Annotated in this window: 48 protein-coding genes and 2 pseudogenes (1 of these 50 running past the window's edge); 39 read left to right on the top strand and 11 right to left on the bottom strand. The window is 73.1% G+C overall.

Annotated elements, in window-relative coordinates:
• On the top strand, window positions 1–649 hold the final stretch of the coding sequence (locus ABD208_RS16315) for a DUF1996 domain-containing protein (RefSeq protein ID WP_344104924.1). Its footprint begins 725 nt before the window's first position; the window shows 649 of its 1,374 coding nt (coding positions 726–1,374); the start codon falls outside the window, past its left edge; the stop codon is at window positions 647–649.
• Here ABD208_RS16315 and ABD208_RS16310 read toward each other — a convergent pair whose 3' ends face one another.
• A complete protein-coding gene (locus tag ABD208_RS16310; protein WP_344104921.1) occupies window positions 650–1,279 on the bottom strand; it encodes a TetR/AcrR family transcriptional regulator in 630 nt (209 codons plus the stop codon).
• Window positions 1,280–1,533: 254 nt separating this feature from the next.
• Between ABD208_RS16310 and ABD208_RS16305 the strand changes: the two genes are divergently transcribed.
• The 6 genes from ABD208_RS16305 to ABD208_RS16280 all read left to right on the top strand — a co-directional run bounded on the left by ABD208_RS16305 (window position 1,534) and on the right by ABD208_RS16280 (window position 9,211).
• Window positions 1,534–3,222, top strand: a complete 1,689-nt coding sequence (locus ABD208_RS16305) for an ABC transporter substrate-binding protein (RefSeq protein WP_344104919.1) — start codon at window positions 1,534–1,536, stop codon at window positions 3,220–3,222.
• A 93-nt stretch (window positions 3,223–3,315) separates the two neighbouring features.
• On the top strand, window positions 3,316–4,173 hold the full coding sequence (locus ABD208_RS16300) for an ABC transporter ATP-binding protein (RefSeq protein WP_344104917.1): 858 nt from the start codon (window positions 3,316–3,318) through the stop codon (window positions 4,171–4,173).
• Window positions 4,170–5,036 (top strand): ABC transporter ATP-binding protein, encoded by an 867-nt coding sequence (locus tag ABD208_RS16295; RefSeq protein ID WP_344104915.1) that lies wholly within the window; start codon window positions 4,170–4,172, stop codon window positions 5,034–5,036. The genes ABD208_RS16300 and ABD208_RS16295 overlap by 4 nt, the downstream gene beginning before the upstream one ends.
• The gene (locus tag ABD208_RS16290) at window positions 5,033–6,016 is read left to right on the top strand and encodes an ABC transporter permease (RefSeq protein ID WP_344104913.1); all 984 of its coding nucleotides are present in this window, start codon (window positions 5,033–5,035) and stop codon (window positions 6,014–6,016) included. Before ABD208_RS16295 ends, ABD208_RS16290 begins: the two co-directional genes overlap by 4 nt.
• A 1-nt stretch (window position 6,017) precedes the next feature.
• Window positions 6,018–6,923, top strand: coding sequence for an ABC transporter permease (locus ABD208_RS16285; protein WP_344104911.1), 906 nt, complete (start codon window positions 6,018–6,020; stop codon window positions 6,921–6,923).
• On the top strand, window positions 6,920–9,211 hold the full coding sequence (locus ABD208_RS16280; protein WP_344104908.1) for an exo-beta-d-1,3/1,6-glucosidase: 2,292 nt from the start codon (window positions 6,920–6,922) through the stop codon (window positions 9,209–9,211). The genes ABD208_RS16285 and ABD208_RS16280 overlap by 4 nt, the downstream gene beginning before the upstream one ends.
• Window positions 9,212–9,304: 93 nt before the next feature.
• On the opposite strand, the gene ABD208_RS16275 is transcribed toward ABD208_RS16280, so the two are convergent.
• Window positions 9,305–10,336 (bottom strand): DUF2332 domain-containing protein, encoded by a 1,032-nt coding sequence (locus ABD208_RS16275; protein WP_344104905.1) that lies wholly within the window; start codon window positions 10,334–10,336, stop codon window positions 9,305–9,307.
• 86 nt (window positions 10,337–10,422) lie between these two features.
• Window positions 10,423–10,893: a PPOX class F420-dependent oxidoreductase gene (locus tag ABD208_RS16270; protein ID WP_344104902.1), complete on the bottom strand. Its 471-nt coding sequence runs from the start codon at window positions 10,891–10,893 to the stop codon at window positions 10,423–10,425.
• 402 nt (window positions 10,894–11,295) lie between these two features.
• Between ABD208_RS16270 and aspS the strand changes: the two genes are divergently transcribed.
• The 10 genes from aspS (at window position 11,296) to ABD208_RS16220 (ending at window position 22,021) form a co-directional block, all read left to right on the top strand.
• On the top strand, window positions 11,296–13,101 hold the full coding sequence (gene aspS, locus ABD208_RS16265) for an aspartate--tRNA ligase (protein ID WP_344104899.1): 1,806 nt from the start codon (window positions 11,296–11,298) through the stop codon (window positions 13,099–13,101).
• A 77-nt stretch (window positions 13,102–13,178) separates the two neighbouring features.
• Window positions 13,179–13,997, top strand: a complete 819-nt coding sequence (locus ABD208_RS16260) for a GNAT family N-acetyltransferase (RefSeq protein ID WP_344104897.1) — start codon at window positions 13,179–13,181, stop codon at window positions 13,995–13,997.
• Window positions 13,998–14,101: 104 nt separating this feature from the next.
• A complete protein-coding gene (locus tag ABD208_RS16255) occupies window positions 14,102–14,857 on the top strand; it encodes a DUF4190 domain-containing protein (RefSeq protein WP_344104894.1) in 756 nt (251 codons plus the stop codon).
• Window positions 14,858–14,944: 87 nt separating this feature from the next.
• Complete coding sequence (locus ABD208_RS16250) at window positions 14,945–15,442, top strand: DUF4190 domain-containing protein (RefSeq protein WP_344104891.1); 498 nt, start codon at window positions 14,945–14,947, stop codon at window positions 15,440–15,442.
• Between the two features lie 8 nt (window positions 15,443–15,450).
• On the top strand, window positions 15,451–16,077 hold the full coding sequence (locus ABD208_RS16245) for a DUF4190 domain-containing protein (RefSeq protein ID WP_344104888.1): 627 nt from the start codon (window positions 15,451–15,453) through the stop codon (window positions 16,075–16,077).
• 70 nt (window positions 16,078–16,147) lie between these two features.
• Window positions 16,148–16,618: a DUF4190 domain-containing protein gene (locus ABD208_RS16240; protein WP_344104887.1), complete on the top strand. Its 471-nt coding sequence runs from the start codon at window positions 16,148–16,150 to the stop codon at window positions 16,616–16,618.
• A 412-nt stretch (window positions 16,619–17,030) separates the two neighbouring features.
• Window positions 17,031–18,734, top strand: coding sequence for an ABC-F family ATP-binding cassette domain-containing protein (locus tag ABD208_RS16235; protein ID WP_344104885.1), 1,704 nt, complete (start codon window positions 17,031–17,033; stop codon window positions 18,732–18,734).
• Window positions 18,735–18,828: 94 nt separating this feature from the next.
• The gene (locus tag ABD208_RS16230) at window positions 18,829–20,043 is read left to right on the top strand and encodes a carbohydrate-binding protein (protein ID WP_344104883.1); all 1,215 of its coding nucleotides are present in this window, start codon (window positions 18,829–18,831) and stop codon (window positions 20,041–20,043) included.
• Between the two features lie 76 nt (window positions 20,044–20,119).
• Window positions 20,120–21,484, top strand: coding sequence for a M20/M25/M40 family metallo-hydrolase (locus ABD208_RS16225; RefSeq protein WP_344104881.1), 1,365 nt, complete (start codon window positions 20,120–20,122; stop codon window positions 21,482–21,484).
• Between the two features lie 204 nt (window positions 21,485–21,688).
• A complete protein-coding gene (locus tag ABD208_RS16220) occupies window positions 21,689–22,021 on the top strand; it encodes a primosomal protein (RefSeq protein ID WP_344104879.1) in 333 nt (110 codons plus the stop codon).
• Window positions 22,022–22,040: 19 nt separating this feature from the next.
• On the opposite strand, the gene ABD208_RS16215 is transcribed toward ABD208_RS16220, so the two are convergent.
• Entirely contained in the window at window positions 22,041–22,982 is a 942-nt protein-coding gene (locus ABD208_RS16215) for an aldo/keto reductase (protein WP_344104877.1), read from the bottom strand.
• Between the two features lie 39 nt (window positions 22,983–23,021).
• On the opposite strand from ABD208_RS16215, the gene ABD208_RS16210 reads away from it, so the two are divergent.
• On the top strand, window positions 23,022–23,945 hold the full coding sequence (locus tag ABD208_RS16210) for an undecaprenyl-diphosphate phosphatase (RefSeq protein ID WP_344104875.1): 924 nt from the start codon (window positions 23,022–23,024) through the stop codon (window positions 23,943–23,945).
• A gap of 27 nt (window positions 23,946–23,972) precedes the next feature.
• On the opposite strand, the gene ABD208_RS16205 is transcribed toward ABD208_RS16210, so the two are convergent.
• Window positions 23,973–25,109, bottom strand: a complete 1,137-nt coding sequence (locus ABD208_RS16205; RefSeq protein WP_344104873.1) for a hypothetical protein — start codon at window positions 25,107–25,109, stop codon at window positions 23,973–23,975.
• A gap of 188 nt (window positions 25,110–25,297) precedes the next feature.
• Between ABD208_RS16205 and ABD208_RS16200 the strand changes: the two genes are divergently transcribed.
• Window positions 25,298–25,513: a DUF5703 family protein gene (locus ABD208_RS16200; RefSeq protein ID WP_344104871.1), complete on the top strand. Its 216-nt coding sequence runs from the start codon at window positions 25,298–25,300 to the stop codon at window positions 25,511–25,513.
• Between the two features lie 19 nt (window positions 25,514–25,532).
• On the top strand, window positions 25,533–26,837 hold the full coding sequence (gene mshC / locus ABD208_RS16195) for a cysteine--1-D-myo-inosityl 2-amino-2-deoxy-alpha-D-glucopyranoside ligase (protein WP_344104869.1): 1,305 nt from the start codon (window positions 25,533–25,535) through the stop codon (window positions 26,835–26,837).
• Between the two features lie 67 nt (window positions 26,838–26,904).
• On the opposite strand, the gene ABD208_RS16190 is transcribed toward mshC, so the two are convergent.
• Entirely contained in the window at window positions 26,905–27,810 is a 906-nt protein-coding gene (locus ABD208_RS16190; RefSeq protein ID WP_344104867.1) for a PAC2 family protein, read from the bottom strand.
• Between the two features lie 253 nt (window positions 27,811–28,063).
• Between ABD208_RS16190 and ABD208_RS16185 the strand changes: the two genes are divergently transcribed.
• Entirely contained in the window at window positions 28,064–28,474 is a 411-nt protein-coding gene (locus ABD208_RS16185; RefSeq protein ID WP_344104865.1) for a DoxX family protein, read from the top strand.
• An 89-nt stretch (window positions 28,475–28,563) separates the two neighbouring features.
• On the opposite strand, the gene ABD208_RS16180 is transcribed toward ABD208_RS16185, so the two are convergent.
• Window positions 28,564–30,249 carry a peptidase inhibitor family I36 protein gene (locus tag ABD208_RS16180; RefSeq protein WP_344104863.1) on the bottom strand — a complete coding sequence of 562 codons (1,686 nt, stop codon included), beginning with the start codon at window positions 30,247–30,249 and terminating at the stop codon, window positions 28,564–28,566.
• A 223-nt stretch (window positions 30,250–30,472) separates the two neighbouring features.
• Here ABD208_RS16180 and ABD208_RS16175 point away from each other — a divergent pair, with 223 nt between their 5' ends.
• Entirely contained in the window at window positions 30,473–32,950 is a 2,478-nt protein-coding gene (locus ABD208_RS16175; RefSeq protein WP_344104861.1) for a tetratricopeptide repeat protein, read from the top strand.
• A 25-nt stretch (window positions 32,951–32,975) separates the two neighbouring features.
• Here the strand turns inward: ABD208_RS16175 and ABD208_RS16170 are convergent, their stop codons facing one another.
• Entirely contained in the window at window positions 32,976–33,725 is a 750-nt protein-coding gene (locus tag ABD208_RS16170) for a TetR/AcrR family transcriptional regulator (RefSeq protein WP_344104859.1), read from the bottom strand.
• A 153-nt stretch (window positions 33,726–33,878) separates the two neighbouring features.
• Here ABD208_RS16170 and ABD208_RS16165 point away from each other — a divergent pair, with 153 nt between their 5' ends.
• Window positions 33,879–34,118 carry a hypothetical protein gene (locus ABD208_RS16165; RefSeq protein WP_344104857.1) on the top strand — a complete coding sequence of 80 codons (240 nt, stop codon included), beginning with the start codon at window positions 33,879–33,881 and terminating at the stop codon, window positions 34,116–34,118.
• 19 nt (window positions 34,119–34,137) lie between these two features.
• Here the strand turns inward: ABD208_RS16165 and ABD208_RS16160 are convergent, their stop codons facing one another.
• The gene (locus tag ABD208_RS16160; protein ID WP_344104855.1) at window positions 34,138–34,728 is read right to left on the bottom strand and encodes a TetR/AcrR family transcriptional regulator; all 591 of its coding nucleotides are present in this window, start codon (window positions 34,726–34,728) and stop codon (window positions 34,138–34,140) included.
• A 253-nt stretch (window positions 34,729–34,981) separates the two neighbouring features.
• Between ABD208_RS16160 and ABD208_RS16155 the strand changes: the two genes are divergently transcribed.
• The 3 genes from ABD208_RS16155 (at window position 34,982) to ABD208_RS16145 (ending at window position 39,058) form a co-directional block, all read left to right on the top strand.
• Window positions 34,982–35,701, top strand: a complete 720-nt coding sequence (locus ABD208_RS16155; RefSeq protein WP_344104853.1) for an HAD family hydrolase — start codon at window positions 34,982–34,984, stop codon at window positions 35,699–35,701.
• A 166-nt stretch (window positions 35,702–35,867) separates the two neighbouring features.
• Window positions 35,868–37,319, top strand: a complete 1,452-nt coding sequence (gene mptB, locus ABD208_RS16150) for a polyprenol phosphomannose-dependent alpha 1,6 mannosyltransferase MptB (RefSeq protein WP_344104851.1) — start codon at window positions 35,868–35,870, stop codon at window positions 37,317–37,319.
• Window positions 37,316–39,058: a hypothetical protein gene (locus ABD208_RS16145; RefSeq protein WP_344104849.1), complete on the top strand. Its 1,743-nt coding sequence runs from the start codon at window positions 37,316–37,318 to the stop codon at window positions 39,056–39,058. The genes mptB and ABD208_RS16145 overlap by 4 nt, the downstream gene beginning before the upstream one ends.
• Window positions 39,059–39,152: 94 nt before the next feature.
• Here ABD208_RS16145 and ABD208_RS16140 read toward each other — a convergent pair whose 3' ends face one another.
• Entirely contained in the window at window positions 39,153–40,007 is an 855-nt protein-coding gene (locus ABD208_RS16140) for a RecB family exonuclease (RefSeq protein WP_344104847.1), read from the bottom strand.
• A gap of 99 nt (window positions 40,008–40,106) precedes the next feature.
• On the opposite strand from ABD208_RS16140, the gene ABD208_RS16135 reads away from it, so the two are divergent.
• The 12 genes and pseudogenes from ABD208_RS16135 (at window position 40,107) to ABD208_RS16080 (ending at window position 55,755) form a co-directional block, all read left to right on the top strand.
• On the top strand, window positions 40,107–41,288 hold the full coding sequence (locus ABD208_RS16135; RefSeq protein WP_344104845.1) for a site-2 protease family protein: 1,182 nt from the start codon (window positions 40,107–40,109) through the stop codon (window positions 41,286–41,288).
• A 29-nt stretch (window positions 41,289–41,317) separates the two neighbouring features.
• Window positions 41,318–42,394 (top strand): tRNA (adenine-N1)-methyltransferase, encoded by a 1,077-nt coding sequence (locus ABD208_RS16130; protein WP_425561119.1) that lies wholly within the window; start codon window positions 41,318–41,320, stop codon window positions 42,392–42,394.
• 237 nt (window positions 42,395–42,631) lie between these two features.
• A complete protein-coding gene (gene arc, locus ABD208_RS16125) occupies window positions 42,632–44,293 on the top strand; it encodes a proteasome ATPase (protein ID WP_344104843.1) in 1,662 nt (553 codons plus the stop codon).
• Between the two features lie 144 nt (window positions 44,294–44,437).
• Entirely contained in the window at window positions 44,438–46,114 is a 1,677-nt protein-coding gene (gene dop, locus ABD208_RS16120; protein WP_344105279.1) for a depupylase/deamidase Dop, read from the top strand.
• A gap of 49 nt (window positions 46,115–46,163) precedes the next feature.
• A complete protein-coding gene (locus ABD208_RS16115; protein ID WP_344104841.1) occupies window positions 46,164–46,361 on the top strand; it encodes a ubiquitin-like protein Pup in 198 nt (65 codons plus the stop codon).
• Window positions 46,362–47,252, top strand: coding sequence for a proteasome subunit beta (prcB, locus tag ABD208_RS16110; RefSeq protein ID WP_344104839.1), 891 nt, complete (start codon window positions 46,362–46,364; stop codon window positions 47,250–47,252).
• Window positions 47,249–47,950, top strand: a pseudogene (gene prcA / locus ABD208_RS16105) (proteasome subunit alpha); the annotation flags it as partial. The gene prcB and the pseudogene prcA, both read left to right, overlap by 4 nt.
• 413 nt (window positions 47,951–48,363) lie before the next feature.
• Window positions 48,364–49,725, top strand: coding sequence for a Pup--protein ligase (gene pafA / locus ABD208_RS16100; RefSeq protein ID WP_344104837.1), 1,362 nt, complete (start codon window positions 48,364–48,366; stop codon window positions 49,723–49,725).
• 57 nt (window positions 49,726–49,782) lie between these two features.
• Window positions 49,783–50,715, top strand: a complete 933-nt coding sequence (locus ABD208_RS16095; protein WP_344104835.1) for an FKBP-type peptidyl-prolyl cis-trans isomerase — start codon at window positions 49,783–49,785, stop codon at window positions 50,713–50,715.
• Between the two features lies 1 nt (window position 50,716).
• Window positions 50,717–51,511: an imidazole glycerol phosphate synthase subunit HisF gene (gene hisF, locus ABD208_RS16090; RefSeq protein WP_344104833.1), complete on the top strand. Its 795-nt coding sequence runs from the start codon at window positions 50,717–50,719 to the stop codon at window positions 51,509–51,511.
• Between the two features lie 315 nt (window positions 51,512–51,826).
• Window positions 51,827–53,707, top strand: coding sequence for an ABC transporter ATP-binding protein (locus ABD208_RS16085; RefSeq protein ID WP_344105277.1), 1,881 nt, complete (start codon window positions 51,827–51,829; stop codon window positions 53,705–53,707).
• Window positions 53,704–55,755 (top strand): ABC transporter ATP-binding protein, encoded by a 2,052-nt coding sequence (locus ABD208_RS16080; RefSeq protein ID WP_344104830.1) that lies wholly within the window; start codon window positions 53,704–53,706, stop codon window positions 55,753–55,755. The genes ABD208_RS16085 and ABD208_RS16080 overlap by 4 nt, the downstream gene beginning before the upstream one ends.
• A 111-nt stretch (window positions 55,756–55,866) precedes the next feature.
• Here the strand turns inward: ABD208_RS16080 and ABD208_RS16075 are convergent, their stop codons facing one another.
• Window positions 55,867–56,877: an NAD-dependent epimerase/dehydratase family protein gene (locus ABD208_RS16075; RefSeq protein WP_344104828.1), complete on the bottom strand. Its 1,011-nt coding sequence runs from the start codon at window positions 56,875–56,877 to the stop codon at window positions 55,867–55,869.
• A gap of 262 nt (window positions 56,878–57,139) precedes the next feature.
• Here ABD208_RS16075 and hisI point away from each other — a divergent pair.
• Window positions 57,140–57,517, top strand: a pseudogene (gene hisI / locus ABD208_RS16070) (phosphoribosyl-AMP cyclohydrolase); the annotation flags it as partial.
• Window positions 57,518–57,671: the final 154 nt, after the last annotated feature.

Below are 57,671 nucleotides of genomic sequence, written 5' to 3'. Positions count from 1 at the left end.
GCAGGACAAATCGGCGTACTGGTATCCCGCGCTGCTGAAGGACGGGCAGCCGGTGGCGCCGGACATCCCGATGACCGTGTACTACAAGTCGGGGATCGAGGACTACCGGAAGGTGAAGCCGTTCCCGGCGGGGCTGCAGTTCGTGGCGGGGGACATGAACGCGACCGTGGACCAGTTCCGGACGGCGCCCGGCGCGGTGGAGGGCTGGGAGTGCGGCGACATCTCCAAGAGCTGGGAGATCCCGGCGTACTGCGCGCCGGGGACGCAGCTCAACCTGCGGTACCAGGCGCCGAGCTGCTGGGACGGGACGCACCTGACCCCGGGCGAGTCGGCGCACCACGGGATGGGCCCGCACATGGCCTACCCGGTGGCTGGGCAGTGCCCGATGAGCCATCCCGTGGCGGTGCCGATGCTGGAGTTCAAGATCGCGTGGCCGGTCTCGGGTGACATGTCGGGGGTGCGGCTGGCCTCCGGTTCGGACCAGTCGTGGCACTACGACTTCGTCAACGCCTGGGACCCGGAGGTGCTGCGGCGCCTGGTGGAGCACTGCATCAACGGCGGCCTGCAGTGCGACCCGCGTGGTTACGACCTCTACAAGCCGCACCGCGGCACGGTGCTGGACGAGGACTACGAGCTCGTCGATCCCTGATCAGAGGACCTCGCGGGGGTCCAGGACCTGAGCCATGATCGCCTCGATGGCGAAGGCGCTGGCCTCCGCGAGGTCCACCTTCTCGGGCTCCAGGAGCCACTGGACCTGCAGGCCGTCCATGACGGCCAGGATCGACGCCGCGGCGCGGTCCACGGTCTCGGGCGCGTCGATGCCGCGCTCCTCGCACACCAGGCGGAACGCGTCGCCGGCCTCGCGGCGCAGGGTGCGGTAGCGGTCGACGAAGAAGTCGCGGGCGGGGTGGCCCTCGGTGACGGACTCGGCCGACAGCACCACGTACGCCTGCACGAGCCCGGCGCGCTGCGCGTTGAGCAGGGCCGTCTTGACCAGGTGCCGGAACAGGTCGATCCCGTCCGGGATGTGCTGGCCCTCCAGGTCCTTGACGTCGCTCTCGTCGCGGTACCGCAGCACCTCCAGCAGGAGCTGGTCCTTGGAGCCGAAGTGGTGCAGCACGCCGGCGTGGGTCATCCCCACCTGGTCGGCGATCTCCGTCAGGGGTCCCTTGTGGTAGCCGCGGGTCCCGAAGGTCGCCATGGCGGCCTTCAGGATGCGCTCGCGGCGCGCGAGGGTCTCCGGGCGGGGCCGCCGCGGGGGTCGTGTCGTCGAGTTCATCTGGGGTTCTTCCACACCTTTGTGCTGCGTCATCGTCTTCGCCGTCGTCGTCGTGAGGACGTCGTCGGCAGGGCCGCGGTCATCTTCGCCGTGGCCGACGTCGTCGCGAGTCGAGTGTAAGCGTTTTCGCAATGGTCACGATCGGGAAACGTCGGTCCCCAGGGTATCCGGAGTTACTTACTGTGTAGTAAGTTCTGACCACTCGGATCGAACCGAGCACCCAGACACCACACTCGAAGACGAGGAGTTGGACCGTGACACCGACGTCCCACCTGAGGCGCATCGCCTCGCGTTCCGTCGCGGCGGCCGCCGCGACCCTGGCCGCAGCCCTGCTGCTCAGTTCCTGTGCCGGCGGTGCGTCCGGTGCGGACGAGACCGCCGCAGCGGGCGACGGCTCCCTCACGATCGCCAAGCCCGACGGCGCGATCACCACCGAGTCCAACAACCCGTGGGTCGGCGACTCCTCCGCGCTCAAGCTCGGCTACATCAACACCATCCTCGAGCCGCTCGCGTTCGTGAACATGGTCGACCCCACCGACGAGGTCACCCCCTGGCTCGCCGAGGAGCTGGAGTGGAACGAGGACTACACCGCGATCACCGTGACGGCCCGTGAGGGCGTCACCTGGAACGACGGCGAGGAGTTCGGCGCCGACGACATCGCCTTCACGTTCAACCTGCTCAAGGACACCCCGGAGCTCGACATCGCGGCGCTCGGCGTCAAGGACGTCCAGCAGGACGGCGCGCAGGTCACCGTCGAGTTCGCCGGCCCCATGTACGCCAAGCAGGACAAGGTGCTGCACCGCCACATCGTGCCCGAGCACGTGTGGGCGGACGTCGAGGACCCGACGACCTTCGAGAACCCCGAGCCCGTGGGCACCGGCCCGTACACGCTGACGGAGTTCACCACGCAGTCGGTCGAGCTGACCGCCCGCGACGACTACTGGGGCGGCGAGCTCGCCGTGCCCACGCTCTACTACGTCTCCTACAACGACAACACCGCCCTGACCACGGCCCTGGCCAACGGCGAGGCCGACTGGGCGCAGGCGTTCATCCCGAACGTGCAGTCCGCGTACGTCGACAAGGACCCGGAGAACGTCTACTGGGCGGCGACGGGCCTCGGCATCGACGCCATGTTCGTCAACACGGAGACCAAGCCGTTCGACGACGTCGCGTTCCGCCGGGCGATGAACCTGGTCGTCGACCGTGCCAAGCACGCGGAGATCGCCCGCGAGGGCGGCGTCTCGCCGCTGACGTCCGTGACGGGCCTGCCCAGCCCGGCCGGCGACGGCTTCGTGGCCGAGGAGTTCGCGGGCCAGTCGTACACGGTGGACGTCGATGCCGCCACGGCGCTCCTGGAGGAGGCCGGCTACACCGGCGTCGGCGACAAGCTCGTCGACCCCGACGGCGAGCCCGTCACGTTCCAGCTCAGCGTCCCGCAGGGCTGGAGCGACTACGTGACCGGCATCAGCCTCATCGCCGACGCCGCCAAGCTGCTCGGCGCCGAGGCCACCGTCGACACCCCCGACGCCGACTCCTGGTGGGCGGCCAAGACCGAGGGCGACTTCCAGGCGATCCTGCACTGGACGGACACCGGCGCCACGCCGTACGACCTGTACAGCGACACGATGGACGGCCGCTGGCTGAAGCCGATCGGCAAGCCCGCCGACTTCAACTTCGGCCGCTTCGACAGCCCGGACGCCACCACGGCGCTCGACGAGTACCTCACGGCCACCGACGACGCCGCCCGTGCCGAGGCCCTGGCCGAGGTGCAGCGGATCTTCGTGGACGAGGTCCCCGTCATGCCGATCGGCAACCGCCCCTTCATCGGCGAGTACAACACCCGCCAGTACACGGGCTGGCCCGGCGAGGACGACCCGTACACCAACCCGGACCCCACCCAGCCCTCGGCGGTCCTCATCCTCACCTCCCTCGAGGCCAAGTAGTAACCACCCCCGCGAGGTAGGGCCTTCGCAAGGCCCTACCTCGCCTCCCGGGGCCCCGGCCTCAACAACGATGAACGAGACAGGAGGACGCGCGTGAACCGCGATCCCGTGCTGACGCTCGAAGGGCTCAGCGTGACCTACGACGTCGACCCGCCGGTCGAGGCCGTGCGCGACGTGTCGCTGACCGTCGGCCGGGGCGAGGTGCTCGGCCTCGCCGGGGAGTCCGGCTGCGGCAAGTCGACCCTGGCCTATGCCGTCCAGCGGCTGCTCAAGCCGCCCGCCGAGATCACCGGCGGCCGGGTCGTGCTGCACGGCGCGGGGGACGACGGCGCCCGCGGCTCCGACGTCGAGCTGACCACCCTGCCCGCCGCCGAGATGGACCGGCTGCGGTGGGACCAGATCGCGATGGTGTTCCAGGGGGCGATGAACTCGCTCAATCCCGTGCTGACCATCGGGGCGCAGCTCGCCGACGTGTTCGCGCGGCACCGGCCGTCCATGCGGCGGGCCGAGCGCACCGCGCGGTGCGGGGAACTGCTCGACATGGTGGGCGTCGGGGCGGAGCGGCTCAAGTCGTTCCCGCACGAGCTGTCCGGCGGGATGCGCCAGCGCGTCATGATCGCGATGGCGCTGGCCCTGCGGCCGCGGCTGCTGATCATGGACGAGCCGACCACGGCGCTGGACGTGCTGGTGCAGCGGGAGATCCTGCAGGAGATCTCGGCGCTGCGCCAGGAGCTCGGGTTCTCCGTCGTGTTCATCACGCACGACCTGCCGCTGCTGCTGGAGATCTCCGACCGGATCGCCGTGATGAAGGCGGGGCAGGTCGTGGAGATCTCGGCGGCGTCGGACCTCTACCACGACCCGCAGCACGAGTACACGAAGCGCCTGCTGGGCTCCTTCCCGAGCCTGACCGGCGAACGCGGCGACTTCGTCCGGAAGGGGGCGCACGTATGACCACCCTCGAACTGCGCGGGCTGACCAAGCGGTACCGCGTGCGCGGCTCCGGCCACATGCTCGCCCTCGACGACGTCGACCTGTCGATCACGTCCGGCCGCACCGTGGCGCTCGTGGGCCAGTCCGGCTCCGGCAAGTCCACGATCGCGAAGATCATCACGCAGCTGGAGCGCGAGTCCTCCGGCCAGGTGCTGCTCGACGGCACGCCGATCCCGCGCCGCGGCGCGGGCCTGCGGAAGTACCGGCAGCAGGTGCGGATGGTGTTCCAGGACCCGTTCGCCTCGCTCAACCCTTACCACACGGTGCGGCACCACATCGCGCGGCCGCTGCTGCTCGATCACGTCGTGCCGCGCGACGACGTCGAGGCCGAGGTAGGGCGCCTGCTGGAGAAGGTGCGGCTCGACCCGGACCTGGCCGCCCGCCGCCCGCACGAGCTGTCCGGCGGGCAGCGTCAGCGCGTCGCCATCGCCCGGGCGCTCGCCTCGCGCCCCGCCCTGCTGGTCGCCGACGAGCCCGTCTCGATGCTCGACGTGTCGATCCGCCTCGGCGTGCTCAACCTGCTCGCGGACCTGCAGGAGGCCGACGGCCTCGGCGTCCTGTACATCACGCACGACCTGGCCACGGCCCGCCACTTCAGCGACGAGATCGTGGTGCTGCACCGCGGCGTCGTCGTCGAACGCGGACCTGCCGACGACGTCATCCTCGATCCGCAGCACGAGTACACGCGTGCGCTGCGGGACGCCTCACCCGACCCGGAACGCCACTTCGGCGGCGGGGCGCCCGTCAGCACGTCCGGCGTCCGCCCGACGCCCGAGACGAACGGCGTCCCCTCGACGCCCGAGAAGAAGGAGCGCCGTTCATGAGACTCCTCCTGCAGCGCGCCGCCTTCTACCTGTTCACGGCCTGGGCGGCGATCACCATCAACTTCTTCCTGCCGCGGATGCTCAAGGGCGACCCCGTCAGCGCCTACCTGCAGAAGCACCAGGGCGAGATCAGCCCCGAGGCGGCCGCGGCGCTGCGGACGCTGTTCGGGCTGGACACGAACAAGTCCCTCGCCGAGCAGTATTTCGACTACTGGGGGCTGCTGTTCTCCGGCGACCTCGGGCGCTCGTTCTCGCACGGGCTGGCGCCCGTGGCCGACGTGATCGCCACCGCCCTGCCGTGGACCGTCGGGCTCGTGGGCATCGCCACGGTGCTCAGCTTCCTGATCGGGACCACGCTCGGCACGCTGGTCGGCTGGTTCCGCGGGGGAGCGGGCGACGTCGTCGTCCCCGTGGCGACCTTCTTCTCCGCCGTGCCCTACTTCTGGATGGGGCTCATCGCGATCGCGGTCTTCGCGACCGGGCTGGGCTGGTTCCCGGCGTCGCACGCCTACGGCAAGGGCACGACCCCCGCGTTCAGCGCGGAGTTCATCGGCGAGGTGATCGCCCACGGCACCCTGCCGGCCCTGACCGTCGTGCTCGCGTCGCTCGGCGGCTGGGTGCTCGGCATGCGGAACATGATGATCACCGTCCTGGACGAGGACTACGTGACCGTCGCGCAGGCCAAGGGCCTGAGCCGGCGGCGGGTCGTGTTCGCCTACGCGGCGCGCAACGCCGTGCTGCCGCAGCTGTCCAGCTTCGCCCTGGCGCTCGGGTTCATCGTGGGCGGCACGCTCGTCATGGAGCTCGTGTTCTCCTACCCCGGCGTCGGCAAGCTGCTGCTGGACGCCACCACCGCCAAGGACTACCCGCTCATGCAGGGGCTGTTCCTGGTCATCACGCTGACCGTGCTCGTCGCCAACCTCCTGGCCGACGTCGCCTACGCCGCACTCGACCCGCGCACCCGGCAGGGGGAGGCCTGAGATGTTCACCAACACCAAGTCGATCACGGGGTTCGCGATCCTCGGCCTGTTCGTGCTGCTGGCGGCGCTGGCCGACGTCATCGCCCCCTTCGGGCCGCTGGAGAAGGACTACACCGCGCTCAAGCAGCCGCCGTCGGCCGCGCACTGGCTCGGCACCACGCACCTGGGCGAGGACGTCTTCAGCCAGATCGCCTACGGGACGCGCGGCGTGCTGCTCGTGGGGCTGACCGCGGGCGTGCTCGCCACGCTCGTCGCGGTGATCATCGGCGTGAGCGCCGGGTTCCTGCCCGGCTGGCGGGGTGAGTCGCTGTCCGCGCTGTCCAACGTGTTCCTGGTGCTGCCCGCGATCCCGCTGATGATCATCGTGGCCTCGCAGTACGAGGACCCGAGCCTGCTGCTGATCTCGGCCGTGCTGGCGATCACCGGGTGGGCGTGGGGCGCGCGCGTGCTGCGGGCGCAGACCATGTCCCTGCGGAACCGTGACTTCGTGCAGGCGGCGCGGGCCAACGGGGAGCCGCTGTGGCGGATCATCACCGTGGAGATGCTGCCGAACCTGACCGCCGTCATCGCCTCGTCGTTCGTCGGGACGGTGACCGCCGCGGTGCTGGGCCTGACGACCCTCGCGTTCGTGGGCGTCATCCCCATCACCAACCTCAACTGGGGCACCATTCTCTACTGGGCCCAGGCCAACGGGGCGTTCCCCGACTTCTGGTGGTGGTACGTCCCCGCCGGCCTCGCGATCGCGCTGCTGGGGGCGGCGCTCAGCCTGATCAGCTTCGGCATCGACGAGTACGTCAACCCGCGCCTGCGATCGGCGGGTGTGCGGGCCCGCACGAAGAAGCGGGTGGCCAGGAAACGGCGGGCAGAACTGCTCGCCGCCAAGCGAACGAAGGGGAGCACCGAGTGACCAGCGTGATCGAACTGCCCTACCTTGACACGGCACTGTCCGTCGCCGAGCGGGTCGACGACCTGATCGCCCGCATGACGCCCGAGGAGAAGGCCGGGCAGATGCTCCAGCTCGACGCGCGGGACGACCTCGAGGACCATGTCCTGCGCCGGTTCGCGGGCTCCGTCCTGCACGCCTCGCCCGAGCGGGTGCGCGCCGCGCACGAGCTCACGGACCGCACCCGGCTGCGGATCCCGCTGCTCGTCGCGGAGGACTGCATCCACGGGCACTCCTTCTTCGAGGGCGCCACGATCTTCCCGACCCAGCTCGGCATGGCCGCGACCTGGGACCCGGCGCTCGTGGAGCGGATGGCCCGGGTGACCGCCGTCGAGGTGAGCGCCACCGGGATCCACTGGACGTTCTCGCCCGTGCTGTGCATCGCGCGGGATCTGCGGTGGGGGCGCGTCGGGGAGACCTTCGGCGAGGACCCGTTCCTCATCGGGGAGCTGGCGTCCGCCGCCGTGCGCGGTTACCAGGGCGACGGGCTCACCGACCCGACCGCGATCCTGGCCTCGGCCAAGCACTTCGCCGGCTACTCCGAGACGCAGGGCGGGCGCGACGCCTCCGAGGCCGACCTCTCCCCGCGCAAGCTGCGGGCCTGGCACCTGCCGCCCTTCGAGCGCGTGGCCCGCGAGGGCTGCCGCACCTTCATGCTCGGCTACCAGACCATCGACGGCGTGCCCATCACCGTCAACGACTGGCTGCTCACCGACGTCCTGCGCGGCGAGTGGGGCTACACCGGCACGCTGGTCACCGACTGGGACAACGTGGGCCGCATGGTCTGGGAGCAGCAGGTGCAACCGGATATCTCGTCCGCCGCCGTCGCCGCCGTGCGCGCCGGGAACGACATGGTCATGACCACGCCGACGTTCTTCGAGGGCGCGCTGGAGGCCATCGCGGACGGGCGCCTGGACGCGAGCGAGCTGGACGACGCGGTGCGGCACATCCTCACGCTGAAGTTCGAGCTGGGGCTGTTCGAGGACCGCCGTCGCCCGTCGCCCGAACGCATCGAGGCGGTGCTGGGCGTGCCCGAGCACGCCGCGCTCAACCTGGAGATCACGCGGCGCTCGCTCGTGCTGCTCCGCAACGACGGCACGCTGCCGCTGCCGGGCGGCTCGGCGCCGTCGGACGACGTGCGGGGTGGGAACGCTCCCGCGCGCCGCGTCGCCGTGGTGGGGCCGCTGGCCGACGACGCGCAGACGCAGCTCGGCGACTGGGCCGGGAACTCCGGGCAGGCCGGGTGGATCCCCGACGGGCACCCGCGCGAGATGATCACGACCGTGCTGGACGGGCTGCGGGCCGAGGTCCCGGGCGACTGGGAGGTGACGTACGCGCGCGGCGCCGAGATCCTCGAGCTCATGCCGGACCCCGAGGGCGACACGTTCCCCGACGGCCAGCCGCGGCCGCCGGTCGTGACGCCGGCGCCCGTGGACGAGGCGCAGCTGGCCGAGGCGGTCGAGGCGGCGCGCGCCGCGGACTACGTCGTGGCCGTGGTGGGCGATCGGATCGAGCTGGTCGGGGAGGGCCGCTCCACCGCGACGCTCGAACTGCTCGGCGGGCAGCGGGCGCTCCTGGAGGCCGTGGCCGCGACGGGGACGCCGCTGATCGTGGTGCTGCTGGCGTCCAAGCCGCAGGTGCTGCCGCCGGTGGTGGACGACGCCGCCGGGCTCGTCTGGGTGGCGAACCCGGGCATGGCCGGCGGCCGGGCGCTCGCCGAGCTGCTGCTGGGCAAGATCGAGCCGGCGGGGCGCCTGCCGGTCTCGTTCCCCCGGCACGTCGGCCAGCAGCCCACGTACTACAACCAGATCCGCGGCCAGCACGGCGACCGTTACGCCGACCTGACCCAGCGTCCGGCGTACGCGTTCGGCGAGGGCCTGAGCTACACGACGGTCGAGTACTCCGGCCTGCGACTCCTGGAGCACGAGCTGACGGCCGACGGCGTCGTGCGCGCGCAGGTCACGCTCCGCAACACGGGATCGCGACCGGCCCTGGAGACCGTCCAGGTCTACGTGAGCGACCTGGTCACCTCCGTGAGCTGGGCGGACCAGGAGCTCAAGGCGTTCCGCCGGGTCACGGTGGCGCCGGGCGAGGAGACGGTCGTCGACCTGGAGCTTCCGGTCGCGGCCTGCACCATCGTCGACGTCTCGAACACCCGGGTCGTCGAACCGGGTGACTTCGAGCTGCGGGTGGGTGGGTCGTCTCGCCCCGAGGACCTGCTGAGGGCCGGCTTCAAGGTTCTGCCGGGCTGACGGTTTGCGCGGGCGATTCTCGCGCCCCAGGCGGTTTTCGCGTATGTCAGCGTTCACATACGCGAAAACCGCCTGGGGCGCGAAAGTCGCCTGTCAGCCGAACCAGTGGAGCGAGCGGCCGTGGGGGTGGGACCAGGCGACCGCCCGGCCGTCGACCGCCAGGGCCAGGCTCGTGTCGTCGCGCGGGGCGGGGGCGCCGGACACGACGCTCGGCAGGACGCCGGGGACCTCGTTGCTGACCCAGCGGCAGGCGCCGTCGGACACCAGGCGGCGCATCATGACGTCGAAGCGCTCGCGGTCCTCGGGCGGGAGGTAGGCGACGACGACGCTGTGGAACACCACGACCTCGCCGTGCCGCGACGCGTCCGCGACCAGGAGCGGGAGGTCCGCGAGGATGTCGCCCTGCTCCAGGTGCGGCGGGTCGGCGCGGGCGATCTCGATCGCGTGCCGCAGGCGCTCGCGCCGGTCGTCGTGCTCGGGCCAGATCAGGGTCTCCAGCCAGGTCATCTGGTCCTTGTCGCGCACGTCGAGCGGGTTGAGGTCCAGGCCGCCGCGCCACGCCACCTCCGGCGGCGCGGCGGGGAGCGTGAGGTCGCCGGTCACCGGGCAGGTCAGTCGTGGTTCGGGGCCGACGACGGCGTTCCCGCCGTACGCCCTGATCCGTCCCGGCTTGGCGGCCCGCGGGCCGTCGGCGGTCCAGTCGTAGCCCCAGCGGTCCGGGTACAGGCACAGGCCCGCGCTCGCCCCGGCCTCGACGAGGGCGAGCGGGCGCCGCCCGGCCTCGACCGACAGGCGCGCGAAGACCGGGGTCAGCGTGGCGAGCCGTCCCGCCTCGTTGGTCTGGGTGGCGCGCCCGAGGATGGTGGCGCGGATCGCGCCGTCGTCGTCCAGCAGCGTGGACCGCAGCGCCTCGTACGGGGCGGGCGCCTCCAGGCCGTGGAAGCGTGCGGCCGCGAACACGAGGTTGGGCTGCTTCTTGATGCCGGGGAGGGCCGAGATCCAGGCGAGGACCTCCTCGTCGGCGGCCACGCCGAGGCCCCAGGCCTCGAAGCAGGGTGAACCCCCGGCGGCTGCGTAGCGGGCGAACTCGATGTACTGGGTGGCGACGTCGGCGTACAGATCCAAGGCGGCCTCCTGCGGCTCGGCTGCGGGTCAGCGGGCGTGCGGTGGGTCGATCGAGGGGTCGGCGCTCCCGGGCTCGCCGGGGTGGCTCAGCTCTCGGCCAGGCGCGCCGGGAAACCGCCCGTGGCGAGCGGGCCCCAGCGGGTGATCGTCAGGCGGATCAGGGACTTGCCCTGGTCGACCATCGCCTGGCGGTACTCGTCCCAGTCCGGGTGCTCCTTGCCGGCGGCGGCGCGGTAGTACTCGACCAGCGGCTCCACCGAGTCGGGGAGGTCCAGCACCTCCGCGGTGCCGTCGACCTGGACCCACGCGTCGCCGAAGTCGTCGCCGAGCGCGAGGAACGACGCCTCGGGACGGCGCCGGACGTTGACGGCCTTCGCCCGGTCGGGATACGTGGAGACGACGACGCGCCCGGCGCCGTCGACCCCGAACGTGACGGGGGAGAGCTGCGGGCGGCCGTCCGCGCGGGTCGTGGTGAGCACGCCGTTGCGGCGGGCGCGGAGGGCGCCCAGGAGCTCGTCGCGGGTGAGTTTCGTGTTCGTCGCGATGGTACGGGCCATGGTCGGCAGCCTACGGGGCCGGCCCGAGGAGCGACGCTGTCGCACATTGCGTTTCCTGGGTTGACGCTGACCGGGTTTGACCTCGGGCTGAGGCGGGATGACCGGAACTGGTTGGTCCCTGGGGACGAACGGCTTGATGCCGAGCCCGAAGTCGCGGAGCCCGGCGACGGTCCGGTCGTTGTCGGGGGTGAGGGCCGGCGGGCCGGGCTCGCGCTCTGTTACGACACGGCGTTCCCTGAGCATGGGCCGGCTGTGCGTGATCCGGGCGCCGGATAACGGGAAGCCTCATGTCCGGGTCAGCTATTAGACTCGCCGCGTGCCGTGATGGCACCTGCGTCGTCGTCGGACACCGTCAGCGGACCGGGGACGGCACCCCACCTTCCGTACGAAAGGACACCCTCCGTGCTCCGCACTCACACGGCCGGCTCACTGCGGGCCGAGCACATCGGTTCGACCGTCACCCTCACGGGCTGGGTCGATCGTCGTCGTGATCACGGGGGAGTGGCCTTCATCGACCTGCGGGACGCGTCCGGGATCGCGCAGGTCGTGATCCGGGACGAGGAGGTCGCCCACCCGCTGCGCAGCGAGTTCGTGCTGCAGGTCACCGGCGAGGTCTCGCGGCGGCCCGAGGGCAACGCGAACCCGAACCTCGCCACGGGCGAGATCGAGGTCATCGCGACGCAGGTCGTCACGCTGAACGAGTCCGCGCCGCTGCCGTTCCAGGTGTCGACGGCGGTCGCCGAGACCGAGCAGATCGGCGAGGAGGCGCGGCTCAAGCACCGGTACCTCGACATGCGCCGGCCCTCGCAGGCGCACGCGCTGAAGCTGCGCGCGAAGATCAGCCGTGCCGCCCGCCGCGTGCTGGAGGCGCACGACTTCACCGAGGTCGAGACGCCGACGCTCACGCGTTCGACGCCGGAGGGCGCCCGCGACTTCCTGGTCCCGGCGCGCCTCGCGCCCGGCTCCTGGTACGCGCTGCCGCAGTCGCCGCAGCTGTTCAAGCAGCTGCTCATGGTCGGCGGCCTGGAGCGGTACTACCAGATCGCGCGCTGCTACCGCGACGAGGACTTCCGCGCCGACCGGCAGCCGGAGTTCACCCAGCTCGACGTGGAGATGAGCTTCGTCGAGCAGGACGACGTCATCGAGTTGACCGAGGAGCTGCTCGCCGAGATCTGGCAGCTGATCGACGTCGCGGTGCCGCGCCCCATCGAGCGCATCACGTACGACGACGCCATGCGCCTGTACGGCACGGACAAGCCGGACCTGCGCTTCGGCAACCCGATCACCGAGCTGACCAGCTACTTCAAGGCCACGCCGTTCCGCGTCTTCCAGGCGGAGTACGTCGGCGCCGTCGTCATGAAGGCCGGCGCGAGCCAGCCGCGCCGGCAGTTCGACGCCTGGCAGGAGTGGGCCAAGCAGCGCGGCGCCAAGGGCCTCGCGTACGTGACGTTCGGCGAGGAGGGCGAGCTCGGCGGTCCGGTCGCGAAGAACCTGTCCGACGGCGAGCGCGAGCACCTGGCCAAGGCGACCGGCGCGGAGCCGGGCGACTGCGTGTTCTTCGCCGCGGGCAAGACGTCCGAGGCGCGGGCGCTGCTGGGCGGCGCGCGCCTGGAGATCGCGCGCAAGACGGGCGAGCTCGACGAGAGCAAGTGGTCCTTCGTGTGGGTCGTGGACGCCCCGCTGTTTAAGCCCACGGGCGAGGACGACGACGTCGACCTGGGGCACTCCGCCTGGACCGCCGTGCACCACGCCTTCACCTCGCCCAAGCCCGAGTGGCTGGACAGGTTCGAGCAGGACCCGGGCAAGGCGCTGGCGTACGCGTACGACATCGTGTGCAACGGCAACGAGATCGGCGGCGGCTCGATCCGTATCCACCGCCGCGACGTGCAGGAGCGCGTGTTCGGCGTCATGGGGATCGCACCCGAGGAGGCGCAGGAGAAGTTCGGCTTCCTGCTGGAGGCGTTCAAGTTCGGCGCCCCGCCGCACGGCGGCATCGCGTTCGGCTGGGACCGCATCGCGGGCCTGCTCGCGGGCGCGCCGTCGATCCGCGACGTCATCGCCTTCCCGAAGTCCGGCGGCGGCTACGACCCGCTGACCGACGCGCCCGCGCCGATCACGCCGGAGCAGCGCAAGGAGGCGGGCGTCGACGCCACGCCGGAGGCCCGCGAGGGCAAGGCGGCCAAGGAGCCGGTCGCCGCCGCGAAGTGACGGCGCTGTCCGACAGCGGACGTGGCCGGGTGCAGGAGCCCGGCCGCGTCCGCGGCAGGGTCGCGCCGTCCGGGAGCATGACCGCTCAGGTCAGGCGGTCCGACGACGCGCCCGGCGACGTCGGGTGGTTCGGCGGCGACGCGTTCTGGGCCGGCTCCGGGCTCGGTCATCCGTTCCTCCGCACCATGGACAGCGGCCTGCCGGTCGGCAGGACATGGACCGAGGCCGGCGAACCGGACGACCCGGGAGCGCCCGCCGTCGTCGAGCTGCCGGGGGACGGGCCCGCGCCCCTGCTGACCTCGGCCGGCGAACCCGCCCGGCTGGCGGCCCTTCTGGCCCGGGTGGCCTCCGACCTGGAGGTCGCCCCGGAGGGCGTGTGGGTCAGCCGCGGCACGGGCGCGTACGCGCACGAGACGTTCGCCGCCTGGGGCCTGGCGTGGTTCAGCGCCTGGGACCGGATGGCGACGACGTCGGCCGCGGGCCTGCCCGCGGCGGCGTCCGGCGTCGTGCGGCTCGATCCGGAACGGGACGGCCGGGTGATCGCGGAGCTGCTCGCCGCGGCGAACCCGGTGACGGAGCACGCTCCCGGGCGGCCCGATCACACCTGGTACGGGGTCAGGTCCGCCGAGGGATCGCTTGCCGCCGTCGGTGCCCTGACCGTGCGCGGGCGGCCCGGCGAGCGGTTCGGGCACCTCGGCGGGATCGGGACGCGGCCCGGCCTGCGCGGGCACGGACTCGGGACGGCGCTGACCGCACGCATGACGGCTGACGGGATCAGCCGCCACGGGCTGGTCACGCTCGGTCTGTACGCGGACAACGACCGGGCGCGGCGGATCTACGAACGGCTCGGTTTCCGGGTGTTCCAGGAGGTCGAGACCTGGCGGCGGCCGGTCTGAGGCCGGCCTGGGGCCGGCGGGCCCCGGCGGTTCGCCGGGCCACCGACGGGGTTCCATGCGTATGGTCGACAGGTAGGGACCAGATGAGAGAGGGATGGTTGCGTATGTCGACCAACGAACCCGGGACTCCGGACCCGAACCAGCCGACGCCTGCCCGCGAGCCCGGCGGGCCCACCACGCCCGCGGGGCAGCCGCTCCCGCCCGAGCGCCCGAGCGCCACCCCGCAGCCCGCTCCGGGCCAGGCGCCCGAGCCGCCCGGACGGCACACGCAGCAGCCGTACCAGGAGGGCGCCCGCGCGCAGGACCCGTACGGCCAGGGGGGAACTCCCGCCCAGGGCTCCTCGTACCCGTCCGGCGGCTCGTACCAGTCCGGCGGTGCCCAGCAGCCCGGCGGCTCGTACCAGTCCGGTGCGCAGGAGTCCGGCGGCTCGTACCAGTCCGGTGCGCAGGAGTCCGGCGGTGCGCAGCAGCCGTACCAGGCGGGCGGCAACCCGCCGGCGGCGACGCCCTACCCGGGCGCCCCCGCGCAGGGCGGCTACGGCCCGCAGTACCCCAAGAACGGCCTCGGCCTGTGGTCGCTGATCCTGGGCATCCTTTCGTTCGTCGTCTGCCCGGTCATCGCCAGCATCGCGGCGATCGTGACGGGCCACATGGGCCGTAAGGCGGTCAGGAACGGCGAGGCGAACAACGGCGGCATGGCCATGGCCGGCCTCATCCTCGGCTGGGCGTCGCTCATCCTCTCGATCGTGCTCGGGATCATCTTCGCCGCGTCCTTCGGCGCGATGATGAACGACCCCAACTTCCAGGACATGATGAACAACCCGTCGATGTGGGCCTCGCTCGATCCCGAGGGCTACTGAACGACGGCGGACCTGCTGGTGAGGGTCCTCCCCGGCGGGTGCTGACCGGTAGGCTCGGGGTCCGGCCAGAACCTCGAAAGGGTCCGCATGTCGTTCAACGATCCCCAGCTCCCGCCGGGCGGGCGCCAGCCGTACGGCCAGCAGCCCTACCCGGCGCCGCCGCCGCCCGGGCCGCCGGGGTACCCGGGCGCGCAGCCGCCGGTGGTGTACGGGACGCAGCCGATGGCCTACGCCGCGGCCCCGCCGAAGAACGACCTCGGCGTCTGGTCGCTGGTGACCGGCATCCTCAGCTGGGTCATGTGCCCGCTGGTCCTGGGCGTGGTCGCGATCTTCACCGGTTACGCGAGCAAGAAGGCGGTTCGTGAGGGACTGGCCAACAACGTGGGCTCCGCCACCGCGGGCCTCATCCTCGGCTGGATCAACGTGGTGGTGATGCTCCTCGCGCTGATCTTCGCGGTCGTCGTGCCGGTCGTCATGGGGCTCGGCGTGCTCGGCCTCGGCGCTGCCTCGACGGGCCCCGAGCTCCAGGAACTGCTGAACGACCCGTCGATGTGGGCGACGCTCGACCCGGAGGTCGACTACTGACCATGTCCATGGACAACTCAGACAGCGGCACGCCGTCCTCCGGCGGTTCGACGCCGCCGGGCGAGAACCCGGCGGCGTCGAACGACGTCCCGCCCCCGCCCCCGCCGTACGAACCTCCCGCACCCCACGGAGCTCCCACGCCGTACGGGCCGCAGGACCCGGCGCCCGCCTGGCCGGACCCGGCTCACCCGGGCACGACGGCGCCGTACCCGGGCATCAGCCCGGTCCCGCCGCCGTACCAGCCCGGCGGCAGCCCGATGCCGCCGCCCGCGTCCCCGTACGGACAGGCCGCCTACGGACCCGCCGTCCCCCAGCAGCCGCCGTACGGCGTCCCGCCGATGGCGATGCAGCCGTACCCGTACGTCAACCCGTTCCCGAAGAACGGCCTGGCCGTGTGGTCGCTCGTCCTGGGCATCATCGCCGCCGTCTCGATCTTCCTGGCCTGCGGCGCCGGCGGGTTCCTCGGGATCCCGGCGATCATCGTCGGGCTGCGGGCGCGCCAGGCGCAGTCCGAGGGGCTGGCGGACAATGCGGGTATGGCGACCGCGGGAATCGTGACGGGCGCGGTGGGCCTCCTCGTCTTCGCGATCTTCGCCCTCGTCGTGACTCTGGGCCTGACCGGAAACTTCGACTGAACAGCCGTCGGTTCGATAGGGTTTCGCTCGCTTCCCACTAAAACTTCGGAACTGAAAAGGTGTCAGCACTATGTCGACCAACCCTCCCGGCGAGACGCCGAACCCGTACGACCCGTCGGGACAGCAGCCCGCGTCGCCGTACCAGCAGCCCGCTCCCTACCAGCAGCCGGCGCCGTACCAGCAGCCGGGCCAGGCCCAGCCCAGCCCGTACCAGCAGGGCGGGATGCCGCCGGTTCCGGGCCAGCCCATGACGCCGTACTACAACCCGTACCCGAAGAACTCGTTCGCGGTGTGGTCGCTGGTGCTCGGCATCGTCAGCATCGTCATGTGCCTCGGGCTGCTGGCCGGTATCCCGGCGATCATCATGGGCAACAAGGCGCGCAAGGCGGTCGTGGAGGGGCAGGCCGACAACGACGGCATGGCGCTCGCGGGCATCATCACGGGCTGGGTCGGCACGGTCCTCGTCACGCTGTTCTGGGTCTTCTACTTCGGGGCCATCATCTTCGCGGTCTCCCAGGGCGTGACCGACACCAGCTACTGAGCCGCGCGTGACCTCTCGCCGCCGCCGGTGATCAGGCACTGATCGCCCGCGGCCACCGCCGGGGCGCTCATGAACGAGCGCCCCGGCGATTCTGGACCAGAGGGGACCCGTGATCGCGGCGGGGTTGTCCGGCCAGGGGGAGTGCGTGTGGGGCCGGGTGGAAAAAAGGGTTGCGGGTCGTGCGCGCCGGTGACAGGGTGTTCGCGTCCCGGCGGGCTGGTCCGCGTGTGAGGCGGGATGACGAGAAGGATCGTGAGTGGGAACTGACCCGGTAGTCGCCGCCCTGCGCTGACACCTTCCCCGTGGGTCGTCGGGGCTCCCCTTTGCGGAGCCGGCCGACGACGGCGCGCTCACGCGCGACCCGACGGGACCCGAGGTGCCGGCGTGCCACGCCAACCCGGGAGTTCTCGCCTTGCCTTCTGCTGTCAACCCTGCCGTCGTCCTGCACGACCTCTCCTTCGCCTGGCCCGACGGATCCGTCGCCCTCAGCGGCGTCAGCGGCTCGTTCGGCCGGGGCCGCACCGGCCTGACCGGCCTCAACGGCGCCGGGAAGTCCACCCTGCTGCGGCTCGTCGGAGGGCGGCTGCGCCCGTCGTCCGGCGGCGTCGTCGTCTCCGGGACCGCCGACTACCTGCCGCAGCGCCTCACCCTCGACACCGGCACGACCGTCGCCGGCCTGCTCGGCGTCCGCGAGCAGGTGGACGCCGTCCGGGCGATCGCCGCCGGGGACACGCGCCCCGAGCTGTTCGACGTCGTCGGCGACGGCTGGGACGCCGAGGAACGCGCCGTCGCCGCGCTCGGCGCGGCGGGCCTGCCCGCCGATCCCGACCGGACCGTGGGGACGCTGTCGGGCGGGGAGGCGATGCTGACCGCCGTGGTCGGGCTGCGGCTGCGTGGCGCCGACGTCGCGTTGCTCGACGAGCCGACCAACAATCTCGACGGGGACTCCCGCGAGCGCCTCTACGACCTGGTCCGGGGCTGGCGCGGGACGCTGGTCGTGGTGTCGCACGATCTGGCGCTGCTGGAGCTGATGGACGCGACCGCGGAGCTGCGGGACGGCACGCTGACGACGTTCGGCGGGCCGTTCAGCGAGTACCGGGCCTGGCTGGCCGTGCAGCAGGAGGCGGCGGAGCAGGCGCTGCGCGCCGCCGAGCAGACGCTGCGGCGGGAGAAGCGGCAGCGGATCGAGCTGGAGGAGCGGGTCGCGCACAGCGAGCGGCAGGCGCGCAAGGACCGCGCGAACCGGCGTTATGTCCCGGCGGTGGTGCGGGAGCGCAAGAACGCCGCGGAGCGGTCCCAGGGCGACCGGCGGGGCCTGGCGGACGACAGGATCGCCGCCGCCCAGGCCGCCGTCGACGCCTCGGAGCGCGCGGTGCGCGACGACGAGCGGGTCGTGGTGGACCTGCCCGATCCGCAGGTCCCGGCCGGGCGCCGCCTCGCGGTGCTGACCGGTTCGGACGGCCGCGAGCACGTGATCCAAGGACCGGAGCGGGTCGCGCTGACCGGGCCGAACGGAGCGGGGAAGACGACGTTGCTGGAGCGGCTGGCCGGCGTGCGGGGCGGCGGGGGCGGCACGGTCCCGGCGGCGTCGGGCACGACGGCGGGCGCGGCGTCGGCGGTGGGTCTGCCGGCGGGCGCGGCGTCGGGCGCGTCGCCGGGGCCGGCGAACGGCGCGGCGGCGTCGGGCGCGCTCCTCACGGACCGGGTCGCCTATCTGCCGCAGCGGGTCGACGTGCTGGACGACGACGCGACCGTGCTCGACGCCGTGCGCGCGGGCGCGCCCGAGGTGCCGCCCGGGGAGCTGCGGAACCGGCTGGCGCGGTTCCTGGTGCGGGGCGCGGCGGTGCACCGGACGGTGGCGACGCTGTCCGGCGGGGAGCGGTTCCGGGTGGCGCTGGCGCGCCTGCTGCTGGCGGACCCGCCCGCGCAGCTGCTGATCCTGGACGAGCCCACCAACAACCTGGACGTCGCGACCGTGGACCAGCTGGTGGCTGCCCTGACCCGGTATCGCGGCGCCCTCCTCGTCGTGAGCCATGACCGGGCGTTCCTGGAACGGCTGGACCTGACCCGGGAGCTCCGCCTGGACCCGGACGGGCGCCTGTTCGAGGTCGCCTAGTCCTCGGTCGCCCGTACGGGAAATCGCGGATGTGTCGCCGGGACGGCCGGTCGTAAAGTCTCCTTACTTATTCGTGAGGCAGGGAGGACGGACGATGGATACCCAGCAGATCCGGCGTCGCCGGACGCGTCGGGGGATCGTGGTCGCCACCGCGCTGGCGCTCGTCGCCGGCGGCGCGGTCGCGGCCACCGCCGCGCAGACCCAGGGCGTGCAGCAGGTCGCGGCGGCCGAGTGCGCCGCGCCGTGGTCGTCGTCGGCCGTGTACACGGCGGGCAACGTCGTGTCGTACGGCGGGCACAACTGGCGTGCCAAGTGGTGGACGCAGAACGAGACGCCGCGGGTCACCGACTGGGGCGTCTGGGAGGACCAGGGCGTGTGCGGGGGCGGGCCGACGACGCCGCCGCCCACCACGCCCCCGGCCTCCGGCGGCGAGATGGCGGGCGCGCCGTACCTGTACCTCGGCTGGGGCAACCCGCCGAGCGCCACGAGCGTCATGGACCGCACGGGCGTCAAGGCGTTCACGATGGCGTTCATGCTGTCGTCCGGCGGCTGCAACCCCGCGTGGGACGGCACGCGGCCGCTCACGGGCGGCGTCGACCAGCAGACGATCGACGCGATCCACGCGCGGGGCGGGCAGGTGCAGATCTCGTTCGGCGGCTGGTCCGGGAACAAGCTGGGCCCGAACTGCTCGAGCCCGGAGGCGTTCGCCGGGGCGGTGCAGAAGGTCATCGACGCGCACCACCCCGAGGTGGTCGACTTCGACATCGAGAACTCGGACGAGTTCGAGAACGCCGACGTCCAGGACCGCATCCTGCGCGGCCTGGCCATCGTCAAGCAGAAGAACCCGGCCACGAAGATCGTGGTCACGTTCGGCACGAGCCAGACCGGACCGAACTGGTGGGGCGGGCGCCTGATCGACCGCGCCAAGGAGTTCGGCACGCCGATCGACAACTACACGATCATGCCGTTCGACTTCGGCGCGACCGACATCGTGGCCTCCACGATCAGCGCGTCGGAGGGCCTGAAGAACAAGCTCAAGGCGGCGCACGGCTGGACGGACGCGCAGGCGTACGCTCACATGGGCATCTCGGGCATGAACGGCGTCTCCGACGTCGGCGAGACGACGACGACGTCGCAGTGGACCCAGATCCGTGACTGGGCCACGAGCAAGGGCCTGGGCCGGTTCGCGTTCTGGTCGGTCAACCGCGACCGCTCCTGCGCGAGCGGCAACGGCGGCGCGGCCCGCGCGGACTGCAGCGGCATCAGCCAGCCGGAGCTGGAGTTCACGCGGATCACGGCCGGGTTCTGATCGGGCGGGAGCCTGAAGTGTGAGACGGTTCCGAACCGCTCGTGATCGGGGTGGACAGGGCAGGTAGCGTGTTCGTGTGACCGAGACCGCGCGACCCGCACCGTCAGCCCAGCTCACCGCCGAGGATGAGGTCGTGGCGATCTGCCGCGACCTCATCCGCCTCGACACCTCGAACTACGGGACCGGCGAGGGCCCCGGCGAGCGGGCCGCCGCCGAGCTGGTCATGGAACTGCTCACCGAGGTGGGGCTCGAACCCGAGCTGTTCGAGTCGCGGCCCGGGAGGGCGTCCGTCGTCGTGCGGCTCGAGGGCCAGGACCCGTCGCGGCCCGCGCTCGTGCTGCACGGTCATCTCGACGTCGTCCCCGCCGCCGCGGGCGACTGGTCCGTCGGGCCGTTCGCCGCGGAGCTCACCGACGACGTCGAGGGCGGCATGATCTGGGGCCGCGGCGCCGTCGACATGAAGGACATGGACGCCATGATCCTCGCCGTCGTGCGGCAGCTGGTCAGGGAGGGCCGCAAGCCCGCGCGCGACGTCGTCGTCGCCTTCTTCGCGGACGAGGAGGCCGGCGGGAAGTTCGGCGCCGGGTACCTGACGCGCGAGCACCCCGGGCTCTTCGAGGGGGCCACCGAGGCGATCAGCGAGGTCGGCGGGTTCTCCGTGGACGTGGACGGGCGCCGCGCCTACCTGCTGCAGACCGCGGAGAAGAGCCTCGCGTGGCTGCGCCTGATCGCCGACGGCAGGGCGGGGCACGGCTCGCAGGTCAACGAGGACAACGCCGTCGTCGCCCTCGCCGACGCCGTCGCCCGCATCGGGCGGCACGCCTGGCCGTACACGCCCACGCCCACCGTGGACGCGCTGCTGCGCGGCGTCGCGGACCTCACCGGGCTGCCGTACGACGGCGCCCGGTTCGCCGAGGACCCGGCGATGGTGGACGCGCTCGTGGCCGCGCTCGGGCCGGCCGCGAAGTTCGTCGGCGCCACGGTGCGCAACACCTCCAACCCGACCCAGCTGGAGGCCGGGTACAAGGCGAACGTCATCCCGGGCTCGGCGTCGGCCGTCGTCGACGTGCGGCTCCTGCCCGGCCACGAGGTGGCGGGGATGGCGACGCTGCGCGAGCTGGCCGGGCCGGACGTGCGGATCGAGACCGTCCACCAGGACGTCTCGCTGGAGGTGCCGTTCACCGGCTCGCTCGTGGACGCGATGGTGGACGCGATCGGCGCCGAGGACCCGGGCGCCACGGTGCTGCCCTACACGCTGTCGGGCGGGACGGACAACAAGTGGCTGTCGCGCCTGGGCATCACGGGTTACGGCTTCGCCCCGCTGCGGCTGCCCGCCGAGCTCGACTTCGCGGGCATGTTCCACGGCGTCGACGAGCGGGTGCCCGCCGACGCCCTGAAGTTCGGCACGCGGGTGCTGGACCGGCTGCTGCGGACCTGCTGAGCCGGCACCGCCGGCGGTGACCCGCGTGCCATGGGATCCCGGCGGGCACAACCCCCGCCGGGCCCCCGTGCGTTCCGGCAGGTATGTGCTAAACGGTCCCCTGACGTGGTGAAACGTTCCGGCCGTGGCCCCGGTCACGCGGATCCGGCCCGGATTCGCTCCGACCGATACCGCAGGCCAGCGCGCGGCAGTAGAGTTCACAGCATGACCGTTGATCCGCGCGCCGCACTCGACCGCCTCGTGGCCGCACTCGAGGCCCACTACAACGCGGTCGCCACGAGACGGGGCGACGACGACCCCGCGGTCGACGACGCCTACGACGTGCTCGCCGACGCCTACGAGGTCTACGAGGACGCCCTGGCCACCCAGTTCGGCGAGGTCACGCCGTTCTACCTGGCCGAGGATCTCGACGAGGACGACGAGGACGAGGACGAGGACGCCGAGGACCTCGACGACGACTTCGACTTCGAGGACGAGCTCGCGGACGTGGACGACACCGACGCGGAGCCGGTCGCGACCGAGCCCGCCCGCCAGTAGACGGTCCCGCCGGCGCCCGTCACCAGCGTTCCGGATAGCCCACGGGCGGCGCGGACACGTCGTCGAGCGCCGACAGCACCTCCGCGGGCAGCGCCAGTTCCGTGGCGGCCAGAGTGGTCCTGAGCTGGGCGGGCGTCCGCGCGCCCACGATCGCCGACGCCACCTGCTCGCGCTCCAGCAGCCACGACAGCGCGACCTCGGCCGGGGACCGGCCCAGCCCGTCCGCGGCGATCCCCACGGCGTCGACCACCGACGACGCCGGCCCCTCCAGGTACGGCTGCACGAAACCCGCCATGTGGCTCGACGCCGCGCGCGAGTCGGCGGGCGTCCCGTGCCGGTACTTGCCGGTCAGCACGCCGCGCCCCAGCGGCGACCAGGCCAGCAGACCCAGGCCCAGCTCGTGCGCGGCCGGCAGGATCTCCCGTTCCACCCCGCGCTGCACGAGCGAGTACTCGCAGCTCACGGCCGCCAGCCCGGCGTCGTCGCCCACCAGCGAGGCCAGCCGCGCCGTCGCCCACCCCGGGTGGTTGCACACGCCCGCGTAGCGGGCCTTGCCCGAGGTCACCGCCAGCCGCAGCGCCGACGCCGTCTCGGCCAGGGGAGTGGCGCCGTCCGGGCAGGCCACCAGGAACAGGTCCACGTGATCCGTGCCCATCCGGCGCAGCGACGCGTCCAGCGCGTCCAGCAGCGTGCGGCGCGACGCGTCCCGGCGCGTGCCCGCCTTCGTGGCCAGCACCACCTCACCGCGCGACACCTTCCCGCCCAGCAGCGTCCCGATCACCGACTCCGCCTCGCCGTCACCGTACGAGGCCGCCGTGTCGATCAGGTTGCCGCCCGCGTCGAGAAAATCCCGCACCTGCTCGGCGGCGTCGAGGTCGTCCGTCTCCCGGCCCCAGGTCATCGTGCCGAGCCCGAGTTCCGAGACGCGCAGTCCCGTCACACCCACCCTGCGCAGTTCCATGCATGGCAGGCTACCCGGCACCGGGTAGGGTTACCGCCCGTGACGACGTGGCAAGCCATCCTTCTCGGACTCGTCCAGGGTCTGACCGAGTTCCTCCCGGTCTCCTCCTCCGCGCACATGCGGATCACCAGCGAGCTGATCGGGGCGGGCGACGCCGGGGCCGCGTTCACCGCGATCACGCAGCTCGGCACGGAGACCGCCGTCGTCATCTACTACCGCAAGAAGCTCGCGCAGATCCTCGGCGCCTGGTGGCGCGCCCTGACCGGCGGCAACGGGCCGGATTGGCGCTCGCGGCTCGGCGTGGGCCCGGCGGCCGGGTCGGTCGACGTGCGGCACGCGCGCCCGGGAATCGCCGTCGCGGACCCCGACGCGGCGATGGGCTGGTACATCATCCTGGGCTCGATCCCGATCGTGGCGCTCGGGCTGCTGTTCGACGACTACATCGAGCACGACTGGCGCAACCTGTGGCTGACGGTGGCGATGCTCGCCGGGTTCGGCGTGGTGATCCTGTGGGCGGACCGGACCGCGCGGCAGGAGCGCGACCTGGAGTCGCTCACGCCGCGCAGCGCGATCACCTACGGCATCGCCCAGTCCCTCGCGCTGGTGCCGGGCGTGTCGCGGTCCGGCGGCACGATCGCCGCGGGCCTGTTCATGGGCTTCAAGCGGTCGGCGGCCGCGGACTACTCGTTCCTGCTGGCCCTGCCCGCCGTGTTCGGCGCCGGCTTCTACCAGCTCGTCAAGACCCTCGGCGAGCCGCTGCCGGAGGGCGCGCCCAGCTGGCCCGCGACGATCATCGCGACGGTGGTCGCGGGCGTCGTCGGCTACTTCGTGATCGTGGCGTTCCTGAAGATCGTCAAGCGGTACTCGTTCGCGCCGTTCGTCTACTACCGCTTCGTGCTGGCCGCGGTGGTGGCGGTGCTGCTGGTCACGGGCGTCGTCGACCCGCAGGGCGGCGTCCACTAGTCCGTCGCCCGACGACGTCGCCTGCCCTCAGCCCTCGTCCTCCAGCAGGTTCTCCTGCCAGAAGATGTCGGTGGGGGCGCCCGGCGTGGCCGTCGTGCGCCAGTTCCGGTCGAGGTGCTGGTTGAGCTGCAGCCACGAGGTCTCGGGCGGGTTGTCGATGCCCTCGCAGCCGCCCCGCTGCCCGCAGGCTCCGTGCTGCGACATCACGGCCGCGAACCGCATCGGCGTGCCCTCGCGCCAGGCGTAACGCGCCAGCAGCGCCCACTGGGCCGCCTGCGTGCCCTCGGGCGTGTAGATCTCCGGGAGCGCGCGGGCGGCGCCCTGCGTGGACACGTACACGATGGTCTCCGCGGTGTGACCCGGGCTGCAGCTCGATGCCTCGGGGACGTCGTCCCAGGGGCACGCGTCCGTGCTGCCGAAGTTCACCAGCGGCGGCCTGCCGGGCACGTCGTTGTAGCCGTCGAGCCAGGCGCGCGAACGGTCGTTCAGGGACGGGTCGGTCTCGCCCCAGGCCTCGAAGTCGTTGGCGCCCCAGATCGTGGACTGGTAGCCGCTGCCCAGCTCGCGGGCGGCGTCGCGGGCGGCGATGGCGAGGGTCTTCCCGGCGCGGCGGTTGACGGCGCTGTCCGGGAAGTTGTTGGTCCCCATGCCGATCCACAGGCGCGACGTCTCGTCGGAGCCCGTGCAGACGCCGTACCCGTGGCCCATCGCGATCGCCATCTCGGCCGCGACGTCGAACTCCTGGTCCGGGCCGTGGAAGTAGGACAGCCGGTAGACGCCCGACGGGGAGGGCTCCGTCTGGCCGAACGCCAGCACCATCACGGACTGCTGCGTCCCGGGCAGGCTCTCGTCCTGGCGGCCCATGTCGCAGCCGGCCCGCCAGGCCCACTCGGTGTCGTGGACCGTGATGTAGAAGCTCGGTTTCGTGGGCGGCACCTGCTCGTGCGGGCCGAGGTGCCGGCCGGCGGCGTCGTCCGGCACCTCGCCGGACGGGCAGACCCCGCCCTCCGTGCCCGTGCCGCTCAGGTCGAGGAAGCACGCGTCCCGCTCCGGGGCCGAGGACCGCTCGGCCACGGGAAGGGCCGCGGCCACCGGGACGCTGCTGCCCATGAGGATCAGGACCGCCAGAAGGGCGGAGCTGAGCCGGCCCGGTAGATGTTGCATCGCGCGCCCCCTGGGTGGTGCCGAGCGTGCGCGGCCCCGAGGGGCGCGCAGGCCTGGCTTCCATTGTCGGGCCGTCCCGTGCCGGTGCGCACCCGGGCGCGGCCCGTACTGCGAGACACCCCTTGAAAGGCGCGGCGAAAAGTTCACAATAGATGGACGAATTCAGCCCCGATCAGGGACGGTGACGCATGGCGGGTGAGGGCTCCACGTGGCGCAAGCACGGCCAGTACGAATACCGGGTCGTGACCATCGACAGAACCACGAGCGTGCCTGACGCTCGCAAGCTGCTGACCGACGAGGCCGAGTACGGCCGCTGGGAGCTCGCCCGCACGCGCAAGTACCGCGGCGGGGAACGCAAGGTGTGGCTCCGCCGCAAGATCATCCGCGTCCATCCCACCCTCTGACAGCCTTTAGGCTGTCCTGGTGCTTACCTGGCCTTCCCCTCAGATCCCAGAGATCCCCGGTAGCTCCGACAAGATCCAGGTGCACGACACCTCGACAGGCGCGCTGGTCGAGGCGGCACCCGGCGCGACCGCGGGCCTGTACGTCTGCGGCATCACCCCCTACGACGCCACCCACATCGGCCACGCGAACACGTACGTGACCTTCGACCTGCTGGTCCGCGCCTGGCGCGACGCCGGCAAGCGGGTCACGTACGTGTCCAACGTGACCGACGTCGACGACCCGCTGCTGGAACGCGCCGCGGCCACCGGCGTCGACTGGCGCGACCTCGCGCGGGACCAGACGGCCCTGTTCGCGGAGGACATGACGGCGCTCGGCGTCGTCCCGCCCGACGTGTACACCGGCGCGGTCGAGTCCGTGCCCGCCGTCGCCGCCGCCGTGACGGCCCTGCTGGAGTCCGGCGCCGCCTACCGCGTGGCGCCGGACGAGGACGGCGTGACCGGCGACGACGTCTACGCCGACCTGCGCGCCGACGGCGCGTTCGGCGCCGTCTCGCGCTACGACGCCGCCACGATGGGCGCCCTGTTCGCCGAGCGCGGCGGCGACCCGGGGCGGCCCGGCAAGCGCGACCCGCTCGACCCGCTGCTGTGGCGCGCGGAGCGCCCCGGCGAACCCGCCTGGGACGGCGGCGTCCTGGGCAAGGGCCGGCCCGGCTGGCACATCGAGTGCACGGTCATCGCTCGCGACGGTCTGGGCCTGTCCGCGCCCGCCGGCACGTCCGGCACGGACGAGGCCCCGGGCGCCACCTTCGACGTCCAGGGCGGGGGCGCGGACCTGACCTTCCCGCACCACGAGATGTCGTCCTCCCACCTGCGCACCCTCGGCGGCGCCGCGCCCGCCGCCCACGTGCACGCGGCGCTCATCGGCTACCAGGGCGAGAAGATGAGCAAGTCGCTCGGTAACCTCGTGCTCGTCTCGCGCCTGCGTGCCGACGGCGCCGACCCGATGGCGATCCGCCTCGCGCTGCTCGCCCACCACTACCGCACGTCCTGGGAGTGGACCGACGCCGACCTCGAGACCGGCTCGGACCGCCTGGAGCGCTGGCGTGCGGCGATGTCCGGCAACGGCGGCCCGTCGGCGCAGGACGCGATCGCCACGGTCCGTGCGGCGCTGGCCGCGGACCTCGACGCCCCGGCGGCCCTGGCCGCCGTGGACGCCTGGGCCGACGCCGCCCTGGACCCGTCCCGCGAGACGACGTACGACGACGAGGGCGCCCCGGGCGTCCTCGCGCGCACCGTCGACGCCCTGCTCGGGGTCCGCCTGTAACGCCGGCGGCGGCCGATCGCGGGATCGGCCGCCGCGGGGTCGGCGGGTGGTCAGCCGGCGTGCCGGCTCACAGCGGCCCCGGACCGCCCGGTTCCTTCCCGTCCTTGCCGCCGATGTCGCGGCGGCGCAGGTAGCGCTCGAACTCCCGGGCGATCGCGTCGCCGGACGCCTCCGGGAGCTCGGCGGTGTCCTTGGCCTCCTCGAGCTGGGCGACGTACTCGGAGATCTCCGTGTCCTCGCTCGCCAGCTCGTCGACGCCCGCCTGCCAGGCCGCGGCGTCGTCGGGCAGCTCGCGCATCTCGATCGACTCGCCGAGCAGTTCCTCGATCCGCGTGAGGATCGCGAGCGTCGCCTTCGGCGACGGCGGGTTCGCGACGTAGTGCGGCACGGCCGCCCACAGCGAGATGGACTGCAGCCCGCGTTCGGCGGCCTCGTGCTGCATGACGCCGACGATGCCGGTGGGCCCCGTGTAGGTGTTGGGCTCGATGTCGAGCACCGCCTGCACGCCCACGCTGTCCGACGTCGCGGTCATCGGGATGGGCCGCGTGTGCGGGACGTCGGCCAGCAGCGCGCCCAGCGTCACGAACGACTCCACGCCCAGCTCGCCGGCGATGTCGAGGACCTCGCGGCAGTACTTGCGCCAGCGCATCGACGGCTCGATGCCGTGCACCAGGACGACGGTGCGGTGGGGCAGGCGGGCGACCCGGACCGTCGTCGTCGGCCAGGTGATGAACTGCTTGCCGTCGTCGTCGAAACCGACCGTCGGGCGGTTCACCTGGAAGTCGTGGTACTCGTCGGGATCCAGCTCCGAGACCTTCTCGGCTCCCCAGACCTCCGCGAGATGCGTGAGCGCGCCGGTGGCCGCGCCACCCGCGTCGTTCCAGCCCTCGAAGGCGGCAAGCAGCACGGTCTTGCGGGCCGTGGGCGGGGTGGGGGATGCCTGCTCGGTCGGCACGGACTGTGCGTCGGTCATCCTCCCACCCTATGGTGTCGTGCCCGGAACAGGGCGGGGATTTGCCCCTGGCGTGGCATGACGCGGTTCGCTGATGGCGGAGGCCGGTTCCCGGTCCGCGAGGCCGCGCGGCGATGAGTTCGGGAGGCCGCCGTCGTCAGACCTGGGGAGCGCGGCGCATATCGCTCTGAGCGGAAATTCCGGATCTGCGGGACTGCCCCGGGAGCGCCGCGACTTGACCACGACGCCATCTCGAACCAGAAAGAGGACAGCGATGAAGATTGCAGTGTGGATCGTCTCCGGCCTGCTGGCCCTGGCGTTCCTGGGCGCCGGCGGGATGAAGGCCTTCGCCTCGCCGGACGCGCTCGCCGCGGCCGCGCCGGAGGGCTACCCGGTGGCGCTCATGATCGTGGCGGGCTGGGCCGAGGTCCTCGGTGCGCTGGGGCTGATCCTGCCCGCGGCGACCCGGATCCTGCCCGTCCTCACGCCGATCGCGGCCACGGGGCTCGTCGTGACCATGATCGGCGCGGCGATCAGCGACATCCTGACCCTGGGCGGCGCCGGCCTGCCGGTCATCGCCGTGCTCGCCGTGCTCTCGGCCTTCGTGGCCTGGGGCCGGTTCGGGCCGGCGAAGGTGCTGCCGCGCGACGCGGCGGCCCCGGCCCCGGCGACGTCGGGGGCCTGACCGGGAGCAGCCGTGAACGTGCCCGCGATCCGCGACGCCTCCCGGTCCAGAGGCGTCGCGGAGCGCGGGCACGATCGCGGGGCGGGGTGTCAGGAGAAGGTGCGCGCGACGGCGTCGAACCGGTGGCGGGCGCCGTGCTCGTCGATCAGCTCGAGCACGGTTCCCCGGGCCGCCACGACGCGGAGCGCGCCCGCACCGGGAAGGTCCACGACGGCGTCCGCCCGGCCGGCATCGGCGACCAGGACCCGGCCGAGGCTCGCGTCCTGGCCGGAACGGCCGGCCCACACCGTCAGGGCGCGGCCGCCTGAGTGACCGACCCACCGGTTGACGCCGCGGAACTCCGCCCCGCGGGCCGGCGCCTCCGCGTCCTGGAAGATCCCCGCGGGCCAGGCGGCCCGGAGCTCCGTGGCGGACCGCGGGCCGACGGCGTCCGCCGAGAACGCGGCCAGGCTCTCCTGCCAGAAGATGTCGGTCGGGGCGCCGGGGTCGCCGGCGGTCCGGGAGTCGGCGTCGAGCTGCTGGTTCAGCTGCAGCCACGCCGTCGCGGGCGTGTTGTCGGTGCCGCTGCAGCCGCCGCGCTGCACGCACGCGCCGTGCTGGGCCATCACGCCCGGGAACGTCATCGCCGCCCCCTTGCCGTACGCGTAGAGCGACAGGTTCTTCCACTGCCCGGCCTGCGTGCCCGAGGTGGTGTAGATCTCCGGGAGCGGGCGCGCCGCGCCGCGGGTGGAGACGTACCAGATCGTGTCGGCGCTCAGCCCGTCGTTGCAGCTGCCCGCGGCCGGGACGGACGACGACGGGCAGCCGTCCGCGCTGCCGAAGTTCACCAGCGGCGGCCTGCCGCTGACGGCGTTGTAGCCGTCGAGCCAGTTCCGCGACTGCTGGTTCAGGCCCGAGCCCGCGCCCCACGCCTCGAAGTCGTTCGCGCCCCAGACCGTGGCCTGCGGGTAGCTCGCCAGGTCCGCCGCGGCGTCCCGGGCCGCCCGGGCGAGGTCGGCGCCCGCGGCGCTCGTCACGGCGCTGCCGGGGTAGTTGCTGGTCCCGAGCCCGACGCGCAGCCGGGAGGCCGTGTCCGCGCCCGTGCAGGCGTCGTAGCCCTTGCCCATCGCGACGGCCATCGCCCCGGCGCTGCCGAGCCCGCGGTCGGTGCCGCCGAAGTAGGAGAGCCGGTGCACGCCGTCGGCCCCGAGCGTCGTCTTGCCGAACGCGAGGACGACGACGTGGGTCTGCGTGCCCGCCTGGCCGGCGTCGGCCCGGCCCATCGAGCAGCCGGTGTCGTACGCCCAGGCCGTGTCCTGGATGGAGACGTAGTAGCTCGCGCGGGACGACGGCGCCGCCACGAACGGGCCGAACCGGTGCGAGGCGTTGTTGTTCTTCAGCGTGGCGTTCAGGTTCACCTGACCGCCCGCGGCGATCTCCTGGTACGTCCCGCCGAAGGACGAGTTGTAGTGCACCCGGACCGGTTTGCCGGTCCGGTTCCAGACCGAGGCGGCGTTGTTCTTGATGCACTCGCCGTAGCCGGCGCGGCCCGCGGTGCGGAACACGTAGCAGGTGGCGGGGTCGGTGCCGTAGTCACCGAGGTCGGTCGCGGGGTGGTCGGAGACCGACCCCGCGTGGTCGCTGTTGAAGTAGTAGCAGAACTCGCCGGTCTCGCAGACGCCGTCGCGGGCCGCCGCCTGCGCCGGCGCACCGAGCGCCGTCGCCAGGACCAGGCTCCCGATCAGGGCGGCGCCGGCCGCGAAGGCCTTCCACGCCCGGATCCTCGTACGTACCATGACCACTCCCATCGCTCGTGCGGGCTGACACGGAGCAGGCTCTGGGCCCTGCTGCCGCTCACCCTCGCGATCTGCCAACCAGTGGTCAAGGGGAGGTCTCCCCATTGCCGGGCCCGTTCGCCCGGCGTTCGCCCCGCGTTCGGCGCGCGGTGGCCCGGCGGTCGTCCACAGGTTGCTCGCCCTATTTCTGGCAGCATTCTCGATTGTCCGGTTCACTGACCTCGTGGACCTTCGCCATCTCCTGCGGGACGTCGCGCCGGCACGCCCGGGTGCGGCGCGGCCGGTGCGAGCGGACGAGCCCGCGCGGACGGCGTCCCGGCGCGCCGAGCTGAAGGGTCTGGTCCGCTGGGCGGACCTGCGGACGCCGGTCGCGGTCCGCCTCGTCACCGGGCCGCCCGGGGCGGGGAAGTCGCTCCTCGCCGAGGACCTGGCCCGGAGGCTCGGCGGCCGCGGCTGGACCGTGCACCACATCGAGGACGACGCCGGGCTCCGCGCCTGGCACGGCAGCCAGGCGCGGCACCGTCTGGCCGTGGTCGACGACGCCGACCTCTTCCCCGGGCTGCGGGCCCTCCTGCTGTCGCTCTCCGCCGCGGGCGAGGGACGCACGCGGGTGCTGCTCACCGCCCGGAGCACCGCGCTCTGGCGCGACCGTCTCGAGCACGGCACGCCCGGGCTGGGCGTGCTGCTCGGCGCGACGCCCGTCCGCGAGCTGCCGTCCCGCGAGCTCCCGGGCAGCCCCGCGCCGCCCACCGCCACCCTCGCCACGAGCGACGCCCTCGCCCCGTACGCGAGCGAGCACACCAACGACCTGGCCGCGGCCATGCTCCTGGGCCCCGGCGGAGCCGGCCCGGCCGCCCTGCCCGCCGCCGAGACGGACGAGAACCTCGTGGCCCGCGTCCTGGCGGACGACCCCCGCTTCGCCGAGCGTGTCACGACCGGCCTCCTGCCCGGGCAGGCGATCCACGCCGCCCGGGTCCTGGCGCGCATCGCGTCCACCGGCCCGCAGCACGAGACCGCCGACGCCGTCGCCGACGCCTACCTGCGCGTGACCCGGCAGCTGCCCGACGACGCCGCCGTGCTCGAGACGTTCGCCTGCCACCCGCAGTACCTGACCGGCACGTTCATGTCCGCACGCGTGCGGATGTGCGAGCGCGCCGTCGCCCTCCTCGACGACCCGCTCCGGCAGGCGGCCGTCTACGCGGTGATGGCCGACGCGCACAAGTACGACGGCCGGTACGCGGAGGCGCTGGCGGCGTCGAACCGCGCCCTGCGGCTGCTCGACACGGCCACGCGCGACGACGCCGGCGCGCGCGCCGCCCTCGGGCCCGCGGTCGCCGCCACCCTCGCGCTGCGCGGCGCGCTCCTGTGGTTCCAGGGCCGGCTCGACGAGGCCCTCGGGGACGAGTCCTCGGCGGTCGCCGCGCTCCGTGAGCTCGCCGCCGCCGACCCCCGCCGGTACCGGCCGGCGCTGGCGCAGTCCCTGATGAACATGGGCAGCAGCCTCGCCGAGCTGGGCAGGCCGCAGGACGCGCTGGCGGCGTCGGAGGAGGGCGTGGTCCTGGCGCGCGCGGTGGCCGGCGACGAGCCCGCGCAGATCCGGCCCATGCTGGCCAAGGGGCTGTGGAACCTCGGCAAGCGGCACGCGGAGTCGGGCAACGCGGACGAGGCCTACCGCAGCACGCTCGCGTCGGTGGAGACCTGCCGCGAACTCGTGCGGCGCGACCCGTTCCGGTACATCCCCGACCTGGCCAGCGCGCTGTCGTACCTCGGGGCGCGGCTCAGCGAGCTCGGCCGTCCCGAGGAGGCCGCCCGCGCCACCGCCGAGGCGCTGGACCTGCGGCAGCGCCTCGCCGAGCAGCACGAGGGCTACCTGCCGTTCGTCGCCCAGACGCTCTCCAACCTCGGCATCCTCAACGCGCAGCTCGGGCGGCGTCGTCTCGGGCTCGAACGGGAGCTGGAGGCGGTGACCATCCGGCGCCGGCTCGCGGCGTCGAACCCGGACCGCTACCTGCCGGACCTCGCCGCCTCCCTCTCCAACCTCGGGGTCACGCACTCCGTGCTGGGGAACGCCGCCGAGGCGCTCGCGGCCGAGGACGAGGCCGCCGTGATCCTGCGCGACCTGGCGGCGCGCTACCCCGAACGGCACCTGCCGGGCCTGGTCAAGTCGCTGTCGAACCTCGCCTCCCGGCTCGCGGAGAACGCGCGGACCCCGGACGCCGTCGACCCGGCGACCGAGGCGGTCGCCGCGAGCCGGCTGCTGGTGGCCCGCAGCCGGGCCCAGCACCTGCCGGTGCTGGCGGCGTCGCTGACGAACCTGGCGGGGACGTATGCCGACGTCGGCCGGTTCGGCGACGCCGTCGAGGCCGCGGCCGAGGCGGTGACGGCACTCGACGGGCTCGCGCGGGCGAAGCCCGAGAAGTACGAGTCCGAGCTCGCGCTGGCGCTGACGAACCTCGCCGTGGCGAGGTCCGGCGCGGGCGATCCCGCCGCCGCGCTGGAGGCGGCGCGGCACGCCGCGCGGATCCGGGCGCGCCTCGCGCGCGAGAAGCCGCCGCGTCACCGGGAGCCGGCGGAGCGCTCCGAGGCGCTGGTGGCACAGCTCGAGGCCGAGGTGGCCGCGGGCGCCGAGGTGGCGGTGGCGGAGCCGGACGGGCCGGTGGCCGGGGAACGCACGGCGGACGACGGCCGGCTCGCGTCCTGATCGCCGGGGCGGGCGGTGCCCGCGGTCAGCCGGCCAGGCGGACGCCGTCGCTCGGCGGGATGCCGATCAGGGTGAAGAGGTCGTCCATGAGGTCGGCGAAGACGGCCTCGAAGTCGCCGAAGACGTAGTCGATCTGGTCGTAGGCGACCATGCAGAGCAGGCCGAAGATCATCCGCCAGCCCTTGTACAGCACGTAGACCGCGCCGAGGGGGAAGCCGGGGCCGGCGCCGGGGTGGTCGCGCAGCAGGACCTCGCGGTACGCGACGAGCTGTTCGCGCAGGGGGGCCGGGATCTCGTCGTCGGCCCGGAACTCGACGCCCGAGCGCCAGATCCGCTCGAAGGTGGGCACCCATGCGCCGCCGAGGCGCTGCGCGATCGTCTCGCGCACGCCCTCCGACGCCCTGGCGACCTTGCGGAAGCTGGAACCCATGAGCAGGTCGAACTCGTGCTTGTGCCCGCGGCACCAGGCGAAGATCGCGTGGGTGCCGGCATGGACCTGCGCGGCCAGGTCGTCCGGGTCCTGACGGGCGACGGTCTCGCCGAGGAACGCCAGGAGGTCGTCCATGACGTCGTCGTACGTGGCCCGCAGCAGGCCGGTGCGGCCGTCGAAGTACTGGTAGAGCGCCGGGCCGCTGACCCCGAGCTGCCGCGCTACCGCGGTCATGGTGACGCCGTCGACGCCCCGCTCGGCCAGGAGGCCACGGGCCGCGGCGAGCGCGTCGTCGAGACGGTACTGGCGGCCGCGTTCGGTGCGGGTCATCGGTTCTTGGGTCACGTGATGTTTCCTGGCGACGGTTGTACGCCGACGACAGCCGTCGGCACGCCATTTCTAACACATCCAGGAGGTCTGGACAGCCCGTCGAGATCGACACGGAAATGTTTCCAGAAAGTATTCCGATCCTGCCGGTGAATCGTCAGACTGTCGGGCATGGAACCCGGCTATCTCGCGCACCGTGAGCTGATCGAGCTCTTCCACGGTGAACTCGACTCCGTGCTGCAGGGACGGAAGCCGCGGCCTCGTGGCGGCCTGGACGCGGCCACGTGCGCGGCGCTCGCGGCGATCGCCGCCGCCTGGCCGAGCGTCCCCGCCCACCTCGTCGGGGCCGCGGAGGACGCCTTCGCCGCCCAGCTCGGCGTCGCCGGCCTGCGGCCCACCAGCGCGGCCTGATCCGCCCGCGCCGGAGCCGTCACGGCTGGACCGAGCGCCAGATGCGTTCCGGGAGCACCTTCATGGCCTCCGCCAGGTCGATGTCGCCGACGGCGATCCAGCGGCGGGTGCAGCCGATGACGGGCCCCAGGATCAGCGACTCGACGAGTGCGCCCGACATCTGCGCGAGCTCGCCCTCCCGCTGACGATCGCCGATCCACACCATGATCGGCGTGAGCCGTGCCTCCTGGGCGTCGCGCATCTCCCGGGCGTGCTTCCAGCCCATCTCGTCCACGGTCGTCGAGTGCAGCAGGCGTCCGACGACGGGATCGGCGGCCATGAACCCGAGGTAGGTCCCGACGAAGGCGTCGATGCCGGCCCGTGCGTCCGTGGTCTCGCGCAGCGCCGCGCCGATCTCGTCGAACAGGGCCGCGAGGGAGCGGTGGGTGAGCGCGCCGAGCACCCCGTTGAGGCTGCCGAAATGGTGGTAGATGCTCCCGGTGCTGATCCCGGTCTCGCGGGTGAGGGCCGCGACGGTCACCCCGGCCTCGCCCCCCGCCGCGTAGAGGCGCAGCGCGGTGTCGAGAACGCGTTCGGCGGTGGCCTCGCCACGTTGCTGCTTGGGTCTCACGCGCTACGGCCTTCCACGGTCCCTGGGGTTGCTCGGGTCAGCATAGGCCGCCCGAGAGCGGAGAAGATTCCAGAAGGCGTTCCGGTGTGAGCGGGGGGCCTGCACGTGTGACGTCGGTCGCACCGGGATGGGCACTGGTGCGGCATGGTCAGGGTTTCGCCCGCCGGCGTTCACCTCGCGTTACCGGGATGTGATGAGGTGGGGGCGGCGCCCTCCTGGCGCCTCGCCCGCCCAGCACCCCCCCGGAGGCACCGTGGACACCGCCCTGCTCCCTGACCAGTCCCAGCCCGGCGGCGCCGGATCGCCGGCCCTGCCGAAGGCGGTGCTCTTCGACCTCGACGGCACGCTCGTGGACACCGAGCCGTACTGGATCGCGGCGGAGCACGAGCTCACCGCCCGGCACGGGGTCGCCTGGACGCACGAGGACGCCATGCGGCTGGTGGGCAACCCCCTCCTGGTGAGCGCCGGGATCCTGCGGGACGCGGGTGTGCCGATGGAGCCGGCCGACATCGTCACGTGGCTCGTCGCGCGGGTGCGGGAGCGGCTCGTCGGCCAGGTGCCGTGGCGTGCGGGCGTGCTGCCGCTGCTGGCGGCCCTGAACGAGGCGGGCGTGCCCTGCGCGATCGTCACCATGTCCTACCGCGAGCTGGCCGAGGTCGTCGCGGCGGGTGCGCCCGAGGGCACGTTCGCCACGATCGTGCCGGGCGACGAGGTCGCCCGGGGCAAGCCGGACCCCGAGCCCTACCTGACCGCCGCGGAGCGGCTCGGCGTGGACGCGGCCGACTGCGTCGCGGTCGAGGACTCGCCCGTCGGGATCAGCTCGGCGCTCGCGAGCGGCGCCCGCACGATCGGCGTCGAGGCCGTGGTGCCCGTCGAGGAGCGGGCCGGCCTGAGCCGCTTCCGCTCGCTGGACGGCGTCGGGCTGGAGCTCGTCGCGCGCGTCGCCGCCGGTGATGTCGTCGATCGGTACTGACGACTACCCGCCCTGGCGACGGGCGGAAAATGGGGCCGTGAGCTGGCGTTATGCCGCGTTCGTGGCTCGAGCGTGACCTGGCGTTCGTCAGCCGGACATGTAGCGTTGTCGTGTAGTTCGTGTCAATGTCGGTTTTGGGTACCGGCCGGGCCTTATGTTTTCGATCGTGCTGACCCGTGGCGTCGTCGGAAGCGTGCTGGTCCTGGTCGGAGGATTGGTGGTCTCCACACTGCCGCACTCCACACCCATCCTGGACCTCGAGCCGCTCGCGGCCCTGCGCTCGCACGTGTCCGGCCGCATGTTCGGGCTGGCCCTGGTGCTCGCCGGGCTCGGCCTCCTCGCCGCCGCCTGGCTGTCGATCTGCCGCGACGTCGCCCGCGCCGGGGAGAGCGGTCAGATCGAGGCGCTGGCGCTGGTCCGGCGCGCCACCGTGCTCTGGTCGCTGCCGCTGCTGCCCGCGCCCCCGCTGTTCTCCCGCGACGGCTGGTCGTACGCCGCGCAGGGGATGCTGACCCACTTCGGCATCTCGCCCTACGACTGGGGGCCCGGGATCCTGCGGGGGCCGATCGTCGAGGCCGTCGACCCCCGCTGGATGAGCACGCCCGCGCCGTACGGCCCGCTGCCGCTCATCTTCGGTGACATCGGCGCCGGGGTGACCGGGAACCCGTGGCTGCTGGTGGTCGGTCACCGGATGGTCGCGCTGATCGGGCTCGTGCTGCTGGCCTGGGCGGTGCCGCGGATGGCGCGGTGGACCGGGGCGAACCCGGCCCTGGCGGCGGGCACCGCGCTCGCGTCGCCGCTGATGATGGCCAACGGCGTCGGCGGCCTACACAACGACCTGCTCATGGTGGGCCTGATGGCCGCCGCGCTGGTGGCCGCGGCCGAGCACCACTGGGTGCTCGGATCCGTCCTCGGCGGTCTCGCGGCCGCCGTGAAGCTGCCCGGCGGTCTGGTCTGCGTCGCCGTCGTGCTGGTGTCGCTGCCGGTCGGCGCCCTGCTCGTGGACCGGCTGCGGAGGCTGGCCCTCGTGGCGGTTCTGTCGGTGGGGACCCTGGTCGGGGTGGGGCTCATGTGGGGGCTCGGGGTGGGCTGGATCGGCGCGCTCGGCGTCCCGGCCAGCCTCAACACGGTCCTCTCGGCGCCGACCTTGGTCGGCGTGGCCCTCGACGGGATCTTCGGGGCCTTCGGGGCCGGGTTCGCGCCGAACCTGTTCGTCACCGTCGTGCGCAACCTCGCCCTGGCCGCCATGCTCGTGCTCCTGGGCTGGATCGCGCTGCGCGGCCGCACGGGCGACAAGGGCGAGGGCGTCCGCGAGCTCTCCCTGATCATGGGGGCGATGCTGGTGCTCAGCCCGGTGGTGCACATCTGGTACCTGCTGTGGGTGATGCCCTTCCTCGCGTCGCTCCGGCTCTCGCGGACCGCGTCGATGGCGGTCGTGACGGTCTCCGTGCTCGCCGGCCTGGTCGCGCCGCTGGACTCCTCCCTGCACGGCGCCTACCTCGTCATCGTGATGGGTGCGATGACCGTCGCGGTGCTGGCGCTGATCCTGCTGCTGACCCGGCACGGCCGCGAGCGGATCCGGCACATCGCCGAGGCCGATCTGATCAAGATCCCATGACCCTCCGGGCCTGGTGGAAGGACGCCCCGCGGGCCCGTGTGCCGCGGGCGCCGGCCCGGTTCCGGGCCGAGGTCCTCGCCGAGCCGGGCCGCGCCGGCGTCGTCGCGGCCGCCGCCTGCGCGGTGCTGCTGTCGCTGGCCGTGCTGGTCACCGACCCGCCGTACGGCACCGGGGACGAGCCCGCCCACGTCGACTACGCCTGGCAGGTGTGGCACGGCGGGCTGCCGGTGTTCGAGGAAGGGCTCGCGTTCCGGCCCGCCGGTGCCGAGCTGCCGCCCGTCCAGTGGACCGCGCAGCACCCGCCGTTGTACTACCTGCTCGTCTCGTGGCTCGTCGGGCCGCTCGCCGATGCCGGTCACCCCGTCGCCGCGGTGTACGCCGCGCGGGTGGTGAACGTGCTGCTGGCCGGGGCGTTCGTGCTCGTGGCCCGGTGGAGCGCGGGCCGCGTCTGCCGCCCGGGCAGCCCGTTGCCGCAGCTCGCGGCGATGGTCGCCGGGACGGCGGCCGCCGTCGCGCACGTGGGCGGGGCCGCGTTCAACGACCTCGTCGCGGCGCTCTGCGTCACCACGATGTTCGGCGCGGGGGCGACGGCGATCCGGCGCGGCCTGGACCTGCCGCTCGTGGCGGGGCTGAGCCTGCTCATGGGGGCCGGTGCGCTGTCCCGGCTGTCCGCGGCGATGACCGGCGCCGTGATCGTGGCGTTCGTCGTGGCCGCGGCCGCGGTGCGGGCCGCGCGGGGGCGCGGCCGGTGGGCGCCGGTCGTGGCGCTGGCGGTCGGCGGCCCGACGACGGCGCTGGCGGCCGCCGGGTGGTTCTACGCCCGCAACCTGGCGCTGACCGGGAACCTCCAGGGGTCCCACTTCGACTGGGCGATGGCGAACCAGCTGCAGCGGGTCGCCCGGCCGGTGTGGCAGGTCGTGCTGGACCCGGTCACCTGGGCCCGCCTGCCCGACTTCTTCTGGTGGGCCGGACGGGTCGCCCCGACGTCGTCGTACGCGGCCACGACCCTCGCCGTCACGTCGGTGCTCCTGCTGTGGATCCCGCTGGTGCTGGGCCTGGTCCCGGGCGCCGCGCGGGTACTGCGGGCCAGCGGCGGCCTGGGGCGGCGCCTGCGCCGGGGCGGTGGTGCGTTCACGACGGGGCGTGCCTCGGGGAAGGGCGGACACGGGGACCGTGGGTTGGCTGGGAGCGGACACGGCGTCGGTGCGTCGGCTGCGGGCGCCCACGGCGTCGGTGCGTCGGCTGCGGGCGCCCACGGCGTCGGTGCGTCGGCCGGGGGTGGAGCCAGGGCCACGGCCGGGGCGAGCCTGCCGGGCGCCGGGCGGTGGGTCCGGGCGATGCTCTGGACGACCCTGCTCGTCGCCGTGTCCGTGCAGGTCGTCTACGGCGCGAACGGGGGCAGCCTGTTCCCGCGCTACCTGCTGCCCGTGGCGCTTCCCGTGTTCCTCGGTGTGGCGGCGGGGCTGGCGCGTCGGCCACGGCTGCTCGTGCCACTGTGGGGTGCGGTCGCGACCGCCAACTTCGTCAGCTTCCTCGTCGCCGAGCTGGCCACCCCGGCGAAGCCCGGCCTCTACGCGGAGCCGACGGCGCTCGCGGTCGCGGTGGGCGTGCTCGCCGTCTGCGGTTCGGTCGCGGCGACGCTGGCCGCACGCCGCGCCCTGAGCGCCGATCCAGGCCGGGGAGCGCCGGGCCTCGCGCGCCCGGCCGTCCCGGCGGGTGCGGGCGCCGGCCCGGCTTGAACGCCGGCCGGGCTGAGCGCCGCCCGGGTCGAACGGCCGGGGTCGAACGCCGGTGGTGGCCGAACGCCGGTCGGGACGACCGCCGGCCCGGCGCCTACGAGATGCCCAGCCGGATCTCCACGGCCCCCTCCGGGATCGGCGGCGGCGTGCCGTCGAACGCGGGGCACAGCGCGCGGTGCGAGCACCAGTCGCAGAGCTTGCTCGGGCGGGGTTCCCACGTCTCGGTGCGCGCGGCCTTCTCGATCTCCGACCACACCCACCGGATCTTGCGCTCGGCGCCCTCCAGCTGCTCCGCCGTCGGCTCCGCGCGCAGGATCTGCCCGTCGCCCAGGTAGACCAGCTGCAGCATCTTCGGGATCGTGCCGCGCTCGCGCCACAGCACGAGCCCGTAGAACCGCAGCTGGAACAGCACCTTGCCCTCGTAGCGCGGGTTGGGGGAGCGGCCCGTCTTGTAGTCGACCACGCGGATCGCGCCGTCGTCCGGCTTGACGTCGAGACGGTCCACGATGCCGCGCAGCAGTGGCCCGTCGGGTAGCTGAGTCTCCAGCAGGAGCTCCCGCTCGGCGGGCTGCAGCCGGTTCGGATCCTCCAGCGTGAAATACGTGCTGACCAGCCGTGACGCGGCGTCCAGCCAGTTGTCCACGCCCTCGGACTCGGCGTCGCCGCCGGGCGCGAACAGTTCCTTGACGCGCGGATCCGCCTCCTGGAGCTTCGCCCACTCGGCCGGGAGCAGCTCCTGCGCGAGCGCGGGGGTGCGCTCGCCCGCCGGGGCGTCGAACAGCCGCTCCAGGACGGAGTGCACCAGCGTCCCGCGCGTCGCCGCCGATGACGCCGGCTCCGGGACGCGGTCCACCGTGCGCAGCCGGAACAACAGCGGGCACTGCAGGAAGTCGCTCGCGCGCGACGGCGACAGCGCCGGCGGGCGGGAGGGAGGTGCGATCACGGTCATGGCGACAACCCTAGGCGGGGTGACCGACACTCCCGGGAGTTATCCACAGGCGCGCCGTGAGCTGCTCGTCCTGTCCGCACCGGCGGATACGCTAACCGGGTGAACTCCACGCCACCGGCCCGGTCCGCACCCCCTCGCTCTCGCGGCTGGACGATCGGCCGCATCGCCGGGGCGCCGGTCATCGTGACCCCGTCGTGGTTCCTTGCCGCCGCCGTGCTGACCTTCGTCATCGCGCCCTCGGTGAGCAGGCAGCTGCCCGATCTCGGCTGGACCGCCTACCTCGTGGCCGCGGCGTTCGTGATCATGCTGTTCGCGTCGGTGTTCCTGCACGAGGTCGCCCACGCGCTGGTCGCCCGCGCCCGCGGCCAGGAGGTGCACGAGCTCGCCATCAACCTCTGGGGCGGCCACACGGCCTACTCCGGGGGTATGTCGCGCCCCGCCGACGGCCTGCTCGTCGCCGTCGTCGGCCCGCTGACCAACCTCGCGCTCGCGCTGATCGGCTGGTTCGCCTTCCTGCTCCGTCAGGAGCAGGGCCTGGACGTGCCGACCCTCCTGCTCCTCGCGGTCACGGCCTCGAACGCCTTCGTCGGCCTGTTCAACCTGCTGCCGGGCCTGCCGCTGGACGGCGGCCAGATCCTGGAGGCAGTCGTCTGGCGCGTCACCGGATCGCGGAGCAAGGGCACCGTCGTGGCGGGCTGGACCGGGCGGATCATCGCCGTCGGCGTGGTCGCCTGGGCCATCGTGTGGCCCCTGGTGGCCGGCGTCGCGCCCGACCTCTACCAGGTGGCGTTCTCCGTGCTCGTCGCGGGATTCCTCTGGTTCGGCGCCTCCGGCGCGATCGCGGGCGCCAGGCGTCGCGACGCAGTCGCCGCCCTGCGCGCCGGCAGCCTGGCCACCAGCGCGGTCACGGTCCCGCTCGGCGCGACGGTCTCGGACGCGCTCGCGGCCCGTTCGGGCGCCGGGCCCCGGTACGGCGCGCGTGACGCGGGCCCGGTGCCGTACGTCGTCGTCGTCGGGCCAGACGGCGTCCCGCTGGCCCTCCTGGACGACGACGCCCTCGGCTCCGTCCCTCCCGAGGCCCGCGGGACCACCCGGGTCGACGCCGTCGCCGTGCCGTTCGTCCCCAGCTCCGCCGTCGGCCCCGAGGTCGCCGGCCACGACCTCCTGCGCCACCTGGCGGCGTCGTCGGGCGGCGCCCGCCTCGTCCCGGTCGTCACCGACGGCCGCGTCACCGGCGTCCTCGACCTCGCCACGGTAGCCCGCGCGGTCCGCGGCACGTAGGTGGCGGGGCGCACGTAGGATGGTTCGTCGTGACTTCTCCGACCGATGAGCGTGCCGTGCGGTCCGACGGCGCCGACCCCCACCACCCGACGGCGACCGGCGCCGAGCTCCGCCGGGGGCCGTTCCGTGAGGGCGACAAGGTGCAGCTGACCGACCCCAAGGGGCGGATGCACACCATCACCCTCAAGCCCGGGGCGACGTTCCACACCCACAAGGGGTACTTCAAGCACGAGGACCTGCTGGGCAAGCCCGAGGGCTGGGTCGTCACGAACACCGAGGACGTCGAGTACCTGGCGCTGCGGCCGCTGCTGAACGACTACGTGCTGTCGATGCCGCGCGGCGCCGCCGTCGTCTACCCGAAGGACGCCGGGCAGATCGTCACGATGGCCGACATCTTCCCGGGCGCCCGGGTGGTCGAGGCGGGCGTGGGCTCCGGCGGGCTGACCCTGTCGCTGCTGCGCGCCGTCGGGGACACGGGCGAGCTGCACTCGATCGAGCGGCGGCCGGACTTCGCCGAGATCGCCGCGGGCAACGTGGAGACCTTCTTCGGCGGGCCGCACCCGGCCTGGCGCCTGCACACCGGGGATCTCGCGGACCGGCTGCCCGAGGTCGCGGGGCCGGGCACCGTCGACCGGGTGGTGCTCGACATGCTGGCCCCCTGGGAGAACATCGGCGTGGTCGCCGACGCGCTCGTCCCGGGCGGGGTGCTGATCTGCTACGTCGCCACAGCCACCCAGCTCTCCCGGACCGCCGAGGACCTGCGGACCTCCGGCCGGTTCGCCGAACCGGTGGCCTTCGAGACGATGGTGCGCGGCTGGCACCTGGAGGGCCTGGCCGTCCGCCCGCAGCACCGCATGATCGGGCACACCGGCTTCCTGATCACCGCGCGGCGGCTGGCCGACGGCGTCGTGCCGCCCGAGCGCAAGCGCCGCCCCGCCAAGAGCGCCAAGACGGAGCGCGCCACCGAGCACGGCGCGGCGGCGGACCAGGCCGTCGATCCGGCGTGGGCGGAGGAGTGGAGCGAGGAGGTGCTCGGCGAGCGTCCCGTGACGGACAAGAAGATCCGGCGCGTGCGACGTGAGGTCGGCCGCCCGCCGGAGGAGTGACCGGCCGTCGGCCCGGTTCCCCGCCCGCCGGTCACGCCACGGCGAGCTGCGCTCCGCCGAGAGCGAACAGCCCGCAGGGCCCTGTTCTGCGTGAACTCGGTGTAACGATCGCGTACCTGGCGTGTCTCGGACGGCTGTTCGACCCCCGCGAGTGTCAGACACTGCGCATACAGTGCTGTTCTCGGAGGCGGTTCACGTCGTAGGGTCGCCTTCCGGGCCCTACCGAGAGGGGAAGCCATGACCGACAACACAGGTGGATACAACCTTCCCGATAACGGATCCTTGCCGAGCCGCGACTACGAGCGTCAGATCGCCCTCCTCTCCGCAAAGAACGAGCGCCTTGCCGAGGCGCTGCGGGCTGCCCGGGACCAGATCGTCGAGCTGAAGAAGCAGCTCGACGATCTCGCCAAGCCGCCGGGCACCTACGCCACCTTCCTCGGGGCTCACCCCGACGGGTCGGTGGACATCTCGTCGTCGGGCCGCAAGATGCACGTGGCGGCCAGTCCGAGCCTTGACGTGACCCGGCTGAGCCCGGGCCAGGAGGTCAAGCTCAACGAGGCGATGACGGTGGTCGCCGCCGGTGAGTACGAGCGCACCGGCGAGCTGGTCACGGTCAAGGAGCTGCTCGGCTCGGACCGCGTGCTCGTCGTCGGGCGGGCCGACGAGGAGCGCGTCGTGCGCCTCGCCGGCTCGGTCGCCGAGGAGGTGCTGCGGGTCGGTGACTCGCTCACCGTGGACACCCGCAGCGGCTTCGTCTTCGAGGTGGTGCCCAAGTCCGAGGTCGAGGAGCTGGTCCTCGAGGAGGTCCCGGACATCGACTACACCGACATCGGGGGTCTCGGCCCCCAGATCGAGGCGATCCGGGACGCCGTCGAGCTGCCGTTCGCCCACCCGGACCTGTTCCGCGAGCACGGGCTGCGCCCGCCCAAGGGCGTGCTGCTCTACGGCCCGCCCGGATGCGGCAAGACGCTCATCGCCAAGGCGGTGGCGCACTCGCTCGCCGGCATGGTCGCCAAGGCCAACGGCGGGGACCCGTCCCTGAAGAGCTACTTCCTCAACGTCAAGGGCCCCGAGCTGCTCAACAAGTACGTCGGCGAGACGGAGCGGCACATCCGCCTCATCTTCGCCCGCGCCCGGGAGAAGGCCTCCCAGGGCATGCCCGTGGTCGTCTTCTTCGACGAGATGGAGTCCCTGTTCCGCACGCGCGGCACGGGGCTGTCGTCCGACGTCGAGACCACGATCGTGCCGCAGCTCCTGGCGGAGATCGACGGCGTCGAACGGCTCGACAACGTCATCGTCATCGGTGCGTCCAACCGTGAGGACATGATCGACCCGGCGATCCTCCGCCCGGGCCGGCTCGACGTGAAGATCAAGATCGAGCGGCCCGACGCCGAGGGCGCCAAGGAGATCTTCGCGAAGTACCTCACCGAGGGCCTGCCGATCCACCCGGAGGACATCGCCGAGTACGGCGGCAACATGGCCGCGGCGCTGGACGGGATGATCACGTCGGTCGTGGAGCGCATGTACTCCGAGGAGGAGGAGAACCAGTTCCTCGAGGTCACCTACGCCTCGGGCGACAAGGAGACCCTGTTCTTCAAGGACTTCAACTCCGGCGCCATGATCCAGAACGTCGTGGACCGGGCCAAGAAGAACGCGATCAAGGACTTCCTCGCGACCGGCCAGAAGGGCATCCGCGTCGAGCACCTGCTCTCGGCCTGCGTGGACGAGTTCCAGGAGAACGAGGACCTGCCCAACACCACCAACCCGGACGACTGGGCGCGGATCAGCGGCAAGAAGGGCGAGCGCATCGTCTTCATCCGCACCATCGTCCAGAAGAAGGGCGAGGGGGCCGCGCCGCGCACGATCGACACGGTCCAGAACACCGGTCAGTACCTCTGAGACGAATGACGTGTCCCTGACAGTCGGCCCTGGCGGGCCCGGCCACCGCAACCGGCCGGGCCCGCCGAGCCCCTGGCTGTGGACGACGAGCAACCTGGTGGGCGTGAGCGACATAGGGTGGGTGATGTGAGCGTGCGTCGCGTGATGGGAATCGAGACCGAGTACGGCGTTCTGCAGCCGGGACGCCCCATGGCGAACCCGATGCTGCTGTCGAGCCAGGTGGTGACGACCTACCGTGCGCTCGCGGACCGCGAGGCCCGTGCGCACAGCCGCGCCCGCTGGGACTACGACGACGAGGACCCGCTGCAGGACGCGCGGGGCTTCCGGCTCGAGCAGGCGTCGGCGCATCCGTCGATGATCACGAACGACCCGTCCCGCCCCGTGCCCTCGGGCCCGACGACGGGCCAGATCCCGGCCGTGGGCGCGCGCCCCGGCACCGGGCAGATCCCGGTGGTGCGCGGCGGGCGGGCCTCGCCGCCGCAGGACGTGGAGCGCCCGGCGTCCGAGGAGTACGACGACCCGAGCGCCGCGAACGTCATCCTCACCAACGGCGCGCGGCTCTACGTGGACCACGCCCACCCGGAGTACTCCTCGCCCGAGGTCACCAACCCGGTCGACCTGGTGCGCTGGGACGTCGCGGGCGAGCGGGTCATGCTCGCCGCCGTGCGGGCGCTGGCGGTGATCCCGGGCAACGAGACGGTCCTGTACAAGAACAACGTGGACGGCAAGGGCGCCAGCTACGGCACGCACGAGAACTACCTCGTGGACCGGGCGCTGTCGTTCTCCACGCTCGCCGAGCTCATCACCCCGTTCCTGGTGACCCGCCAGGTGTTCACGGGCTCGGGCCGCGTCGGCCTGGGGGCCGCGGGTGGCCAGGCCGGCTACCAGCTCTCCCAGCGCGCGGACTACATCGAGGCCGAGATCGGCCTGGAGACCACCCTGCGCCGCCCCATCGTGAACACCCGCGACGAGCCGCACGCGGACCGGCAGCGCTGGCGCCGGCTGCACCTGATCATCGGCGACGCGAACTGCATGGAGGTGCCGACGTACCTCAAGGCGGGCACGACGTCGCTGCTGCTGTGGGTGCTGGAACACCTGGACGAGCTGTCCGACGCCGGGGTCGACGCCCGCGCGTTGCTCGGCTCGGTGCGCCTGGCGGACCCGGTCGCGGCGGTCCAGCGCGTCTCGCGCGACCTGGGCCTCGCCGCCCCGCTCGACCTCGCGGACGGCCGCACGATGACGGCGCTCGAGATCCAGCACGTGTTCGCCGACGTCGTGACCCGCTCGCTCAAGGCGCTGGGCAGCGACCCGGACTCCGACGCCGTGCTCGAGCGCTGGACCTCGGTGCTGGACCGGCTGGGCTCCGACCGCGACTCGTGCGCGCGCGAGGTGGAGTGGGTCGCGAAGCTCCGCCTGCTGGAGGGCCTGCGCCGCCGCGGCGGCCTGGAATGGGACCACCCCAAGCTGAGCGCCATGGACCTGCAGTGGTCGGACGTGCGGCCCGAGCGGGGGATCTACCAGCGCCTGCTGGCCAAGGGCGCCGTCGACCGCATCGTCGACGAGCCGTCCGTGGCCCGGGCGGTGAACCACCCGCCCACGGACACGCGGGCCTGGTTCCGCGGCGAGGTGATGGCGCGCTACGGCGACCAGGTCTCGGCCGCGAGCTGGGACTCGGTGATCTTCGACGTCGGCGGGCGGCAGACCCTCCAGCGCGTGCCGATGCTCGACCCGGCACGGGGAACCGAAGCGATCGTCGGTCCGTTGCTGGATGCAAGTCCCGATGCCGTGACCCTTTTACGAAGGCTCTCCGGTGAGGGATGATTCGTCAAACAGAAGTAATGTCTTAGCCTGAAACACCAAGGAGGCGATCATGGCAGGTCAGGAACGCATCAACCCGTCCCACGAAGACCGCACCCCGGACGACGACGCCGCCGACGCGCCAGTGCCCGCAGGCCAGGCGCAGCAGAAGGACGACGAGGTCGACGAGCTGCTCGACGAGATCGACGACGTGCTGGAGTCGAACGCCGAGTCGTTCGTCCGCGGCTTCGTGCAGAAGGGCGGTCAGTAGTTGGACGGCTTCGGCGGCGGCCGCTCGGGCCGCGAGAACGGACGGCTCCCGGACGCGTTCCTGCGCCCGGGTTCGTCGTCCTTCGTCGAGTTCCTGGCCGAGCACGCGCCGGATCGCCTGCCGGGTGCGCTCATGCGCGGGGCGGGCCACGGCGGCGTCGACCCGGCCGGGCTGACGGCCCACGCGACCACGATCGTCGCGGTGACGTTCGGCCCGCGGGCGTCCGGCGCCGGCGCCGGTAAGGCGTCCGGCGTCGTCATGGCCGGCGACCGCCGCGCGACGGCGGGCCCCATGATCGCGAGCCGGTCCATCGAGAAGGTGTTCCCCGCCGACGCGTACTCGGCGGTCGGCATGGCCGGCGCGGCCGGGATCGGCATCGAGCTGATCAAGCTCTACCAGCTCGAGCTGGAGCACTACGAGAAGATCGAGGGCTCCCTGCTCTCGCTGGAGGGCAAGGCGAACCGCCTGGCCACGATGCTGCGCGGGAACCTGCCCATGGCGATGCAGGGCCTCACGGTCGTGCCGCTGTTCGCGGGCTACGACCTCGACAAGGGCATCGGCCGGATCTTCTCGTACGACCCGACCGGCGGCTGCTACGAGGAGTACGAGCACCACGGCATCGGCTCCGGGTCGCTGTTCGCCCGTGGCGCGATGAAGAAGCTCTGGCAGCCCGGCCTGGACGCCGAAGGGGCGATCGCCGTCGCCGTCGAGGCGCTGTACGACGCCGCCGACGACGACTCGGCCACCGGTGGCCCCGACACCGTGCGCCGGATCTTCCCGGTCGTGGCCACGGTCACCGCCGACGGCTACTCCCGCCTGCCCGACGACGACGTCGCCGCCGTCGCCGAGCAGATCGTCGCCCAGCGGCGCCAGAGGGGGTCGATCGCATGAACATGCCCTTCTACGTCTCGCCCGAGCAGCTGATGAAGGACCGGGCGGACTTCGCCCGGAAGGGGATCGCCCGCGGCCGCTCCGTCGTCGTGGTCGCGTACGACGACGGCATCGCGTTCGCGACCGAGAACCCGTCCCGCGCGCTGCACAAGATCTCCGAGATCTACGACCGGATCGGGTTCGCCGCGGTCGGCAAGTACAACGAGTTCGAGAACCTGCGGGTGGCCGGGGTGCGCTACGCCGACCTGCGCGGCTACACCTACGACCGCTCGGACGTGACGGCCCGCGGCCTGGCCAACGCGTACGCGCAGATCCTGGGCACCGTGTTCATCACCGAGTCCAAGCCGCTGGAGGTGGAACTGGTCGTCGCGGAGGTGGGAGCCACCGCCGAGGAGGACCAGATCTACCGCCTCACCTACGACGGCACGGTCGCGGACGAGCACGCCCACGTGGTGATGGGCGGCCAGGCCGAGCAGCTCGGCCGCAAGGTCTCCGACGGCTGGCGCGAGGGCATGTCGCTCGCGGAGGTGCTGCGGCTCGCGGTCAGCGCGCTCGGCTCGTCCGACGCGCCCGCCGGCCAGCGCACCATCGAACCGCACCAGCTCGAGGTCGCGGTGCTGGAGCGGTCCCGGCCGCGCCGCGCGTTCCGGCGGCTGACCAAGCAGGCGCTCGCGGAGCTGCTGGCGGCGCCGGCGGGCGGCGACGAGACCCCGGGGTCCGCGGCGAAGCCGCAGGCCGCGGAGGCTCCCGGCGCCGTCGCGGACGACACCGCCGGCGCTCCGGCGCAGGCCCCGGCAGAGACTCCCGACGACACCACGGCGCCGTCGGCCGAGGACGCGCCAACCGAGGACGCGCCAGCCAAGGACACGGCCGCCGAGGACGCCTCAACCGAGGACGCGTCCGCCGAGGACGCGGCGGCGAAGCCGGCGGGGGGCACCGCGAAACCCGCCGGGGACGCGGACCCGCCGTCCACGCCCGGGAACGGCCGGGACCCCGCCGCCGGGGAGCCGCCTCAGGACTGATCGCGGCCGCACGCCACCCACCACCGCCCGGCCGCCGGGCGGCTCGGGACACAGTTGTCACCGTACGAACGCGACCGGGAGGTACCGCCATGGACCGCAGGATCTTCGGACTCGAGACCGAGTACGGCGTGACGTGCGCCGCCGACGACGGGCGCGGCCTCTCGGCCGACGAGGTGGCCCGCTACCTGTTCCGCAAGGTCGTGGCGTGGGGACGCAGCTCCAACGTGTTCCTGCGCAACGGCTCGCGGCTGTATCTCGACGTCGGCTCGCATCCCGAGTACGCGACCGCGGAGTGCGACGACGTGCGGCAGCTCGTCGCGTACGACCGCGGCGGCGAGCGGATCCTGGAGGGCCTGGTCGCGGACGCGCAGCAGCGACTGGAGCACGAGGACCTGCCGGGCCGGATCCACCTGTTCAAGAACAACACGGATTCGGCCGGCAACTCCTACGGCTGCCACGAGAACTACCTGGTGCGGCGCGGCGGGGACTTCGCGCGGCTGAGCGACGTGCTGGTGCCGTTCCTGATCACCCGGCAGATCCTGGTGGGCGCGGGCAAGGTGCTGGCCACGCCGCGCGGGGCGGTGTTCTGCCTGTCGCAGCGGGCGGACCACATCTGGGAGGCCGTGTCGTCCGCGACGACGCGGTCGCGGCCCATCATCAACACCCGCGACGAGCCGCACGCCGACGCCGAGCACTACCGCCGGCTGCACGTCATCGTGGGCGACTCGTCGATGGCGGAGCCGACGACGATGCTCAAGGTGGGCTCGACCGACCTCGTGCTGCGGCTGGTCGAGGCGGGCCTGCCGCTGCGCGACCTCAGCCTGGAGAACCCGATCCGGGCGATCCGCGAGATCAGCCACGACAAGACCGGCAAGCACGCGGTGACGCTCGCGAACGGCCGCTCCATGACCGCCGTCGAGATCCAGATGGAGTACTACGAGCGCGTGCGGGACTTCATCGAGGCGCACGGCGACCCGACGCCCGTGGTCAAGCAGGTGCTCGACCTGTGGGAGCGCGGGCTGCGCGCGCTGGAGACCGAGAACCTGTCCCTCGTGGACCGCGAGCTGGACTGGGTCATCAAGCTCAAGCTCATCGAGCGCTACCAGGCCAAGCACGACCTGACGCTGGACGATCCCCGCATCGCCCGCCTCGACCTGGCCTACCACGACATCTCGCGCACCGAGGGCCTGTACAACATGCTGGCGGCGCGCGGCATGGTGGAGCGCGTGACGACGGACCTGGAGATCTTCGAGTCGACGGCGGTCCCGCCGCAGACCACGCGCGCCAAGCTGCGCGGCGACTTCGTGCGCGCCGCGCAGGACGCCCGCCGTGACTACACCGTCGACTGGGTGCACCTGAAGCTCAACGACCAGGCCCAGCGCACGGTCCTGTGCAAGGACCCGTTCCGCAACGTGGACGAGCGCGTGGAGCGCCTCATCGAGTCGATGTAGGGCCGTGCTGCCCCGGGCGGCCGGGGGGCGGCCGGTGAGTCCGGGTAACATCGCCGGGTGCTCCGCCGACTGCTCGCCCTCCTGACGTGCTCCGGGCTCGCCGTCGTCGCGGCCGGTTGCACGCCCGCGACCCTGCCGGTCGACATCGTCCCGTCGCCGTCGCCCACCGTCACGCAGGCGCCGCTCGACGTCGACGGCGAACCGGGAAACCCGCCGAAGCTCACGTACGAGAAGCCGTTCGAGGTGGTCGCCCCGGCGTCGGGCACCGTCTGGCCCGGCACGGGCGACCGCCTCGAACGCGACGACCCGCTGCTGCTCAACCTCTACGCCGAGGACGGCCGCGACGGCACCGAGCTGCAGAACACGTTCCGCAGCGCCGCCTCGCCGTACACGATGACCGAGAGCTCGCTCGGGAACCACCTGTTCGAGGCGCTGGAGGGCAAGCGCGTCGGCACCCGGATCCAGCTCATGGAGCAGGACGAGGGCGTGCCCGTGCTGCTCGTCGTCGACGTGCTGCCCACGCGCGCGTCCGGCACGGAGCTGCCCGGCCCGCCGGACCCGCTGCCGCAGGTCACCCGCGACGAACTGGGCGAGCCGAGCATCCGGGTCCCGCGCGGCGCCAGGCCGCCGTCGTCCCTCGAGGTGGTGCCGCTGATCCAGGGCGGCGGCCGGCAGGTGGAGCGCGGGCACGTCGTCACCGTCGAGATCCACGCCGTGACCTGGTCGGACGGGCGGGTCGTGGAGTCGACCTGGACCGAGGGCACCCCGCCGCAGTCCGCCCAGGTGGGCATCGGCGCGCTCATCGAGGGCTGGGACACCGGGCTCGTGCAGCAGCCGGTGGGCTCGCAGGTGATGCTGGTCGTCCCGCCCGACCTGGCGTACGCGGGCACCAAGAACCCGCTGGCCGGGGAGACACTGGTGTACGTCATCGACATCCTGGACGCGCACAAGCCCGTGCAGGCCGAGCCGAAGCCGAAGAAGAAGGGCTGACATGTCCGTCGCCATCCGCGTGATCCCCTGCCTCGACGTCGACGCCGGACGCGTCGTCAAGGGGGTCAACTTCCAGAACCTGCGCGACGCCGGCGACCCGGTCGAGCTCGCGGCCCGGTACGACGCCGAGGGCGCGGACGAGCTGACGTTCCTCGACGTCTCGGCGTCGTCGGCCGGGCGGGAGACGACGGTCGACGTCGTGCGCCGCACCGCCGAGCAGGTGTTCGTGCCGCTGACGGTCGGCGGCGGGATCCGGACGGTCGACGACGTCGACCGGATGCTGCGCGCGGGCGCCGACAAGGTCGGCGTCAACACCGCCGCGATCGCCCGGCCCGAGCTGATCTCGGAGATCGCGGGCCGGTTCGGGTCGCAGGTGCTCGTGCTGAGCGTGGACGCGCGCCGCGTGCCCGGGGGCGCCACGGCAGGTGCGACGACAGGCGCGGACCTGCCGTCCGGCTACGAGGTCACCACGCACGGCGGCCGCCGGGGCACCGGGATCGACGCCGTCGAGTGGGCCGAGAAGGCGGCCGCTCTCGGCGCGGGCGAGATCCTGCTCAACTCGATGGACGCCGACGGCACGGCCGGCGGGTTCGACCTGGAGATGCTGCGCGACGTGCGCGAGCGCGTCAGCGTCCCGCTCATCGCCTCGGGCGGCGCGGGCAAGCCCGCGGACTTCGTCGCGGCCGCGCAGGCGGGAGCCGACGCCGTGCTCGCCGCGAGCGTCTTCCACTTCGGCACGCTGACGATCGGCCAGGTCAAGGACGAGATGCGCGGGGCGGGGCTGGAGATCCGCTGACCCGGCCCGCCGCGCCGGGTCCCCGCCCCGCGACCGGCCCCGCCCCGCGGCCGGTTGACCTCAACATTAGTTGAGGTTCTACCGTCGGTCATGCCCAGGGCGTAAAAGCTTCGAATCGATTCCCCGGGCGTGAGAAGATCGATTCATCCCCTGACGGAAGCGAGTCTCGCCGTGCCCTCAGCCGCGCCACGAACTGGTCCGGAACGCAGCGTCCCCAGAGGCCGACGGGGTAGCCGCCCCGGGCCTGCCCCCGCGCCGGGGGTGGTCCCCGATCCCGTGCGGAGCCACCTGAGGACCGGGCACGCGTTCGTCCCCATGGCGCTGACCGGCTCGCGCCTGCGGCGGTCGATGGCCCTGATGTGGCGCGGGATGCGCGCGCACCCGTGGACGTACGTGCTCGCCGTCGCGACCTCCGCGGCGTTCGGCGCGCTCACCGTCGCCGTCAGCCGGGCGGTCGGCTGGGCGACCGACGCCGTCGTCGTCCCGGCGATCGCCGGCGAGGCCCAGGCGCGCGAGCAGATCTGGCTCGCCGGCGCCGTGCTGGCCGGCGTCGCCGCCACGCTCGCGCTCGCCGTCGCGGGGCGCCGCATCTGGGCGGCCTACGGCGTCGCCGACAACATGGCGGACCACCGCAGCGCCCTGACCAGCCAGTACCTCCGCCTGCCCCTGTCCTGGCACCGCGCGCACGCGCCGGGGCAGCTGCTCAACCACGCGACGTCGGACACCGAGGCGGCCACGGGCGTGTTCAACCCGCTGCCGTTCGCGCTCGGCGTGGTGGTCATGATCGTCACGGCCGTGGCGATGCTCGTGGACATCGACCTGTGGCTGGCCCTCGCGGCCCTGGTCGTCCTCCCGCTCACCGTGATCGCGAACGCGGTCTACCAGCGCTACATGTCCCCGGCCGTCACGCGCGCCCAGCAGCTGCGGGGCGACGTCGCCGACGTCGCGCACGAGTCCTTCGAGGCCGCGCTCCTGATCAAGGCGCTCGGTACCGAGGGCCGGGAGGAGTCCCGGTTCGGGCGGACGGCGGCCGAGCTGCGGGCCGCGAACATCCGGGTCGGCGTCGTGCGCGCGATCTTCGACCCCGTCATCCAGAACCTGCCCGCCATCGGCACCCTCGCCGTGCTCGTGGTCGGCACCTGGCGGGCCTCGGTGGGCGGCGTGGCGGCGGGCGACGTCGTCTCGGCGTCGTACCTGCTGACGATGATGACCGTGCCGCTCATGTCGTTCGGCTGGGTGCTCGGCGAGCTGCCGCGCGGGCTGGTCGGGTACGAGCGCATCGCCGACGTCGTCGACGCCGGCGGCGAACTCACGTACGGCAGCGGCACGCTGCCCGCCGACGGAACGGGCCTCGGCGTGCGGTTCGCGCGGGTCGAGGTCGACGTCGAGACGGCCGGCGGGCCCCGCACCCTGCTGCGCGACATCGACCTGGAGATCCCCGCGGGGTCCACGGTCGCCGTCGTCGGGCCGACCGGCGCCGGGAAGACCACGCTGGTCTCGCTGCTGGCACGGCTGTCCGACCCCACGCGCGGCCAGGTGCTGCTCGACGGCGCCGACGCGCGCGAACTCGCCGCGGGCGAGGTCTCCGCGCACGTCGCGCTCGTCGCGCAGACCACGTTCGTCTTCGAGGACACCGTCCGCGCCAACATCACGCTGGCCGACGCCGGCGACGCTGCGGCGCCGTCCGACGACGAGGTCTGGGAGGCCCTGCGCCTCGCGCGCCTCGACGAGACGATCCGCGAGCACCCCGACGGCCTCGACGCCCCGCTCGGCGAGCGCGGCGCCAACCTGTCCGGCGGCCAGCGCCAGCGCCTCGCCATCGCCCGGGCCCTGGTCCGCAAGCCGCGGCTGCTCGTGCTCGACGACGCGACCAGCGCCGTCGACCCGCGCGTCGAGCAGGCGATCCTGCGCGGGCTCGCCGAGCAGTCCGGGGGTGACGACGGCGCCCCCGGTGCGGCGCAGGGCCCCGGCGCGGTGACCGTGGTCATGGTCGCCTACCGCATGAGCTCGGTGGCGCTCGCCGACACCGTCGTGCACCTGGAGGACGGCGCCGTCGTCGACATCGGGACGCACGACGAGCTGATGGCCCGGGACCCGGGGTACCGCGAGCTCGCCACGGCCTACGAGGCCGAGACCGAGCGGCGGGAGCAGGCCGCACGCGACGAACTCGACGAACTGCAGGAGGCCGCCCGATGAGCACCACGACCGCGGAACGCGAGGCCCCGGAGGAGATCTCCGAGGACGAGCTCGACGCCAACGGCGCCCGCATCGAGTCGGTGAGCAGCCTGGGCATGTTCGCCACGCTGCGGCGCGGGCTGCGGCTGTCGCCCGAGATGCTGCGGGGGATCTGGGTCACGCTGGCGCTCGCCGTCGTCGGGACGGTCGGCAAGGTCGTGGTCCCGCTGGCGGTGCAGCGCACCATCGACGACGGCATCCTGGCGGCCGGCGGGCCGGACACCAGCCAGGTGCTCGCGCTCGCGGGATACGCCACCCTGGCCCTGATCGTGGCGGGCGCGTGCGCCTCGCTGGTCAGCATCCGGATGTTCAAGGCGACCGAGGCGGGCCTGGTGACGCTCCGCACGCGCGCGTTCCGGCACGTGCACGACCTGTCGACCCTCACCCAGAACACGGAGCGACGCGGCGCGCTCGTCTCGCGCGTGACCAACGACGTCGACACCATCTCCATGTTCATGCAGTTCGGCGGGATCATGCTGGTGGTCAGCCTGCTGCAGATCGTCGTCGCCACGGGGGTGATGCTCTGGTACTCGCCGATCCTGACGGCCGCGGTGTGGCTGTGCTTCGTGCCGATGTTCTGGTTCATGCGGGTGGGGCAGCGCAAGGTGAGCGCGGCGTACACGCAGGTGCGTGAGCGCACGGGCGCGATGCTCGGCGCGATCAGCGAGGCCGTGGTGGGCGCCGAGACGGTGCGCAGTTACGGGGTCGCGGGCCGGACCGGGCGGCGGATCGCGGGCGCGGTCGACGCCGCGCGGCACGCGCACCGCGGGGCGTTCCGGATCGTGGCGCTCGTGTTCTCGTCGGGGGTGTTCGTCGCGAACTTCGTGCTGGCCGTGGTGGTCGTGCTGGGGGCGTGGCTCGGGATCGGCGGCACGCTGAGCGCGGGCGAGATCGTGGCGTTCCTGTTCCTGGTGCAGCTGTTCACCGGCCCGGTGCAGATGGGCACGGAGATCCTCAACGAGATGCAGAACGCCCTGGCGGGCTGGCGGCGGGTGATCGCCGTCATCGACACGCCGGTCGAGGTGCGCGAGGCCGCCGACGCCGTGGACCTGCCGCGCGGGCCCGCGCGCGTGGCGCTGCGGGACGTGCGGTTCGCGTACTCGGGCGGGCCGGACGTGCTGCACGGGGTGTCGCTCGACCTGCCGCCGCGCACCCGGGTGGCCGTGGTGGGCCAGACGGGTTCGGGCAAGACGACGATCGCGAAGCTCGTCACGCGCCTGATGGACCCGATCGAGGGCGTGGTCGAGCTCGACGGGACGGACCTGCGGAAGGTCTCGTTCGCGTCGCTGCGCGAGCGCGTCGTGCTGGTGCCGCAGGAGGGCTTCCTGTTCGACGGCACGGTGCTGGAGAACGCGGCGTACGGTCTGCGGCGCACGACGACGGCGGGCGGGGCCGCGGGCGAGGGCTCCGGCCCGGCGTCGTCGGGCATCGACCGGCCGACGGGGTCGGGCACGGACCGGCTGGCGGCGCCGGGCACGGACCGGCCGGCGTCGTCGGGCATCGACCGGCCGGCGGGGTCGGGTACGGACCGGCCGACGTCGTCGGGTACGGACCGGCCGGCGTCATCGAACGGCGAACCGACCGATGCGGACCGCGCACTGGTCGCGGCCGCGTTCGCGGAGCTCGGGCTGACCGACTGGCTCGAGGGCCTGCCGGACGGGCTGGACACCCCGGTCGGGCAGCGCGGCGAGGCGCTGAGCGCGGGCGAGCGGCAGCTCGTCGCCATCGCGCGGGCGTTCCTGGCGGCGCCCGACCTGCTGGTCCTGGACGAGGCGACGTCCGCCGTCGACCCGGCGGCGGAGGTGCGCATCGCCCGGGCCCTGGACTCCCTCACGGCGGGCCGCTCCACCATTACCATCGCCCACCGCCTCTCGACGGCCGAGGCGGCGGACCTGGTGGTCGTCGTCGACGCGGGCCACGTCGCGGAGGTCGGCCCGCACGCCGAGCTGGTGGCGGCAGATGGCATCTACTCCCGCATGCACGCCAGCTGGGTGTCCCAGACCCGCTGAGGTCCTGAAAAGGCAGGCAGTGCGGTCGGCCCGATGTCAGTGCGGTCGTTCTCTCAAGCGACCGACTGCACTGACATCGGACCGACCAGGACCGGCAACCGGCCGACCACATCATCTGGCGGCGGGCGATGCCCAGGGGTGCACCTCGGTGAGCAGTTCCAGTTCCTCGGGGCGCGTCAACCCGGTGACCCGCGCGTCCGGGGTCTCCAGGATCCAGCGGAGGGTGTCGCGGGCCGTCTCGCCGACCGGCCGTGTCCGGAGCCCGGCGGCGTGCGCCGGTGCGGGGTCGTGGGCGAGAAATCCCGACCAGCCCGGGTCGTCGATCCACAGGGGGAGCGAGCGCGGGCCCGACCATGCGGCGACGTCGTGCGCCGTGAGCGTCTCGGCGGGGACGGGCGCGAGCTGTGGCATCGTGCCCGTCCCCGCGGCGATCTGGGCCAGGAGCTCGGATCTCGGGACAGGCGGCCCGACGGCGTCGAACACGCCCTCGAGCCTCTGCTCGGCGGCGTCGACGACCCAGGCGGCGAGGTCACGCACGTCGATGACCTGCACCGGCTGGTCGACCGGCTCCGGAACGATCACGGGCCGCCCGTCGGCCGCGGCCTCCGCGAACCGCGCCGGCCAGTAGGCGAACCGCCCGGACGGGTCCCCGGGCCCGACGACGAGCCCCGGCCGCAGCACCACCGCGGACCGGGTGCCGTCGCGGACGATGTTCTCGCAGGCCACCTTCATCCCGCCGTAGGTCTCGGATCCCGCGGCGGGATTCAGGTCGTCCTCGATCGGGTCGAGCAGCGGCAGGGTGTCCGGCGTGCCGCCCGCCGTCGCGACGTCGCCGTAGACGCTGATCGTCGAGACGAACGTCCAGTGCGCGCCGGGAAACCCCGCCACGGCGCGCCGCACGTGCGACGGGATCCGCGCCACGTCGACGACGGCGTCCGGCCGCAGCTCCGCCAGCTCGGCGGGCAGCTCCTCGCCCCGGTCCCAGCGGACCAGCGCCGCACCGCCGGGCACGGAACCGCTCACCCCGCGCGCCGCGCACACGACGTCGTGCCCCCGCCCGACGGCCTCCTCGGCGACGGCACGCGACAGGAAGACGGTTCCACCCAGCACGAGCATCCTCATCCCGCGAGTCAACCAAGCGCCGCCGGCCGCCGGCGACCGCTTCTGCCACGGGCAGAAGGGCGGCGGGCAGCCGCGCGACGCCGCCGCTCGTGGTGGACTGCCGCGCGGCTGCCGCACAGACCGGCGCCCGCGCGACGCCGCCGCTCGTGGTCGACCGCCGCACGGCTGCCGCGCGGCTGCCGCACGGACCGGCGCCCGCCCGACGCTGCCGCTCGTGCTGGACCGGCGCACGGCCGCCGGGCAGAAGTGGCAGGATTCTCACGTGCAAGATTCTCCGTCTGCCGCAGGTGTCCCGCTCGATCCCGCAGTCGCCGCCCGGCTCAAGCGGGACGACGGCGGGCTGGTCGCCGCGATCGTCCAGCAGTACGACACGCGCGAGGTGCTCATGCTCGGCTGGATGGACGACGAGGCGCTGCGGCGCACGCTGACCACCGGCCGGGTCACCTTCTGGTCCCGCTCGCGCGGCGAGTACTGGCGCAAGGGCGACACGTCGGGCCACGCGCAGTACGTCAAGCGCGTCAGCATCGACTGCGACGGCGACGCCCTGCTCGTCGAGGCGGACCAGGTGGGCGCGGCCTGCCACACCGGGACCCGGACGTGCTTCGAGGCGGGCGGCGACCTCGGCGCGATCCCGGCCGACCGCCCCGCGACCCCGGCCGACCGCCCCGCGATCCCGGCCGACCGCCCCGCGACCCCGGCCGGCCGGCCCGCGGCGCCGGGCGGCCCCGCCGCACCCGCCCCCCCGCCGGCCGGCGCCCCGGGGGGCACCCGGTGGCCCAGCAGACCACCGCCCC

Origin of the sequence: Myceligenerans crystallogenes, assembly GCF_039529775.1 — a bacterium.
GTDB classification, from domain to species: Bacteria; Actinomycetota; Actinomycetes; order Actinomycetales; family Cellulomonadaceae; genus Myceligenerans; species Myceligenerans crystallogenes.
Note: the sequence above shows the minus strand (reverse complement) of the source record. Positions and strands in the feature narration are given on the sequence as shown.

Coding starts and splice junctions, on each gene's coding strand:
- ABD208_RS16165 (WP_344104857.1), top strand. CDS start 33,879: ATGGAACCCGGCTATCTCGCGCACCGTGAGCTGATCGAGCTCTTCCAC.
- ABD208_RS16140 (WP_344104847.1), bottom strand. CDS start 40,007: ATGACCGTGATCGCACCTCCCTCCCGCCCGCCGGCGCTGTCGCCGTCG.
- ABD208_RS16145 (WP_344104849.1), top strand. CDS start 37,316: ATGACCCTCCGGGCCTGGTGGAAGGACGCCCCGCGGGCCCGTGTGCCG.
- pafA (WP_344104837.1), top strand. CDS start 48,364: ATGGACCGCAGGATCTTCGGACTCGAGACCGAGTACGGCGTGACGTGC.
- ABD208_RS16245 (WP_344104888.1), top strand. CDS start 15,451: ATGGACAACTCAGACAGCGGCACGCCGTCCTCCGGCGGTTCGACGCCG.
- ABD208_RS16295 (WP_344104915.1), top strand. CDS start 4,170: ATGACCACCCTCGAACTGCGCGGGCTGACCAAGCGGTACCGCGTGCGC.
- hisF (WP_344104833.1), top strand. CDS start 50,717: ATGTCCGTCGCCATCCGCGTGATCCCCTGCCTCGACGTCGACGCCGGA.
- ABD208_RS16205 (WP_344104873.1), bottom strand. CDS start 25,109: ATGCAACATCTACCGGGCCGGCTCAGCTCCGCCCTTCTGGCGGTCCTG.
- ABD208_RS16200 (WP_344104871.1), top strand. CDS start 25,298: ATGGCGGGTGAGGGCTCCACGTGGCGCAAGCACGGCCAGTACGAATAC.
- ABD208_RS16255 (WP_344104894.1), top strand. CDS start 14,102: ATGTCGACCAACGAACCCGGGACTCCGGACCCGAACCAGCCGACGCCT.
- ABD208_RS16115 (WP_344104841.1), top strand. CDS start 46,164: ATGGCAGGTCAGGAACGCATCAACCCGTCCCACGAAGACCGCACCCCG.
- ABD208_RS16185 (WP_344104865.1), top strand. CDS start 28,064: ATGAAGATTGCAGTGTGGATCGTCTCCGGCCTGCTGGCCCTGGCGTTC.
- ABD208_RS16220 (WP_344104879.1), top strand. CDS start 21,689: ATGACCGTTGATCCGCGCGCCGCACTCGACCGCCTCGTGGCCGCACTC.
- ABD208_RS16080 (WP_344104830.1), top strand. CDS start 53,704: ATGAGCACCACGACCGCGGAACGCGAGGCCCCGGAGGAGATCTCCGAG.
- ABD208_RS16230 (WP_344104883.1), top strand. CDS start 18,829: ATGGATACCCAGCAGATCCGGCGTCGCCGGACGCGTCGGGGGATCGTG.
- arc (WP_344104843.1), top strand. CDS start 42,632: ATGACCGACAACACAGGTGGATACAACCTTCCCGATAACGGATCCTTG.
- ABD208_RS16075 (WP_344104828.1), bottom strand. CDS start 56,877: ATGAGGATGCTCGTGCTGGGTGGAACCGTCTTCCTGTCGCGTGCCGTC.
- ABD208_RS16240 (WP_344104887.1), top strand. CDS start 16,148: ATGTCGACCAACCCTCCCGGCGAGACGCCGAACCCGTACGACCCGTCG.
- ABD208_RS16250 (WP_344104891.1), top strand. CDS start 14,945: ATGTCGTTCAACGATCCCCAGCTCCCGCCGGGCGGGCGCCAGCCGTAC.
- ABD208_RS16290 (WP_344104913.1), top strand. CDS start 5,033: ATGAGACTCCTCCTGCAGCGCGCCGCCTTCTACCTGTTCACGGCCTGG.
- ABD208_RS16190 (WP_344104867.1), bottom strand. CDS start 27,810: ATGACCGACGCACAGTCCGTGCCGACCGAGCAGGCATCCCCCACCCCG.
- ABD208_RS16215 (WP_344104877.1), bottom strand. CDS start 22,982: ATGGAACTGCGCAGGGTGGGTGTGACGGGACTGCGCGTCTCGGAACTC.
- ABD208_RS16310 (WP_344104921.1), bottom strand. CDS start 1,279: ATGAACTCGACGACACGACCCCCGCGGCGGCCCCGCCCGGAGACCCTC.
- ABD208_RS16260 (WP_344104897.1), top strand. CDS start 13,179: ATGACCGCTCAGGTCAGGCGGTCCGACGACGCGCCCGGCGACGTCGGG.
- ABD208_RS16285 (WP_344104911.1), top strand. CDS start 6,018: ATGTTCACCAACACCAAGTCGATCACGGGGTTCGCGATCCTCGGCCTG.
- dop (WP_344105279.1), top strand. CDS start 44,438: ATGGGAATCGAGACCGAGTACGGCGTTCTGCAGCCGGGACGCCCCATG.
- ABD208_RS16085 (WP_344105277.1), top strand. CDS start 51,827: ATGGCGCTGACCGGCTCGCGCCTGCGGCGGTCGATGGCCCTGATGTGG.
- ABD208_RS16270 (WP_344104902.1), bottom strand. CDS start 10,893: ATGGCCCGTACCATCGCGACGAACACGAAACTCACCCGCGACGAGCTC.
- ABD208_RS16180 (WP_344104863.1), bottom strand. CDS start 30,249: ATGGTACGTACGAGGATCCGGGCGTGGAAGGCCTTCGCGGCCGGCGCC.